The following is a 57,671-nucleotide window of genomic DNA, read 5'->3' on the forward strand; positions in this document are numbered from 1 at the left end:
CTTCGTCGCCGACTGCACTGGTTGGACGCCGCGCGGGTTTGCGCGCGTTGAAATCAGCGCGATCAGTACCGCCCTTCGGCTTTTCCCCGAAATGCGGTTTATCGGCAAAACGAGGTTTGCTCCCCAAAGGCTTGCCTTCGGACCTTGCATCGCGCTCCGCTCGCGGACCACGCGCTGGGCGACGCGCATCGCCGGCGGGGCGTTCACGACGCCATTCACTGGATGCTCCGTCACGGGGCGCGGTTGACCTGCCAAAGGGCCGATCTTCGCTGGAGTTCTCTCCGAAACGGGATTTGGCTCCGAATGGCTTGCCGCCTACCGGCTTTTTACCGGAACGCGGCTTCTCACCAACACGCTTGGCGCCAATGGCTCGACCTTCAGGCCGCCCCTCGCCTGCGTCCTTGTCCTTGAAGCGGCCCGTGCGCGGCCGCTCGCCACGCGTCTGCCCTTCGCGTTCATCCCGGGGGGACGAAGCGCGCGGCGGCCGCTTGAAATTGCTGTTGTCGCGGGGACCGGCGCCGCGCGGCGCGTCCCGGCGGCCACGCCCCTTTGGGCGTTCGTCTTCCGGCTTGTCGTTCATGGCGCCGTGATAGCAGAGTGTTCTGCCGGAAGCGAGAGTCCCATGCTGCGGCGCAATGCGGTCTCGCAGAATTATTTCAGCGCGGCCCTCGAACCATGTATAGGCACGGGAAGACCGGCTCCGCCAGGGACCACGACAGTACCTCGCGGCCTCCGAAGACGACTCCAGGAAAGACAGATCTCGGATGAAGACCGCCTGTTGATGACGACAGCTCCGGATAAAGAGATGCCTCCATCAAAGCCCGATCCTCTCTCGCTTGCCTTTGACGCGGCCCGCGCCGCCGAGGAACGCGGTGAGGTCCCGATCGGTGCTGTCGTCACCAGAGATAGCGAGGTGCTGGCGATTGCCGGCAACCGCACGCGGGAACTGAACGACCCGACAGCCCATGCCGAGATCCTCGCCATCCGCGCGGCTTGCGCGAAGTTGCGCGACGAACGGCTCACCGGCTGCGACCTTTATGTGACGCTGGAGCCCTGTCCCATGTGCGCGGCGGCGATTTCTTTCGCGCGAATTCGACGGCTCTATTTCGCCGCAAGCGATCCCAAGGGCGGCGGCATCGAGAGCGGCCCGCGGCTTTATCACCAGCCGACGTGCCACCACGCGCCGGACGTCTACGGCGGCCTTCGCGCCGGCGAGGCAAGCGAGATGCTGAGCCGCTTCTTCAAACAGAAACGTTAAGACCATGCGGTATTTGATGGACGCGCCGGTCCCCTCCTCAGGGGGGAAATCAACGCGTCGCGACTGACTCATATTACGTGTGGGACAGATATCCCCCCGGCCGCGCGCAGCGCCCGGGGGGAACACCTTGGATGCAATCCCGTCCGGCCGACCTCAAGCGATCAGCTTGTAGGCAGGCAACGTCAGGAATTCCTCGAATTCCTTAGCGAGCGACATGTCTGCGAAAAGCTTGATGGCCTCTGGGAATCGTCCCTTGTCGTAAACCTCCGGGCCGAGCACCTTGCGCAGTTCGGCCATCTCGTCGTCGAGCGTGGCCTTGAACAGCTCCGGCGTCACGGCGCGGCCGTCGTCGAGTTTGGCGCCGTGGAACAGCCACTGCCAGATCTGCGCGCGGCTGATCTCCGCTGTCGCCGCATCTTCCATGAGGTTGTAGAGCGGCACGGCGCCACGGCCACGCAGCCACGCCTCTATATATTGCACACCGACCCGTATGTTCTCGCGCAGGCCAGCCTCGGTGCGCACACCATCATGCACCTCGAGCAGGTTCTCGCGTGTGATGGTGACGTCCTCCCGCAGCTTCTCGAGCTGATTTGGCGTCGGCATCAGGCGGTCGAACACCTCCATGGCGACAGGCACGAGATCAGGATGAGCCACCCAGGTGCCATCGTGTCCGTTGCCCGCCTCGCGCTCCTTGTCGGCGCGCACCTTGGCGAAGGCAGCCTCGTTGGCAGCGGGGTTATTCTTCACCGGGATCTGCGCCGCCATGCCCCCCATGGCGAAGGCGCCGCGACGGTGGCAGGTCTTGATCAGGAGCAGTGAGTAGGCGTTGAGGAACGCCTTGCCCATCACCATCGCCCCGCGGTCTGGTGTGAGGAAATTGGGATTCTTCCCCAAACGTTTGATGAACGAAAAGATGTAGTCCCAGCGGCCACAGTTGAGGCCGGCCATGTGGTCGCGCAACTCGTAGATGATCTCATCCATCTCGAAGGCGGCCGGCAGTGTTTCGATCAGCACGGTCGCCTTGAAGGTGCCCTTGGCAACTCCGAGCACCTCTTCCGCATGGGTGAAGACGTCGTTCCACAGCCGCGCCTCGATATGGCTTTCCATCTTCGGCAGATAGAACGCCGGCGTCGCGCCCTGGGCGATGATGTCTTTGGCATTGTGGAAAACGTAGAGGCCGAAGTCGAACAGCGAGCCCGACATAGGTGCGCCATCGACCGTGACATGCTCCTCCAGGAGGTGCCAGCCGCGCGGGCGCACCAGCAGGGTCGCCGGTTTGTCCGCGAGCTTGTAGTGTTTGCCGGAATTTGGATCGGTGAAGTCGATACGGCCCTGCCAACGGTCGCGCAGATTAGCCTGGCCCTCGACCATGTTCTCCCAGGTCGGCGAGGAGGCGTCTTCGAAATCCGCCATGAACATCCTGGCCCCGCAATTCAGGGCGTTGATGATCATCTTGCGATCGACCGGCCCCGTGATCTCGACGCGGCGGTCCAGAAGGTCCCGGGGGATGGGCGCGACCTTCCAGTCGCCGTCGCGGATATGCTTGGTCTCGGCCAGGAAATCGGGCGTGTGGCCTGCGTCGAGAGACTTCTGCCGCTCTGCGCGCAACGCGAGCAAGCGGCGGCGTGTGGCGTCGAAGCGGCGGTGCAGATCCGCCAGAAAGCCTAAGGCGGCCGGAGTGAGTATCTCATCGCGGCCCGTGACCGCAGCGCCGGTGACGACGACACCGGCTGGCGCTTCATGATTGGACATGCGCTTTCTCCCTGAACTGGGGATGAGTGTCCGCCAAACCGCTTATGATGAAAAGGTACGGAACGAACCATCATTTATGCAAATTTGGAAACAATGTCGCGCTGCCGCGCCATCAAGCCGCCTCCGCCGGTTCTCATCTCCCGTAGACATTCATAAGGTTTGACCCGCCCGAATGAGCGCAACGATACCTGAGGTCGCAAGAAGAATGCCGGCAGAAACGATATGCCGCTCAAGAAGCGGCCCGCGCTTTCTGCGAGGACGAACGGGCCTGCGCCCTCAAATGATCCCGCCAATGGAGCCGGACCCTAGCGTACCCCCCCTTTAACCGTTTACTAGTCATGCATAAGTGAAAGTAAAGTGGCGGGCCTTCATCGGAAGGAACGCTGTTTTTCCTAGTGGGGACGCGTGTCGATCGTCAGCCTGTTTCGACATCGCCGCCAAGATGCGGAGATGGAAGCTCCTGTGCCCGCAGCGCAGGTGGCGGAGGAAACGCCTGCGCCGCTCGCGGGCATCGATGCGATGCTGCGGCAGCTGGAAGACGACACCCTGCTCACCATGCGCATCATCGGCTATTCGGCCGAGCAGGTTCAGTCCAAGGTCGATGAAAGTGTAACGCTGGTCGACCATATTCGTGATGCGAGCTCGGAACTCTCGTCCCTTTCCGCGACGGCTCACGACCTCACGATGGGCCTGGTGCGGACAACCGAAAAGCTCGACCAGGCGAGTCAATCCATCGAGCGTGATATCTCCGGCACCGATGACTTCATCCGGGAGGCCCACGCCCTTGCGAGCGACGTGACGAGCCGGATGGAGCGGCTTGGCTCGGCGGTCGAACGTATCGCCAGTGTCGTCGCTGTGATTGGTACGGTCGCGCGGCAAACGAACCTTCTCGCGCTGAACGCGAGCATCGAGGCTGCCCGCGCCGGCCCGGCTGGCCGCGGATTTGCCGTCGTTGCCACCGAGGTCAAGCTGCTCGCCAATGAGGTGCAGGACGCAACCGGCGACATCTCATCGCAGATCGAGATGTTGCAGACGTTCGCCAGCGAGAGCCACGAGGCCGTCGATCGCATCGCGACCCTCATCCGGCGTATCGATCCGGTGCTCGGTTCGGTGCGGGACGCCGTTTCCGCGCAGATCGCCGGCACGCGTGACGTCGCCGACCGCGCAACCCAGAGCCTGTCCTTCGTAGGCTCGGTGTCCAGCAGCGCCAAGACCATGCAGGAAATGACGGAACTGGCGCGCGCCGCAAGCCGCTCAGCAGGCAGCGCTACCGGCAACATGGAGCGCTCGCTGCACTGGCTTACCCAGCGCTCCATGGCCGCCCTGCGTGACACGGTCGTCGGCAACCGCCGCCGTTTCGAGCGCGTTCCGATTCTGCTTGAGGCTGTACTGTCCCTCGACGAAATCTCCTTGCCCGTGCAGGTCATCGACCTGTCCAAAGGCGGGTGTCTGGTGGCTGCCGACGTCACGTTATTTGCCGTTGGCATGACGGGGCGGCTCGAGGCGGAAAAGATCGGAGCGATCAATTTCACCATCGTCGCGCTCAGCGACGATGGTGTGCACGTGCGGTTTGAGAACGTCCGCCCCGAGACGACGAAACGGATCGAAGCAGCTATCGAGGAGGTCCATCACGCCAATCAGCCGATCATCACGATCATTCAAGGCGTGGCAAAGGAGATCAGCGAAACCTTCGAGGATGGGGTCAATTCTGGTGAAGTCCAGCTGACGGATCTCATCACCTTCGATTATCAGCGTATTCCGGGCACTGATCCCATCCAGTACGAGACACGGGCCACGCCCTTCTACGAAGAGGTCCTGCCGCCAATCTACGAACGCTGGAAGGATAGATGCCCATCCAGCCTGTTCATGCTGGCCTGCGATCGAAATTCCTATATCCCCATCCATCACCCACAGTATTCGCTGCCGCAGAGGCCCGGCGAACATCAGTGGAATGATCTCAACTCGCGGAACAAGCGCATCATGGAACGATCCAAGATGCTTGTTGCCGTTCGTAATCGCAATCCCTATGCGGCGACGCTGTTCCAGCGCCATATGAGCGACGGACGCATCGTGCCCACAACTCTGATGGCCGCGCCAATTTTCGTGCGTGGGCAACTGTGGGGAAACGTGTATCTCGCGAAAGAGCTTTAAGTCGCTTGCAAAGACACCGGGCCGTTGCTGGATCCGTCTGACGCATCCATCAAGGATGGGTGATCACGCGCGGCGATGTCGGCAACCGGACCAGTCAGCTGAAAGCCGACCGCAGCGGCGTGCTCTCTGTGAGTCCGAGCATCAGCTTATCGGAGCACCAATCATCCAGCACAGCCTTCCTAGCCCTGTGATCCGAAAAGGACGCCGGCAGGTTAATATTTGAGACTACTTGGAGCGCAATCTGCTTAGAAGAGTGGATTAGCTGTCGAAAATACAATGTTCAGGGCTCTATTGAGTGATCAGCCGACAAGTATTCGAGCACGCCGATACGCTTGAGTATCATTCGACGCGATCTTCAGGGCCTGGTGCAATGCCTAGTCCCAAATAAAATGACGCGAACGGAAGCATTATAGCCTGCTCCGTCCGCGTCACAACAGTCAACAAAGTCATTTATTGGCGCCTGCACGCAGGCACATCACTTGAACCACGTCGCCACACGGCGCACATCTACCCCCCGGTCGATGGCGCGGGGCGAACTGTGATCAGTGCTCAGCCGGAGCCGCGCACATGACCAGGCTGACCGTCTTGTAGCCAGCGCGCGTCTCGATACGACCCCAGGTGTCGATGCCTTCAGCGCCGAAGATGCCGTCATCTTCCGGCGGGATGAAGTTGTTCTGCGCGTCGGCGATGTGGATGTGGAAACCTTCCGGCACCTCGAACCCGTTGATGGCGCGCGCCGTTGCCTCGGGATCCTGCGCGAAGGCCTCGAGCAAGGACGGATCGTCATAAACCGCCTTCGCGACACCGCGCATCTTCGCATAGTCGACGTTGGCGAGTTGTCCGGCATTGGCAGCGACAAACTCTCTCAAGGTGTTCGTGGTGGTGGTCATGGCCCGCCTCATTGGGAATATGGTTAATAAAATATTAACGCTTTATTTTTCCCGAAATGACAAGAGCTTCTGTGATAGTTTTCCATGCAACTAACATTGGCAAGGGCAAAAATGCCCTTCGCGAGCGCAGCAAATGGGTGCGTTCACGTGATTGTGATTGCGGTCAAGCTTGCAGAAGGATGGAGGCATTTTCCCGCGCAGCCGCGCGTCACCGGCCGAGCGATTCGGCAGGTAATTCAGTAATATCGATGTGCTTTTCCTGCTTCGAAGCGAAGCGATAAGCCGAGCTAACGCGTCCCCAGCGCGGCAGGTATTGGGCCACCATCAGCCCAGTCCAGAAGCTCAACTGTATGCAATAAAATCATATCAGAATTGCGCTCAGCGAAGCCCTTTCGGAGCTGTTCCAAGCACCCGATGTTCCCAGTCGCGACGATTGTCGCGCCCGTGCGAGCGATATTGGCCGTCTTGCGGCTGCGGAGCTGTTCAGAAAGCTCAGGCTGCAGGAGGTTGTAGGTTCCAGCAGATCCACAGCAAATGTGCCCTTCCGGCACATCCTTCACAGTAAAGCCGGCGCGCTTGAGCAGTGTTTTGGGCGCTTCCTTGATCTGCTGGCCATGCTGCATCGAACAGGCCGAGTGATAGGCCACGACATAGCCCTCGCCCGCGGTGGCGCGGGCTAGATCGAGAGTCGTGAGGTACTCCGTTATGTCCTTGGCGAGCGCTGCCACGCGTGCAGCCTTGTCCTTGTAGGCGGCATCCTCACGAAACATGAAGCCGTAGTCCTTGATCGTCGTACCGCAGCCAGAGGCTGTGATGACGATGGCATCGAGTCCCTGCCCGTCGATTTCGCGAGTCCATGCGTCGATGTTGCGTTTGGCGAAGGCGTGGCTTGCCTCATCGCGCCCCATATGGTGCACCAGCGCACCGCAGCATCCCTCACCCGCGGCAAGGACCACTTCAATTCCATTGCGCGTGAGGAGCCGAACGGTTGCCGCATTGATGTCCGGGTTGAGCACGGGCTGCGCGCAGCCGCTCAGCAGCGCGACACGCCCCCGCCGCGGCCCTATCGCCGGAATAACGCGCGGGCCGGCCTCCGCGGCGCGGGGGGGCAGACGGCTGGGTGCCAGCGCAAGCATCGCGGAGAGGCGCGTTCCCACCTTCGGCAGCTTACCCAGGATACCCGCGAAAGGCTTGCCCAGCCGGGCGGCCGCCAGCGCCAATCGGAAACGACCGGGGTAAGGCAGCACCTGCGCCAGAACGCTACGCAGCAGGCGGTCGTGCCAGGGGCGTTGATAGGTGTCCTCGATATGCGCCCGGGCGTGGTCGACGAGATGCATGTAGTTGACGCCAGACGGGCAGGTCGTCATGCATGAAAGACAGGACAGGCAGCGGTCGATATGCTTGACCACCTCCGGCGTCGCCGGTTTGCCAGATTCAAGCATGTCCTTCACTAGATAGATGCGTCCGCGCGGGCTATCGAGCTCGTCACCAAGCAGGAGATAAGTTGGGCAGGTCGCCGTGCAGAATCCGCAATGGACACAGGTCCGCAAAATCGATTCAGACTCCCGCATCTGAGGGTCGATCAACTGCTCGGGCCTGAAATTCGTCTGCATGGCAGTCTCTGCTCTACTTGGATATAGGCTGGAACGCCCGTTAGACGCCGTCGTACATACGGCCGGGCTCAAACACGCCATCGGGATCGAAGGCGTGCTTGATGTCCTTGCTCAAGCGCATCAAGGGCGCCGCGATCGGATGGAACACGGCCACACTGGCGCGGATTGCCGCCGGGGCGCGAATCAACGTCGCATGGTCGCCCGTCCTCGTCACGATCGAGCGAATGACCGACGCGCACGCGTCGCCGTCCGCCGACACGCTGAGCCAGATGAGCCCGCCGCCCCAATCATAGATGAAGCGGCAATCGAGCGCTGCGGACAGCGCCGCCGTGACGTCTGGGCCGCGCGAAGGCGCGGTCGAAATGCGCCACACGGCATCGCCATCCCGCATGAAATGGGCGACATCCCGCACATTCCGCCAGAGCGCGGCGCCCTCGGCATCGTCCAGGATCTCTCCATCGCCGAAATGCGAAAGCAGTGCCTGCAACGATTTCAGCCGATAGTCCACGGAGAAGGCAAAGCCTTCGGTACGCAACAGCGTGCGCGCGCCCCTGCCATCCATGGCAGGCACATGTGCAGCGCCACTCACCTCGAACGGCGAGCCCAGCGCGGCTGACAGGGCAGCGATAGCGCGCCTGTCGTCAAGGCCATGCAGCACCAGGGTCGCGCGACGTTCGGGCCGCGGCAAAACCTTGAAGGTGACCTCCGTGAGAAAGGCCAGCGTGCCCCAGCTGCCCGCGAGCAGCTTGACCAGGTCGAGGCCCGTCACGTTCTTCATGACGCGACCGCCGGATTTGACGGTCTCGCCACGCCCATTGACGGCGCGTATCCCGATCAGGCTGTCGCGGCAGGCACCTGCCATGATGCGCCGGGGGCCGGAGAGATTGGTGGCTGCTAGTCCTCCGATCGTCGGCTCACCATCGATACAGAGCAACGCCCGAAGGTCCGGCGGTTCGAAGGACAATTCCTGCCCGTTACTGGCCAGCGTCCGTTCCACTTCGGCAAGAGGCGTGCCGGCGCGCGCGGCGATCACCAGTTCTGCCGGCTCGCAAAGCGTGATCCCGGAGAGGCCTTGCGATGACAGGCTCCCGCGATGGCCGACAGCGCGGCCGATGCTTGCCTTTGTGCCAGCACCTAGCACGCTGAGCGTCGCGCGTTGTCCCGCTGCCGCGGCGATGACGGCGGCAGCTTCCTGCTCACTTGCGGGGACATGTGTCGTCATCACGCAGCGACCGCCTTCCCGTCCACGCCTTCCCGGCCTTGCGTCAGATCGCGCCCCTCGAGCGGGAAGACTTTGGCGGGGTTCAGAAGCCAGGCCGGATCAAACACCGCGCGGACCCGCATCTGTTGCGCGAGGTCGACGGGATCGTATTGTTCGGTCATCAAGTCGCGCTTCTCGATGCCAACCCCATGCTCTCCGGTGAGACACCCGCCGACTTCCACGCAGAGCTTGAGGATCTCGGCTCCCGCTTGCTCCGCCTTCTCCAGCTCGCCGGGCTTGTTGATGTCATAGAGAACGAGCGGATGCAGATTGCCGTCGCCCGCATGAAAGATATTCGCCACCCTGAGACCATGGCTTTCGCAGATCTCGGTGATGCGACGTAAGACGAGCGGCAGCTGTCCCGTCGGGATAGTGCCATCCATGCAGAGATAATCGGCGATCCGCCCCATGGCGCCGAAAGCGGACTTGCGCCCCTTCCAGATCGCCGCGCTTTCGGCCTCCGATTGCGAAACCTTGACGGTCATCGGCGAGAAGCGGTCAGCAATCGCGCAGATGCGAGCCAGCGCCTCGTCGATCTCCTCGTCCGAGCCCTCCACCTCGACGATCAGCATCGCCTCGACATCGAGAGGGTAGCCCGCGTGGGCGAAGGCTTCGCAGATGGTAATGGCGGGCTTGTCCATGAATTCGAGCGCCACGGGAATGATGCCGGCGCCGATCAACGCCGCCACGCATTCACCGGCGAGCTCGTTGGACGCGAAGCCGAACAAGACGGGCCGCGCCCCCTCCGCCTGGCGCAGAATGCGCACCGTTGCCTCGGTGAAGACCCCGAGCTGGCCTTCGGATCCCGTGATCAGGCCGAGCAGGTCATAGCCCGGGCTGTCCAGCGCATCGCCGCCGATCTCCACCACGGTGCCATCGAGCAGAACCATGGTGACGCCGATGAGGTTGTTGGTGGTGACACCGTATTTCAGGCAATGGGCGCCGCCGGAATTCATCGCGATGTTGCCCGCGATGGTGCAGGCGAGCTGACTCGAAGGGTCTGGCGCGTAGAAGAAACCTTCCGGCGAAACCGCCTGGCTGATGGCGAGATTGGTGATGCCCGCCTGCACGCGCGCCGTGCGGTCCGCATAGTCGATGGCGAGCACCTGGTTCAGCTTCGACGTGCCCAGCACGATCGCGTCTTCCTGTGGGATAGCGCCGCCAGCAAGGGAGGTGCCGGCGCCGCGTGGCACCACCTTCACGCCCTCGCGGTGACAGAAGGCGAGCACGGCCGCTACCTCTGCTGTCGAGGTCGGCAGCACGACCGCAAGCGGCATGCGCCGATAGGCGGTGAGCGCGTCCGTCTCGAACGCGCGCCGCTCGTCTTCGCTGGTGATCAGGCTCTGGGCGGGCACCAGAGCCGCAAGCCCTGCGATAATGGCATCGCGACGGCTCAGAATTGCTGAATCGGGAATGGGAAATGCTATCGATGTCATGAAAACCCTCCCGATACACGTTTTCCCGCCATTCTGACCTCTGGCCGGCTGCAATCCCCTGACTATTGAACGACTCTAGCCTATTCGAAAGGCTTTGACAGGGCACATAATCAAGACGACATTATTTCTTTTTTGGAAATAATGTCGCAGGCCATGGATCAGCTAGGAGACCTTGATATCTTCGCCCGCGTTGTCGCCGCCAAAGGTATGTCCGCGGCGGGACGAGAGCTCGGTTTTTCCGCTGCGGTCGTTTCGAAGCGCATCCGCAGGCTCGAGGAGCGGCTGGGCGTCAGGCTTCTGCAGCGCACAACCCGGCAAATCAGCCTGACCGAGGCCGGCCAAGGCTTCTACGAGCGTGTGGTCTCCATTCTCGCCAGCATCGAGGAAGCGGAAGCCTGGGTGGCGCGGGGCAGCAGCGTAGCGCGCGGCGTGCTCAGGGTGTCGGCTCCGACCTCCTTCGGCCGACTGCATATCGCTCCCCATCTCAAGGCCTTCCTCGACCGCTACACCGCCGTGACGGTCGACCTCGACCTCTCGGACAGCTTCGTCGACGTCGTCGGCGAAGGCTTCGACGTCGCCATCCGCATTGCCGATCTCGCCGATTCAAGCCTGGTCGCGAAGCGGCTCGCGCCCAACAATCGCGTGCTCTGCGCGACACCTGCCTATCTCGCCCGCCACGGCGAACCGCAAAGCCCCGCAGACCTCGCCCGTCACACCTTGCTCGTGCACAACGCCGACCACTGGCGGCTGTCCGGGCCGGATGGACCTGTGACGGTCCCGATATCCGCGCCACTGCGCACCAATTCGAGCGAGGTCGTTCGAGAAGCCGTGCTCGCGGGCATCGGCATCGCGCTGCGCTCGACATGGGATATCGGCCCGGAACTACAGGCGGGCCAGCTCAAGGCCGTGCTGCCCGACTATGGCGGATCGCATCGCGTCGCAGTCTATGCCGTCTATCCAAGCCGCAGGCATCTTGAGCAAAAGGTGCGCGCCTTCATCGACTATCTCGGCGACCTCTATGCCCCGACACCCTATTGGGACCAAGGGCTCTCACGCTGAGGCCCATCCATGACGTTTGACACGAGCGCAGCGCGGAAAAAGCAGGCATCGACTGCCTATGGAAACAGCAAGGCAGTAGCTGGGCCCAGGCGCCCGTGAGATAATATTCGGATCGCCGCGCGTTTCCGGATTGGCACGGTGATTGCGTGCGGATCTGCGAGATCTGAGGGGAAGCGGCCAACGCTTCAGAAAAAGAGGGCGGTCATTCCCACCGGGGATGGCCGCCTTCATCATCTCTGCCCTTGTCCCCTCCCCCAAACAAAAAAAAGCCGGGCCTCGCGGCCGCGGCTCAAGTCGTTTTCGTAGTGCCAAAGCAAGGGGCTCGATGGCATGGCCGCTGGAAGGCGGCCATGCCGGAAGTCTCGACTTAGAACTCCATGGCCACACCGACGCGGCCGACATGCTCCTTGCCACCGCCATTGGCGTAACCGGCGTGGATCATGACAGGCATTGCGGTGTCGAGGCGATGGGCGACACTGACGCCGAAGCCGAACTCGCTGCGGTAGAAGCCCGTGGAGGCGGAGACCGTCGTCTTTCCAGGTGCCGAGGGGGTCAGCGCCGGAGCGAGGGCGGCAGTCGCGGCGATACCACGCCGGGCTTCCTTCTGGATCGTGCGCGTCTCGCTGTACAACTGGCCGACGTTGACCGCATCGGTGGCGAGCACGCCAGGCGCCACATTGGTGATACGGCGTTCCGCGCCCGGTGCACCAACAGACACGGTATTCGGGGCATCCGCCACTGAGCCAGCACCGAGGGCGACCGAGTTCGGAGCGTTGGCCGTAACCCGGGAATTCGCGCCGAGCGCCACCGAATTGTCGGCTTCCACCCGGGCATTCCGGCCGAAGGCCGAGTCATTCGGGCCAGCCGCATAGGCACTGTGGCCGACCGCGGTGCCACCCTCTCCCATCGCCTGGGCATTGTAACCCACTGCAACCGAGTAGTTGCCGGCTGCCGTGGAACGTGCACCCACCGCCGTCGCCTGCACCCCAGTGGCGCTGCCCGTTCCGTCGCCACCACTCATCAGACTGCGCACTTGGCCGACTGTGGCTGCATCGGTATCGGCGATGCCTTCTGCCACATTGGTGATCCGCCGCAAGTTATCCGCCGAGCCGACTGAGACAGTATTCTCCTCGTCTGCGACCGAATTGGCACCGAGCGCCACGCTGTTCTTGGCCGTTGCGGTGGCATGCGAACCAACGGCAGTCGCCTTGTCAGCCGTTGCCTCTGCACCGTGGCCAAGCGCTGTCGTATAGTCGCCAATGGCCTTGGTCGCTATGCCGTTGGCCCAGGCGTCCACGCCCTTGACTTCACCGGCGACGGACTGGCCAGTCGAGAGCGCGGCAATGGTGTTGTTCAAGACTGTGTATTGTTTGAAGTTGACAGCATCTGTCTCCTGTGTGGCATCCGCGACGCCGGTGATGCGCGTCGCCGTCGTGCCGTTGCGATAAGCTGAGTAAGCCTCGCCACCCTTGGCATTCGTGTCGAAGCGAAGAGTATTTGCCAATTCAGCGGTTGTCGTGGTGATCTGCTGCTGCACTTGATACAACTGGCTGCCGACTATCACTTCGTTACTTGTGGCAGAGACCTCACCTTCGGCAACGCCGATGATCTTAGTGGGCACGGCATTGCCGGATCCGCTGGGGGCGCGGGCGGCATTGAACGCCATGATATTGGTTCCGTGGGCGTCCTTGGTCAGGCCGTAAATCAACGCATTATCAAGCTTGCTTTGAACGTCCGTGTTGATGGTACCAACCGCCGTGTCGACATATCGCTTGTTCGACGCATCATAATCGTCTGTCGGATCCGCGACCCCGGAGATGCGCGTGTTGGCACCATTGCGCACTGCCGAATAAGAGCCGCCGATAAATTTCAAGGCATTACCGTCGAGCGTATTAAAATTGGTCGTCAATGTGCCGAGATCGGTTTCGAGCGTACCGATACGCGTCTGCTCGACTTTCAACTGCTTGAAGTTGACAGCATCGAAATCATTCGAGCCTTCGGCCACATTAACGATCTTGCGCTGCTGCGCGGACGTGCCGACGGACACGGTGTTATTCTCGCCCGCAACAGACCCGGCACCGATGGCGACGGAATTGATGCCAGAGACGCTGGCACCCGCGCCGATGGCAATGCCCTTCGTGGCCGCGCCGTCGACATTGGCGCCATCGCCGATGCCGACGCCGGAGACGGCGTTCACGGTCGATGCAAGACCGATCGCCACCGCATTAGCCTTGCCCGATGTGTTCGAGCCAATCAGGACCGCGTTGGCCTCAGCTGAGGTGGTGCCCGCATTCGCGCCGATGACCACGCTGTTTACACCGCCGCCTGCCGTGCCTCCGGCGTTCATGCCGATGCCGACAGCCCCCTCGGATGCGGCATGCACCCCGGCGCCGAGCGCTATTGCGCCTTTGCCGGCCGATTTGCTGTCCCGACCAATGGCTACGCCGTCTTCAACGGAAGCATCGGCACCCTTACCAAACGCGAGGGACGTGACTCCGGCGGCGGTCGCACCATATCCTAATGCAACTGCTTGGCCGGCGCTTGCTACACTGCCGGCACCTATCGCTATCGCCTCCGGACCACTCGCCGTCGAGACGGAGCCTATAGCGACACTGGCCTGGCCAGATGCAACCGCCTGGGTACCAAAAGCTGACGCTGAGGCTTGCGATGCGCTCGCCCCCGCGCCAACCGCCGTGCCATTCGTTCCGGTTGCTTGCGCGTTCGGGCCGAGCGCCGTGGCATCCCCGCCCACAGCGCTGGCCTGAAAGCCCAAAGCGACGGCGCGCTGGCCGGTCGCGCTGGCCTGGTTGCCGAAGGCGCTCGAGTTGAGCTGCGATGCCGACGCATTGCCGACAGCGGTTGCGCCTTCCGCATCCGCCTTCGCCGAATGGCCGATAGCGACGGTATTCGTGCCGGTCGCTGTTGCGGACTGGCCGATTGCCACGCTCGCCGAACCACTCGCATTGGTGTCGATGCCGACCGCCACCGCGCCCGCGCCCGCCGTGCTCGATCCTGTGTTCGGTGACACGACCAGGCCGTTGCCGGTCGTCGTCTTGACCTTCACATTGTCAATGTCGGATGTGGTGAGGATGTTCTCACCAGTGACGTTGATCTTCGCCGTCGGACTTGCCCCAAGAACCTGAACGGAAGTGACGGTTGAATCAGTAATCGTTGAGTTCGTCGCAGTGACATTGGTAATCGCTGCGTCCTTCAGATTCGCGTTATTCAGGACGTTCCTGTTACCGACGAGTTGAACGCCCACGGCCTGCGTGACCGTGCCGTCAGTCACCTCGGCGTTCGTTACCTTGGAGCTGGAGATCGTCGATTGGGTGATACTCGAGGTATCAACCGTCGCGTTCTTCAAGCTGGACGAACCCTCCAAAGCAAGCGTTGAGCCCGCCTGACCTGTGATTGCCGCGTTCTTCAGGCTTGCACTCTCAACGATCGCAGACTTCAGCGATGATGTCCCATCGAGATTAAGGGTGGCGCTGCCCGTGCCAATGATGGTCGCATCCTGGACAGTTGAGTTGTTAACAGTCGCCGTCTTCAGGGACGATTCCCCGTCGAGGTTCAACTTTCCACCGTTCGTGCCGACAATCTCCGAGTTTTGAATTTTAGACGTGTCAATTGTCGATCCCTTAAGGGTCGATGTTCCATCAACACTCAGATTGGCAGAATTGCTGTTCGTCAGCGTGAGCTGGCCTGTATAATTGACGGCCGCTCCATCACCACTAATATTGGCGTTGTTAAGTTTCGAACCACTCGTTTCATCGGTGACTTTGTAGTCTCCACCAGCAATGGAACCGCTTTCCGAGACAACCTGCGCCTTTGCCGCAGTCGCGCTCAATGCGCAGGCGAGAGAAACGGCGCTTACGCTGCCAAGTACAGCTGCCGCGTAGCGCAGAGACGTGGAACGCTTCTTCTTTTCACCAGTGTCGGCTTGGGCTGGCTTTGTCTTGCCAGACCGCGCCGTTTTCGTCTTTGCAATGGCTGCCACTGAAAATCTCCTATTATTCTCGAAAATTCGCGCAATTCATCACTGCGACGCCGCCGGCATCGCATCGCTTTCAGTCATTCCTTTGGGAACACAACGCGCCAACGTTACATCACCACGCGGCGGCAACGTCGCAGCACTTCGGGGGCATGATTCCGCATAGGTGAACCGCGGTCACACTCCGTCGTCGTTGATTCGCGCAACGTCTCAACGCGATGAGGCCTTGCGCTTGACAAGCAAATATCTATCGAGGATGGCCGCAATTCCGAAGCGGACTTGTATTTACTTGTCCTGGAATTGCTCACATACGCGCGTCGGACGAAAAGCTGTCAACGCCACGACTGGAATAGGCCCACCTTGGTTTATGCCCACAACGCCAGCGTGGCATTTTGCGCCTGAGAAAGAGCATGTCGCGCAATATGCGGCCGGACAGGCGGCCCGATGTAAAGTTGCCACAGAGTTAATAGAGCCGGGATGACGGACAGTTAACGAGTTGTTCACCTTTGAGGCACCCGGCAGGAACAATGGGCGCCGCCTATTCGGCAAGCACCCGCGTGCGCGGCAGCACGATCTCGACGAGGGTTCCCTCGCGTTTGGCGCTGGTGATCGACAGCGCGCCGCGGTTGGCCTCCACCAGCGCCTTGGTCAGCGGCAGGCCAAGCCCGGTGCCGCCGTGGCGACGAGAAGTGGCGAGCTGGCGAAACGGCTCCAACGCCTGCTCTATCTCGGCCGGCGACATGCCTATGCCGGTATCACGCACCCTGAGCGCGATCTCACCCCGGTCCGTCAGGGCTGAAGAGACGATCACCTGCCCACCGGCATCGGTGAATTTCACCGCATTCGAGAGAATGTTCAGAACAACCTGGCGCATCGCGCGCTCATCCGCCACGACGGGCGGCAGTTTCGGCGCAAGCGAGGTGCGTAGCACAATGCGCGAGCGGCTCGCCTGAGGCTGCATCAGAGCCACGCAGCCTGCGACGACCTCGTTGAGATTGACGCTCGCGAAATTGAGGTCGAGCCGCCCTGCCTCGATCTTCGCGAGATCGAGGAGATCGTTGACAAGGCTGATGACATGCCCGCCGGAGACATGGATATCGTTCAGATATTCCTTGTAGCGCTCGTTCCCGATGGGACCGAAGCGCTCCTCCTGCATCACCTCGGCAAAACCGATAATGGCGTTCAGCGGGGTACGGATCTCGTGGCTGATCTTGGCGAGGAAGTCAGATTTCTGGGCGCTCGCCTCCTCGGCCGCCCTCTTCGCCTTCATCAGGTCGGCCTCGGCCTTCTTGAAGGCCGTCATGTCGCGGGCGACGACACAGAACTTGCGGTTCGGCGGCTCGCTTACGCGGCCCATCGTAATGGTGAGCGGGCTATGCCCCCCCTGCCGGACCCGGCCGACGACTTCGCGGCCGTCGTTCATGACACTGGCGACACCGCCGGCCTTCAGGCCTTCGAGATAGTCCACGGCAATGACGTGACTTTCCGGGGCGAGCAGCAGAGTGAAGAACTCGCCGGCGACATCGCCCTCATCATAGCCGAACAGCGCTTCCGCGGAACGATTGAGAGACAAGATCCTGCCAGCATCGTCAAGGATGATGACACCGTCAGTGGCGGTGTCGAGGATTTGACTCAGTTCCTGCGCCTGCCCCTCGTGCAGGACAAGTTCGCCTTCAAGGGCGCGGATACGTTCGGCGATTTCCGGCTCCACCGACCGGCGGAAGGACAGAAGCGTCGCCGGGGCGCCGTTCCATTCCAGCGTCGTCAGTCGGGCATCGACCGCGAGATCGTCACCATTGGCCGCCCGCAGCGCGACGGGCGCGGCGCCATCACCAACCTGTGCTCGGCTGGCGAAGAGGTTCCACAAGCCTACAGCCGCGAGGCCCGTGATGTCGGCATAGCCCAGAAAATCGAGCAAGGTGCGATTGGCATAGAGAATGTCATCGCCGCGACTGACCAGAATGCCGATCGGTAGCTTGTCAGTGAGCGGCGCGAAGGAAGGGCGTTCGCCGACGTAGTTGATCGCGCGCGCGCTCTTGCCATCCTGCGCGCGGGCTGTCTCCACGCCGGACTGCGGTGCCTTGCCATCAACCGCTTCCGAAGCTCCATGGTGCGGCGCTTCCCGAGAAGCCTGTTGCACGGAGCCCGCCTGTTCCTCACCGCCTCGCGCAGGCTTGGGCGGGGGGCTGGGCGGAGGCCCTGCCTCTGGCACACCGCCCGGTTCTTCCTCACCGAGATAACGCGCGCCAAGCGCACGTGCGATTTCGCGAAAGGCATTGCGCTCGTTCGTCGAAAGCGATGGCCGCTGCGGCGCGCGCGCCTCCGCCTCGCCCCCGTTGCCGCGAGCGGGATCCACCACGCGCAAGGGAACCACCTTTGGTGCCCCGAGCGTGGCGCGGACTTGCCCGCGCACCGCCGAGAATTGCCCCGGGGGCTCGACTTCACTGGGCGGCGACGCTGCTTGGCCGCTGTCCGCCGCGGTCTGGTCATTAGCGGGCGGATCGGTCGGCCGTACCGGCTCGACACGGGCCTCCGGCGCCGTTTGCTCGTTGGCATCCGGTGGCGGGACAGCTTCGTCGTCAGACGCATCGGCATCAGCTTTGCTGCTGAATGCGTCCTCCGACGAGGACCCATTCTCAACGACCGCCTCCCCGGCAGACGCCGCGATAACGACGGGTGCTTCCGGGACCACGTCCTCAGCGGCAGGCTCTTCCCCCGCCAACCTTTGGTCAGATGCTGGCTCGGGAGACGCTTGCCCGGGCAGATCGGTCTGGACCACGTCCTCGGCCGCAACGCCCTCGATGGTGTCGGCCTCGGCGGCTGCCACCTCGACCGTGACGACCTCCAGCTGGTCGACGTCGGGCGCGACGCAGACCCCCTCGTCATCCAGCGCGTTCGTTTGCGCCAAAACCTGTACCGTGTCGGGCGGCGGCGCCTCCCCAGCCGGTTCCCAAGGCAGCGCGCTCGCAACCTCCGCCGTTTCAGCGCGCGCCTCGTCAGGCTCTTCGGTCGGCATGCCACCGGGCTCCTGCACGGGGGCGAGGGGCTCATCGGCCGCGGTGTCCTCGGCGACCATCGTCAAAGGTTCACTCTGGATGCGCGTTGACGCCGCATCCCGTCCCTCTTCCCCATCGCTCCCGGCGCCGAGGTCGCTCTCGTCCTCGAAGCCGGTGTCCCGGAGTTCGGTTTCTCGAGGCTTGAGGTCCGGAACTTCGGAAGAGTGGAGCGCAGAGGCTCGGAGTTCAGAAGACTGGCCCTCGGAGAACTGGCTCTCGGAGGCCTTCAACCCGTGCAGACGGCACAACCCGTAGCCCTGGAAGATCGGCTCGCCATCGGCAGTCACGACGAGCGCCCCCAGCTCCACCGGAAGCAGTGCCTCGCCGGTTCCGACCTGCCACAGAACCGAAGAACGCGACCAGGTCTGGCGACGCGCAAGGGCTGCCGCGATATTCCCTTCCGGATCATGGACGACAGAGCCGATCAGATCGTCCCAACGCCGCCCGACGATATCAGCCGCCACGGGCCCGACCACCGTCGCGAGTTCCGGCGAAACCTTGAGGAGGCGGCCTGCGATATCGGACGCCCAAACGAAACGCAGGCTTCGGCGCGTCTTCGCAAGCGCGCGGATATAGGCTGGCAGGTCACGGGGCTGTTTGGAAATCTCCGCCGCCGAGAGCTCTCCCCCGGCAAGGCGGCCGGGCTCATCGGCCTCCGGCTCGGGGACCATGGAAGCCAGGCTGGCCGCCATTGCGCGCGGCAGCGCACCGACGACAACCGTGACAAGCAAGGTTTCGCCGGCGCCCGCGGCAACGGGACGGCAGGCCAGCGTCACGATGTCGCTTTGGCGGCCACTATTGATGCGCCACCGCTCGAGGCGGACGCCATGTGCCGGCATATGGAGGGCAAGCCGCGCAAGCCGGCTTGCCGTTTCAGGGGTCAAGGCCCCAGTCTGATCGTCAGAGAGAGCGGCAATAAGCGGCCTGGCCTCGGCCGAGGCCCAGATCACACGGGGCTCTGCCACTGACCATACGATCACTGCCGTCCTGGACTTCAGGAACGGCGCCAGCGATGTGTCTCGCCGTAGATCGGCTATCACCGCGCTGAACTCCTTCAACTCAGCCTTGATCCGCTTTGATACCGATCGTGCCAAACGCTCGATAGCTAACGAAGCCTTAATAACAGGCCCCGCACCAGGCCGTCACGGCACGCAACCGACCTATCCGCACTAACCTGATGTTAGTGTTAATGCGGCGGCTGGCAAGATGGCATAGTATGGACGACAGTTTCCTTAAGAAGGCTGATCAGCACAGCAGAAACCAGCTCCAGCTGCCCTGGCGCACCTTGCGCTTGTGCACTGCAACATGTATATTGCATCGCACAAACCGATATAAATCCCAAGGAGCATACCATGAGCCAGTCCAATTTCCCGCATTATGAGATCCCCGCCGAGTTTCGCCAGTTTGCCGAGCAGGGCGTGGAGCAAGCCCGCAAGGCTTTCACCGGCTTCCTCGATGCGGCGAACAAAGCGGTTGATACCTTCGCCGCGCCGAATTCATTCAATGCCGGGGCGGGTGATGTGACGCGCCGGACGCTCGCCTACGCCGAGCATAATGTGACGGCAGCCCTGGATCTCGCGCAGAAGCTCGTGAAGTCGAAGGATGTCAGCGAGGCCATGAAGCACCAGGCCGACTACCTGCAGTCCCAGGTTGCCTCCTTGCAGAACCAGCTGAAGGACTTCACGGCCGCGGTCCAGAAGGCCGGTGAGGACGTAACGCAAACAGCGACCAAGCCCGCCGGGAAGAATGGAACATCCAAGGCTGGCTGATCTTAGGCATAGGATTATTCCCGCTCTATCGGGATGGATGCGTTTTCCGAACGGGAGATCGGCCAAACACAAGTCTCCTCACCGGGTGACTGAGGCCGAACTTCCGGTTCGATACCCGGTAAGCTGCACAGGAAGATGCAAGCCCGCGCAGACGGGTTGGCCCAGATCCCTCTCGAAGGTCGACCTGTCAGAAGTCACGAGATGCAAATGGCCGTCCTGGCTGTACTCCGTGGGAGGCCAGGGCCGGCTTACCTGGTTGTCGGTATGGCGGATGCGGGAACTCACGGCCCGGCATGACTGGGATCCTATTCCATTCGCCCATGAGGAGTTGTACCCATGGACAAACGCAAGTCACCTGACACATCTTCATCCGCTAAGACCGCTCCATCCGGCAGGGCCGCGGCCGATGGCGCGGCCACAGCCAAGCCACAGGTCGGCACGCCCAAGACCACAGCCAGGCAGGGGCAGCCTGAGCAAAAAAAGGTGAGCTCGACCGAAGCAGCCACCTCAAACTCCCAAAGCAGTGCAAGCCAGAAGGCGTCCGCGGGCTCCAAACCAGGCGCGCCCCAGAGCGGTGCCAATGCCACCGCGAAGCCTCAGGCAGGCCAACCCGCTCCCGTTTCAGGGAAAGAGGCCGAGGCCAAACCGTCAACAGCGTCAGGCCCAAAGGCAGCCTCGAATGGCCCGACGGCCGATCAGACGAAGCCCGCGTCCGGGTCCAAGGCCGCTGTCGAGACGAAGCCTGCCGCGGCGTCCAAGCCCGTCTTGGCCAAACCTGAAAAAATCGCGTCGCCATCCTCCGCGCCTACCGCTTCGAAGAAGCCCGTGACTTCTCCCGAGCCCGTGGCGAAGGCCGACGCCGCCGCGCTGGCGGCACAGGCCGAGGCGACGCTTCGCCAGACCGAGGAGCTTGCGAAACTTGCAGAAGAGGCCGTGGCGGCCTCGCTCAAGGTATCGCGGGCATCTGTCACTCAAGCTCAATCCGGTGGCCGCCAGGAGAACTCCTCTTTTGCCGCGATCGCCGAGAGCGGCTTGCAGCAGGCGCGAAAGGCTTACGCGACGGCGCAGGAGCAGCGGGACACGTGGAACCGCAGCGTGATCGCTAACGCGAACGTGGCCAGCCGGGCTGCGAACGAGATCAACGGCAAAATCCTGGACCTTTTGCGCAGCCAGACGGATGCGACGTTCGGCCTATGGCGCTCGCTGATGAACGTGAGCTCGATGGCGGAAGCCGTTGAACTGCAGACGCGGGAATTGCGGCGGCAGTACGAGGATGCGACGGCGCGCGTTCGGGATATCGCCGAGACCGCGACACGCTACACCAATGACGTGGTGGCGACTGCCAAAGAGGCGAACCGACATCGGTAAGGCCGAGGGGAAGCGGCGGCTTTGCGCACCACAGTTGTGGATTGTCGTGAGATTTAGCAGTGGGTGGAGGAGCCTGCGGGACGCGCCTCCGCCGCGGCCCTGCGCCACGAGCGCGGGGCTTATTCGCGTAATACACGGGAAAACATTGTTTTTTCCGTGCCATCGATGGATTGGGAAGCGGGGACATCCCACCATTTAATTCGATGCAACGTGGATCTTGCATTCGCGCGTGGTTGCGCATAGTTTCCCGCTCGCTGATGGATATGCACGCCCTCGCCGGGCGCTTATCATGGATCTGCGCAGCTGTAGCTCAGTTGGTTAGAGCGCCTGATTGTGGATCAGGAGGTCCCCCGTTCAAGCCGGGGCAGCTGTACCATCCTCCGGCCGATCGAAATCCGCATAGTCTCGACGGCAAAAATACCGGCTTCCTCTCGGGATGAAGCCGGCGCTGTAAGATTCGTGCGAAGCTCCTCCCGACGAGATGCGGAAGGAGTGCATCCGAGCTACATCTGCCGCCAGCCGCTGCAGATCGCCCAGTGCTTGACTGATTACCCAGACCGAAAGAAGGCCCAGGCGCGATGCGCCTGAGGCTTTCCTTGCTGCTCTGGCAGGTTATTGAGCGCTCGGTGCTGCCTGCGGATTGTTTGTGGCAGGCTTATCCGCCGTTACGCGTGACTGCACCCGGTCAAACAGCACCAATGCTGCGTCCACGCAGGAGCGCATCGTCTCCCGGTCACCGCAACGCACGGCAAGACGTGTATCGCCGCTTCGGATCAGAAAGCCGCTGCCGCCTCCATGGTCTTCGTCATCATGGTCATGATCGTGCATCTCATGCATGGAACTGCGCCAATCCCGCTGCTCGTCACGGTCCTCACGATCAGCTCGGTCTCTGCGGTCGTCCCGGTCTGAGTGCCAGTCCCGACTGTAGCCGCGGCGGTCATCCCAATCACGCTTTCCAGTCATGTCCTGGGCAACAGCGGGAATTGTCGTAAGGGCGAGAACAGCTCCAATGATCAATGGCAACCGCATGACCAAACCTCCCACATTTTCATGCTCTAGCCACCCGCAGTCGGGCAGCGCGACGAAGGACGCTTTCGCGAGGGATCGTCCCCCTAGAACGCCGGAGCCAATCTCACAGTTCCGCGTCGTCCGAAGACTGAATGAGGAGGACGTGCCCCGCAGGTCCTCTTGCGCGGTGACATGAACCGTTGCTAGAGAGGGGCATTCGACTGGACCCGGTGAAAATCCGGGTGGCTCTTTCGGCCGCCGATCCGCCGGACCACGCAAAAGACAATCAGGCTGCGCAGCACGGCTTCCTCGCCGATGCATGCCTTTCATTGTGCGCCTCCTTTGCGGAACACCTTGCCCATGCTTTCCACTTCTTCGATCCGCCGCGAATGGTTCGGCAATATCCGCGCCGATGTGCTCTCAGGCATTGTCGTTGCCCTGGCGCTTATCCCTGAAGCGATCGGCTTTTCCGTCATCGCCGGCGTCGACCCGAAGGTCGGCCTCTATGCGTCCGTCGTTATCGCATGCGTGATCGCCTTCACCGGAGGCAGACCCGCCATGATCTCGGCCGCGACCGCCGCAACGGCCGTGCTCATGGCAGATCTCGTGAAGGAGCACGGTGTTCAATATCTCTTCGCCGCCACCATCCTGATGGGTGTTCTGCAAATTCTGGCAGGGCTCCTCAAACTCGGCCGGCTCATGCGCTTCGTGTCCCAATCAGTGATGACGGGATTTGTGAATGCGCTGGCGATCCTCATTTTCATGGCGCAGCTGCCGGAACTCATCAATGTGCCGCCGGCGACTTACGCGCTCATCGCCCTGGGGCTTGCCATCATTTATCTCCTGCCAAGGATCACGCGCGCTATCCCCTCCCCGCTGGTGGCCATCCTCGTGCTGACGGTGATCACGGCGGTATTTGGCCTGGAAGTTCGAACGGTTGCACATCTTGGAGAGCTGCCTTCGACACTGCCGGTTTTCGGCCTGCCGGATGTGCCTTGGACCTTCGAAACGCTTGCCATATTGCTGCCGGTGGCCGCTCCGCTCGCGGCTGTCGGCCTTCTCGAGTCGCTGCTGACGGCGCAGATCGTCGACGACATGACCGATACGCCCAGCAACAAGAATCGTGAGTGCGTCGGCCAAGGCACCGCCAATATCGCATCCGCCTTCTTTGGCGGAATGAGCGGCTGCGCGATGATCGGCCAGTCGGTGATCAACGTCTCATCCGGCGCCCGCGGGCGGCTTTCCGCACTCACCGCGGGGATATTCCTGCTCGTACTGCTCATCGCACTGCAGGATCTACTCGCCGTCGTTCCCGTGGCGGCGCTCACGGCCGTGATGATCATGGTCTCGATCAACACATTCTCCTGGCGCTCCCTTGCTCGCCTCAGGGCGAACCCGCTGCCTTCGTCCGCGGTCATGCTCGCGACCGTCGCAACGGTCGTGGCAACACACGACCTCGCCAAAGGCGTCCTTGTTGGCGTCCTTCTGTCCGGCGTGTTCTTCGCCGGGAAAGTGGCGCGCCTCAGCCGCGTCACGTCAGTCCTGTCACCCGATGAACGGACACGGACCTATTATGTGGAAGGACAGATCTTCTTCGCCACGGCGAACGCCTTCTTCGACGCGATCGACCTTCTGGAGCCTGTCAAGGCGATCATCATCGATGTCAGCAAGGCGCACTTCTGGGATATCTCCGCGGTGGGGGCGCTCGACCGGATCGTCCTGAAAGCGCGGCGCCATGGTCTTGAGGTGGATGTCATTGGCCTCAATGAAGCGAGCGCTACGATGGTAGAGCGCTTCGGCACCCATGATAAGGAACCCACGATCAGACCGGCCGCTCCGCATTGAAGATCCGAACTGCTCAGAAGAAAGGCGGATCTCGCCTATCTCGTAAGCATCGCATAAAATAGCATCTTTTTTTGGCGCATCCCTGCGCAATGCTTGTGCTGCTCCTGCTGTCTGATTATGCAGACGCGTGCCCTCACTCATACAGCAGGAGCAATCATGTCCGAAGGCAGCCTTCTCGATTACGCACTCGTTCGTCTGGACGAAGCCGCCGCCCATCTCGCCATTGATGCGGACGTGATCGAGAAGCTCAAATTTGCACGCGAGACGACGAAAGTCCGCCTGATGATCCGTATGGATGATGGATCGCGAAAATCGTTCCTGGCCTGGCGCTGTCGCTACGATGATACGCGCGGCCCGACAAAGGGCGGGATCCGTTTCCATCCCGATGCGACGGCTGACGAGGTGGAAACGCTCGCCTTCTGGATGACCTTCAAATGCGCCGTCATGAACCTGCCCTATGGTGGCGGCAAGGGCGCCGTTCAGGTTGACCCGCGTAAACTGTCCAAGGCCGAGCTGGAGCGTCTCTCCCGCGCCTATATCCAGGCCTTCTCACGCATCATCGGCCCGGACCGCGACATTCCCGCGCCTGATGTCTACACCAATGCCATGATCATGGGGTGGATGGCCGATGAATACGCCCAGATCGTCGGAGAGGCGGCACCCGCAGTCATCACTGGAAAGCCGCTTGCCCTTGGCGGGTCGCTCGGGCGGGGGGATGCGACGGCGCGCGGCGGCTATTATCTGACGCGACACCTCGCAGCGGATCTCGGGCTTGGCCAGACGTTGAAGGTCGCCGTCCAGGGCTTCGGCAACGCAGGCCAGCATATTGCACGCCTTCTCGCTGCCGATGGCCACAAGATCGTCGCGGTCTCGGACTCCGAGGGAGCCGTCTACGCGTCCGGCGGGCTTGACATTCATTCCTTGCTGGTCGCGAAGGAACGGGGGCAATCGGTGGTGTCAACCGTCGGCTCCCATGGCCATCAGGCTCTTGCCGCTGAGCAACTCGTCGGCGTGGACTGCGACGTGCTGGTGCCGTCAGCCCTCGAAAACATGATCCACGAGGGAAATGCGGAGACCATCAAGGCGAAGCTCATTCTAGAGCTCGCCAACGGCCCGGTCACTCCGACCGCGGACGCGATCCTGGCACGCAAGAACGTCATCGTCCTGCCGGACATCCTCGCCAATGCCGGCGGCGTCACCGTTTCTTATTTCGAATGGGTGCAGAACCGTCAGGGCTATTACTGGACACTCGAGGAAATTCACGAGCGCCTGCGCGTGATCATGGAGCGCGAAGGCCGGGCGATCTGGAACACCGCCCGCGAAAAGGGCGTATCGGTGCGGACTGCCGCCTATGTCCACGCGTTGAATCGCCTCGCCGAGGCCATCGAAGCGCACGGCACGCAAAATTTCTTCGCAAGCTGAGACGATATAAATTCGGGGGGAGCGACATCACCGGCGATCTCATTGGGATCGCCGGTGATGACATTTCGAGTAACTTTTGAAAATCTCGCAAGAATTTGAAACCAAAGGCAGTTTCCACAGGCGTTCCGCCCTTGCGTTAACCTGGCAGCTCGCGTAATCCGCGCCGTTGCAATGGTGGGGGAAGCATCAATGGCCACAGAGATTCATTTGCTCTATCAGGAGCTGCTGTTTCGCTCGCCGAACATAGCAGAAGAAGGGTATTGGAATAGCCTGCTGGGGAGCGGCCGTTCAATCGAAGCCATCCGCCAGGATTTCATCACCTCATCTGAATATACCCTTATTCACAACGAGATCTTGCCGACGCTCGCGCTGTACCAGGGGGCCTTTGGACGTGCGCCCGATGCAGCTGGTTTCACGTTCTGGTCTGACGTCTATACCGGCGGCCTTCTCTCATTCAGCGCAATCATGGACGAGTTTGCGGGTTCGGCGGAATTCAAGGCCTTGCACCCGGAAATCGGCGGAGAGGTCTCTGCCGGAGAACTTGTCACGCTGTTCTACCAGAACCTGCTCGGGCGTGGGCCTGACCAAGCCGGTCTCGCCTATTGGACGCAGGCCTTCGAAAACGGGCAGCTCAACGGCCCAGAACTCGCCAACGCCTTCTTTGCCTCGGCAGAATTTCGGGCAGCTCATGGCGGGAACCTCGGTGCATTCATCGCTGACGCGCTAGATGGGACGCTGACCCAGCCCCACGGCTCGATAACAGACATACCGATTGCAAGGTTCGATGACGGCGTTCTCCATCTAACCTTGCCAGGCGAATATACTTTTGGCGCGGGTAACGGCGCCTACCATCTTTATCATGGTGACAAGACGCTAAGCTGGAGCTTCGACGATCTCAGATACCTGAAGGGGTTCGACGTACCACCCGAGACTGCGGTCGAAATCGGCTCACTCATGTTACTATTCCCCCTCACCCTTACGGGAGGTGGGAGCGTTCACCTTGGCGCAGGCGTTAGGGAAGCTGCCCTCTATCGTGGTCCCTACCTCGAAGGAGTCAGTGGCGTATTCGTGGAAGAGGGAATGCACTTCACCCTTCCCGGCGCCACCGTCAATGGCCTCGCCTCCTCCTCTGAGGGGAATGGCTTTGTGGCACGCTGGATTTCTCTCAACAATGAATATGATTACCTCTCGAGGTTGCATGGTGGCACGCTTGCTCTGACAAACGATGGCCCACTGGGATATGACGATCCGACCGCGCTGGATCACGAGGTCCTCGGGACCGTTACACTCGGCGCAGCTGCTGAGGCCGTCAACGTCGCATTTGTCCGCCTCGCTGCAGAGTATGCTCGCTATTTGGAGAACGGCGGCGCTCCGGTGGACGATTTCACAGGCAGGTTTGCGCCCGGTCTCGACCAGTCCGTCCACGACATCCTCCTTGGAAAGGGTTCCGTCGCGGACATGGCAAGCCGCAATTTCGATGCGGACCTCCTAGCCGATCTGCAACAATTGATGCCCGATTGGGTTGAGGCCCGCCCAGTCTATTCGGGGCTTGAGAGCGATAGAGCAACTTATGAAGCGACACTCTCCTATGATTGGGAGCAGGGCATCGCTCGCGCCGGTCAGCGCAACCACGAAACAGACGCTACCATCGACAGTGCAGGATATGATCCCGCCACTGGTGATCTATACCTTGGCCCCGGCCACACTCCGAACGATTTCAGCCTCGTCAGGAACGACTATGCGGGTATCGAGCTTGCGCTAAAGGCGTCCTACAACGGGAGCGACGAGACAGTTGTACGAAGCCTTGACGCGACTGGGCGTGTACAGTTCACCGTCGACTCGGGAAGCCAAGTCGCCGGCGTGCACGGCGCGACCGAAACGCGCAGTGAGCTGGCGGCCTGGTCTATCGATTTTTCTGTACTGACCGGCTTGGACGGTCAGGGCGGACGACTTGAAGATTATCGCTTCACGCTTCAGATCGACGTTGATCTGAGCTTCAGCCGCAGCTACATCGATCTAAGCCTCAGCGCATCGAATGGCGCGACCGATTGGCTGGATCAAGCTGATATTGTCCGCTTTACTGATGCTGACGGCGATAACGCTCATCTGGCCCAGGGAACCATCAATATTGGCTCCGATTTTATCTTAAGTGAAATTAACAAAATCGCTCAAGGCTATTATGGCGCGCCTCCATATAATTTCACACCCTATACAGACTTCGATTTTGTTCTCTCCGCTTATACTCCGGATGACGTTCTCGTAGGAACCAACCACATTACCGTTCATGTGGTGGCGCCCGCCATCTGACAATCCAGGCTGACGGCGTGGGCGTCTTTTAGTTTCGCAGGCGGGATCTTACCCCCTCATGGCAAAGGTTCAGTGTGTCATGGTCACCCAGCACTCGCATCTCGCCCGTGACGAAGCCATCGCGCTTCTGGAGCATTACTTTCGCTGCGTCGATGGGAAGGACATTGATGGCTTGATGGCGATCCTCACTGAGGACTGTCGGTTTCGCATCGAGACCGACCAGCTCGACCACACCGGCCGGGACGCCGGCGTGCGGGCGATGTTCGAGCGGCTTTTCGGCCGCTATGCGAAGATCTGGCACGGAAACTTTTCGTGGGTGTTCGACGCGGAGGTCCAGCGCATCGCCTGCCAGCTCGACGTCATCAATACCGAGCCCTCCGGCCGCGAGCACCACAAGCACAACGCCTCATTCTACCATATCAGGGATGGCAAGATCGCCTTCGCAGGGATATACATGAGCGGCGTCAACGCATTGGTATAACTGCCGCGGCCGCACCCCGGCCGCGCTCCTGAGGGTACACTGCGAGCCTCGTGCGGAAGGCGGGCGACTTTGCGACCCGCTTTCGGCGCATCGCCTCCTGCCGCGTCACGTCACCCACTCCGACGTCAGCGGGCGAAATCGGTGAGGCAATATTCCAGACGATAAAGGCCCCGCACCGGCTCCTCGATCGCGCCGTGCGCGACGAGCCCACCATGCAGCAAGTGGTCCGTGGCGGCGTCCACCGCTGCCGTCTCGGATCCCTCGATCATGACGATCCAGTTCGGCACGCCGACCTCGCGTCCTTTCTTCTCCGCGGTCTCGATGCCGCTCGCCGCCGCATCGGCGATGCACAGATGCACGCCCGAGATCGCGTAATGGCCGGAGACTTCGCCAAGGCGCTTTCCCAGGTAATCCGAGAGAGATTCGCGTTTCTCCGCTTCGGCATCGAAGCGCAAGGTCATCATCACGCCTCCGTCACCAATGCCTTTCGAAAAGACGGTCTCGCAGACCCCACGCGTGGTGTTGCGGAAGGCAGATGTCGCCTCCTTCGTCCAACGCGTTGGATTGTTCAGGCGCTCGAGATAGTCCTTGCCGACGAGAACGCCCGCATCCTCCGCCTCGTACAACGTGTAGTAGGCCGGGTCGCCGTAGTAAGCGTCGTAGCGTCGCCCGCGCAGGAAACCCGGGATCCCTACGCGCTCGGGAATATGCTCGCGGTTGTGCCACTCGATGAAGTTGGCTTTCCCCTCCGGCAGGATATCATTCCAAATCGCGACAACGGCGCGTCCCAGCAATGCCATGACATGTACCTCAGTAAGTCGCCCGGCCGCCCGACAGGTCGAAGACGGCGCCAGTGCTGAAACTGCATTCGTCGGAGGCGAGCCAGGCGATCATCGCCGCCACCTCGTCCGGTTGGAGAAAACGACGCATCGGAATGCGCGCCAGGATATCCGCCAGCCGCTCCGGCGGCGCATCGATGCTCATCGCGGTGAGCGAAGCGGCCGGCGTGATGGCGTTGACGAGAATCCCCTCCTCCGCCAGTTCCTTGCCGAGGCTCTTCGTCAGCGCCACGAGGCCGGCCTTTGCGGCGCTATAGGCGGCGGCATTGTGCATGCCTTCCTTCGCTTGAATGGAGGCGACATTGATGATCCGCCCCCGCCGCTCGGCCATGTCCCTCGCGAGCATCAACGGCACGACCGCGCGACAGACATGGAAGGCACCCACGAGATTGACGTCGACGATACGGCGGAATTCGTCGACCGGGATCTCCCACGTGCGACGCACCTCGCCAACGATGCCGGCATTGTTGACAAGGATGTCGGGCACACCGAAACGCTCGGCAAAATCAGCGGCGGCTGCCTCGACACTCACCGCGTCCGTCACGTCCACTGGCTGCGCGGCATGGGAGAGCTCCCCGGCCCGCGAGAGCGAGGCCGGCAAATCCCACAGCACCGGGATCGCCCCACATCCGGCAAGACGCGCGGCGATCGCCTGGCCGAAACCACCCGTCCCGCCGGTGATGATGGCGACCCGCCCTGTCAGATCATACTGTGCGACCATCGCGTAACCGTCATTCATTTCGGTTCAAGATGATCCGCCGCATGCGTGATGCGGCGGATCGCGCTGCTACTTCTTGACGAATTCGTTGGTGTAGAAGCTCTCGGGTGTCATGGTCGTGGAAACGTCCTGATAGGACTTCATCAGGTCGAGCGTGCGCGTCCAATCGGCCGGTGCCATTTCGCCGATCGGCAGATTTGGCGCCTCCGGCGAGGGGATCAGATTGATCGAGGCCAGAAGCTGAGCTTTCAAGAGGCCCTTGTCGGCCTCGGGGCGTGCCTTCATGGCCGCCGCCACGGCCGCGTCGGGATCGGCCTTGGCGGCTTCCATCGCCTTCACCGTGGCGCGAACGAAGCGCTGCACGAGGTCCTTCTTGTTCTCGATGGTGTTGTTGCTGGCGACGATCGTCAGCCCCTGCGTGTTCACACCGAGCTCGGCGAAGGAGAACACCTTCTGGTCGAGCCCACGCTGCTCCAGGATTATGACCTGGCCTTCGAGGCCCGCCAGAATGCCGTCAGCCCGCTTCTCGAGGATCGCCACGAGCTTGCCCGGGCCATCGACGTTGAGGATGCGAACCTTGCTGGGATCAATGCCGTTGTTCTTCCAGATGGCCGGCAGGAGCGCCATGGAGGCTTCACCGGCGGTGGCGCCGATCGTCTTGCCTTCCACGTCCTTGATGGTCTTGACGCCGGAGTCCGCCCGGAAAGACATGCCGTAAGGCGAGGTGTTCATGATGCCGAGCACGGACTTGACCGGCGCGCCGCGTGTCGCGGCGGCGATCACGCTGCCGCCATCGGCCACGCCGAACGTATCGCCGCCAGTCGCCGTCACCTGCACCGCGCGCGCCGAGCCCTGTCCCTCGCCGATGGTGAGGTTGATCTTCTCGTCGCTGTAAAAGCCTTTGTCGACGCCGTAATAGAAAATCGAATGAACGCCGCTGAGCAACCAGTTCAGGCGCAGGCTCACGGCATCCTGTGCGGCGGCCGGCGAGATCGCTGCCGCACCCATGCCCATACTTATGGCTAGCGCGATGATCCCGCGCCGTGTGTGCTTCATCATCCCCATAACGTATCTCCCTGAATTTATATCTGTGACTCTGAACATAGACCGTCACCGGTCTGAAATTCTGGGTACATCGCGGCCGTCGAGTTGCTCGCCTCGCCCAGTGCTTCGCTACACCTGCCCCTTATGCCTGAGCCTTCTCACGGACGACGACATACATCGCCGGCTCACTTCAAAGGCTGCGGCACGGATCGCTGGCGCTCACACCCCGCTCTTTCCGACCGTAAAATCATCACGACGCTGCGACACATGCCATGGAATGGCCCACCGCTCGATGAGCTCCACAACACCATAGAGAATAAGCCCAAGGAGGCTCAGCACCAGAATGACGGCAAAGGTCATGCTGGTGTTGAGGTTCCCGTTGTAGTTCAGCAGCAGGTAGCCGAGGCCATTGTCCGAGGCCACGAACTCGGCAACGACCGCCGCAGTCGCGGAGAGCGCGGCAGCCACCTTGAAACCCGCGAACAGCGAAGGCAGTGCGCTCGGCAGCTCCACCCGCCAGAAGATCTTGAGCCTGCTAGCTCGATAAGACTTTGCGAGGTCATAAACGTCGCTCTCGATGGATTTGAAGGCAACGATCGAATTCACGACGATCGGGAAGAACGACAGCAGGAAGACGAGCAGTACTTTCGATGGCAGCCCGAAACCGACCCAAATGATGAAGAGCGGCGCGATCGCGATTTTCGGGATGATCTGCAGCACAACGAGCAAAGGATAGAAAATCCGTTCGAAAAGATGCGAATAGACCACGAGCAGTGCAAGCAGCACACCCAGCACGACCGCGACAAGGAAGCCGAGCACCATTGGCTGCATGGTATAGTAGGAGGCCGGCAGCACGGCCGCATAGTTCCGGAACAGGTCGTACAGCACCTTGCTTGGCGCGGGCAGGATATACTCCGGTGTCTTGAAGACGCGCACCGCCAGTTCCCATGCCAGAACGGCACCGACGAGGCTCGCCGCCGTCTGCAGCTGGCGCATCCAACCACCCATCGCTTTCAAATTTTTCCTCCCGAGCGCGCCGTTTCGTCATCGAAGGGCTTGACCTATTGCTGGAACATAGTTCTGTTTGGAACAACGTTCCGTCAAGTTAATTTTCGCGCCGCAGGTCGCGGCCAAGGGAGGATAGTGGATGAGCGATGCCAGCACGCGTGATGCCACGACGAGCGCGGGTGCAGTTCCTGCGGGCACGCCCTATCGTCCTGGCGTTACGCTCGAGGGGGTTACGAAAACCTTCGGCACGGCAGGCGCCCCCGTTGTTGCGCTCGAACGCGTCGACCTCACTATCGGCGACGGTGAGTTCGTCGCCGTCGTCGGGCCTTCGGGCTGTGGCAAATCGACCATGCTGCGGCTGATTTCCCGTCTGTCCCTGCCCACCACCGGCAAGATCACCGTTTTCGACGATACCTCGACCAAACCGCCCTCCGGCATGAGCATCGTGTTCCAGAATCACGTCCTGCTCGCCTGGCGCACGATCCTGGAGAACGTTCTTTTTCCCGCCGACATGGTGGGCCAGAGCAAGGCACCGCTGCGCGCCAAGGCCTTGGAGCTCCTGAAAAGCGTGGGGCTCGCCGATTTCGTCGAGCGCTATCCTCACGAACTGTCGGGCGGCATGAAGCAGCGCGCGTCGATCGCGCGCGCCCTGCTTCTACAGCCGCGTCTTCTCCTGATGGATGAGCCCTTCGGCGCGCTCGACGCGCTAACACGCGAACAGATGCGCGTCGATCTGGAAGCGCTCTGGCTGAAGCACCGCATGACCATCCTGTTCATCACCCATTCCATTGACGAGGCGGTGCTGCTCGCCGATCGGGTGATCGTGATGACGCCGCGCCCCGGCCGCATTGAGCGCATCATGGAGATCAACATGGCGCGCCCGCGCGGCCTGGCAGCCCGCCGCGATCCGGAGTTCCTTGAGAAAACCGAGGAAATCACCGAAATCTTCCTGTCGCGCGGCGTGTTGCACGGCGAGGCCCATTAGCCATGACGGCGCTGTCTGGAAAAACAAGCCTCTGGAAATCCGGCTCGATCCAGGACATCGGTCGCGAGCCACCCAGCGGACCGGTCGACCGCGTGCTGGCGATGCTGGAGCTTCTGGCGCTTGCGGAAGAGCCCATCCGGCTGTCGGATATCGCCCATCGACTGAATATCCCCAAAAGTGCTGCGCACCGGATCCTAACGTCTCTCGTGGACAATGGCTGGGCCGATCAAAGCCAGGAAAGCGAGTGCTATAGCCTGACGCTGCACATGGCGCTGATCGGCCAGCGTCTTCTGACCCATCTCGATCCGGCGAACCTGCGGCAGCCGATCCTCGACGACGTGGCGCAACGCACCAAGGAACTGGTGCGCCTGACCACCGTGCAGAACGAAACGCTGGTCTGGACGGCGTCTGCACGCGGGCGCCGGGCCGGGCTCGTCTACGAGCCGGACATGGGCGAGCGCATCGTTCCCTTCGCGACGGCGAACGGAAAGGTCTGGCTCGCGACGCTGTCGCCGGAGGACGCCGCGCGAATCGCCATCGCGTCAGGCCTCGGCAAATGGGCGGATGCGCCGCCCAACACCATTCGCAACCTCGCCGACCTCACGCGCGAGCTCGACGAAACGCGACAGCGCGGCTATGGCCTCGCCCGCGAGGAGGCCGAAGTCGGCGTGGGCGCCGTCGCCGTTCCGATCTTTCGCGAGGATGTCTTCGTCGGTTCCATGAGCGTAGCGGCGCCGATATCACGGCTTCCGCCCGAACGCATCATCTCGCTCGTGGGGCTCCTGCGCAAAGCGGCAGCGGACATGGCACTGGCCTGGCCGTAATCCGGGCAGCCGCATGAGCCTGCCCGAATCATGGGCCTGGGCAATGCATCAATCCATGTGGAACAGGAACCGGAAAACCATGACGAAGGCGGCAACCACCAGGGGAAGGCCGAGAAAGAGTTCCCACTTCATAACGTAAGCATCCCAGAGCGCACACACTCACGCTCGAACGCCAGCGGATTGCGTTTCGCGTGCGGCCTGTTCATACGCCCGCCCGGGCGATTTGGCAGTGGCGCGTTGCGTCGCAGCCGGCGGACGCCCGGCTTTTCCGATCGTCCACTCGCGGATAAGCCTGCACCCTGCCCCTCGCGCGCGGCCCAGGCGCGGCCGTGAGCGGGGACCCGAGCGCAGCGATGTGCGCGCATTGCGATTTCGCCCGCGACATACCAGATTGAGAGCAACCCGACGCCGACCCCGAATTTTCGTTTTCCGGGAACGGCGTCTGATGCCTGATCCAGGAGGTCATTCATGGCGAGCACCCACTTCCCAGTCACGCGGACGGAGGCCGAATGGCGGGCGCTGCTCACGCCCGAGCAGTATTACATCATGCGCGACCACGGCACCGAGCGCCCCGGCAGTTGCGCCCTGCTCCACGAAAAACGCGCCGGCACGTTTTCCTGCGTGGGTTGTGACCAACCCCTGTTCGAATCAAGCCTGAAGTTCGAAAGCGGCACGGGCTGGCCAAGCTTCAACGATCCCGTCCCCGGCAGTGTGGAGACGTCGGTCGATCACAGCCATGGGATGACTCGAACGGAAGTGCACTGCGCGCGCTGTGGCAGCCATCTCGGCCATGTGTTCGAAGACGGCCCGCCCCCAACCTACTTGCGCTACTGCATCAACGGCGTGGCGCTCAAGTTCATGCCCGCTCACGCGAGTGTCTGAAAAAAGCCCGGCGGATCGAGATTCGCCGGGCTTTTCCAAGATGGGCCACGAAATGGCCAAGAACGGCCGGAAGCTCAGACTGAGAAACCGAGGCCGTCGGCAAGTGTGTCGACGTTCTCCGCAGTCAACCAGCGGGTGACACCAACGATGTTCTTGAAGTACCAGGTCTCGGCGTCGAACTGCCGGATTTCGACGCCGTTGGGGTAGTACTGACCGTTGCTGTCGTATGACTCGCTGCCCGTGGAATCGATCACGAAATTGCCGCCGCCGCCGGCGAGCTGCGCGTAGTCGCCCATCCAGGTGATCGCATGACTCGCCTGGCCAGGCGTCGCATGGCTCGGATCACCATTCACAGGGGTCGGCGAGATATAGAGGATGTCGCCTGGCTGCAGCGTGGCCTCTAGATAGGCCTGGATCTCGGCATCGGTGGCCTGTCCGTCCGCACCATAGATATCCGTGGCCACTGCCACGCGTTCGGCGGTCAGCGTCTTGCCGAGCCAGCCCACATCGACGGTGAGTTGGTTGGCCTGGATCTGGGTATCCGAGTTGATCCAGAAACCGAACGCAAAGTTGTAGTACCAGCTCGTGAAGTCGGTGCAGTCCATGCCCTGGGTGTGGAAGCCGGATACACTTGCGCCCCAGGCCACCTGCGGCAGCATCCCCTCATCCGATCCCGGCTCATACGCATACCAGGTGGGAGCGTGGTGATGCTCATAGGCGATGCCGTAGTTCATCAATGCAGACGCCATCACGCGGGCCTGGAACAGTTCCTGGACCGATTCCGTCGCCCCTTCCGGCAAGGTGAAGCTCGGCGTGAACAGATCCGAAGGCATGGCGTCCGGGTTCGATGCGCCCGGAGGCAGCGGTCCCCAGGAGTTGACGTCAGCAGTGGGGCTCGTGATGAATTTCTCGTTCCAGGCCTCGGTTGCCGTGATGGCACCCTGGAAGTGAGACTGGAAATCGGACGTCAGCGAAGCGAGTTCGTCGGCCGATACTGACCCGAAACTCACCACATAGGGGGAATGGTAAGAGACCTGGTCAACCTGGACGAGGCCGTATTTGGTACGCGTCGAGGATGACTGTTCGACAGCGCCTGGTCCCCATGGATTCGTCCAGGCCGTTTCCCCATCGACCACGTTGCTCGAATTATCGACGGTGACCCAGGCGCCACTCGTGTTGTCGTAGCGCATGAGTGAAACCTCGGTCCCGCCGAAACCGCCGGTGATGAGGATGGGTGACGCCGACCCGCCGGGAAGGATCGGGTTGGCGCCGGAGCCGGCAGGAGGCTGCGGGAACAACACGCCGCCCCCAGCGAAGACCGGAAGGCTCGTCCCATCCCACGGAATGGCGCGGGTGCTGCCGTCTGCCAGGATCTCGAGTGGATTGGCATTGAGATCATTGGCGTGGACGATGAGCGCGCCCGGTACACCGGCTCCGCGGAGAAGGGCGTCCGTCGGCCCAATGTTCGGCAGAGCCCACTCTTCGAGCGTGGAAGAGCTAAGCCCGTCCGGATACTGGATGATCGTCTGCTGCGCACTGATCGCGGTCGCAACGACGCCGCCTGTGAATTCGCTGCCGTAAGGCTGGAGCAGGCGTGTGCCCACGACGGAGAGATCCTCGGGATTGACGGTGACGACCGCGAGATCGGCGCCGGAAAGATCCCCCAGAATGATCTCGCCGAATCCGTTACCATCGGTGTCACCCATGGCGGCGGACAATCCATGACCGGCCACGTACCAATCGCCGAGGAGACCGCTCGGTGTCACGTCGGTCGGGCCGCCGTTGCGGCCCGCGTCGAGCTGGAGGAGTTGAACCGGCGACGTCTCGCCCGAAGTCGGATCTGTCTGTGTGAGGAGGATCTCGGCGCGACCATCGCCATTGAGATCGCGCACGGCGACCATCATGCCACCGCCATATGTGCCCGAGAACGCGGCAAAAGATGTGAAAGTCAGGTTGGGCGCGCCATATGCCGATCCCGTGTAGGCATAATCGGCCCCACCGAACAGCACTTGAACCTGGCCGCCGCCGTTCGCGCTGGGTGAAACAGCAACAATATCATCGAAGCCGTCACCATCAACATCGCCGCTGGCCACTTCCACACCATCGACGTTATCGGCGCCGAACGGCAGCCACGTCTGGAGCACGGCGCCGTTGTTGCCGTCAAAGACCGTGACGTAGGAGAGAGGACCGGCTGCCGAACCGACAACAAGATCGGGAATGCGATCGGCATTGATGTCGCTCAGCGTCATCGTGCCAAGGGCGGCCGACACGCTCGCAGCTTCCGAGGAAGAGGCGAAGGCGACGCCCACCTGCGACGCAGGCATGCCTGACTGCATCGCGCTGAGCCAGAAGTCGAGGCCGGCCTGATCGGGGGCGCGGCCGAATGTATTCTGGTAGAGCGCTGTCAAAAAAACTGTGTTGTCGGTATCGACGCCCGGATGCTGCTGCTGAAATTCGGGGCTTTCGAAAAACGCGTTGGAAATGTCGTTGATCGACACTCCGTCGTTATACAGATCCATCCAGAATGAAAGCCCGGCCGCATCCGGATCGCGCCCGACATACACATTGTAGAGTCGAGCCACCTGTTCGACCGCGAGAATACCCGCGGGCGTTGTCAAATCTATCACGCCACCATCTGAAGTCGCCATATGCCCACCCCTGCCCGCATTGTCCCATGGGGACCAATGCGACAGTAGTGGCAGAACATGACAGTCCGTCCAGCAGAAAAACTGTACTTGATGTAATATTATGCGCGGAAGCGACCCGAACGTCACAATGGTTAATAGAAGTTGGGCGCCGTGGCCGTCGCTTTTAAAGAGATAGACTTGACCTGCGCCATTGCAGAGCGTCGCTCGCAAGCGGAATAGCGGGGCGGAAGCCCCGCCGTCTCACCCTCAGGCGAACAATGGCCCCACGTCCGGCGTATAGCGGCTGAGCTTCTCGCGATCGATGGTGACCCCGAGGCCGGGTAGATCCGGGATCGTCAACCAGCCCTCCGCATCGAGGACGAAAGGTTCCGCGAGGATGCCATCCACATAGGGGCTGCCACCGATGAATTCGACGAGATCGGCGCTGGGGAACGCCGATGCCATCTGCAGGTCCGCGGCAAGGCCAAGCGCGGTGTTCCAGCCATGGCCGATGTATTTGACGCCGAAATCGTCCGCCATCCAGGCGATACGGCGCTGCTCGGAAATGCCGCCGACCTTGGTGACATCAGGCTGCACGATGTCGACGGCGCCGCGCGTGAGCCAGGGTATGAAGGCTTGGCGCCGCGTGATGACCTCGCAACCGGCGATTGGCACCGGGGAGCACCGGCGCAGCTCCCAATAGTCATCGATCGCATCCGGCCGCACGGGCTCCTCAAACCAGCCCACGTCAAACTGCGCCAACATCTCTGCCGTCCGCTTCGCCCATTTGAAGCCGTGCGGCCATTGCGCATCGCTGGCGCCAGCGTCTACGAAAAGCTTGGCCTTGTCGCCCGCTGCCTCGCGCGCAGCCCGCACGATCGCTTCGTCCAGACGTGTATCGAGGGCGCGACCGAAGGGTCCCCAGCCGATCTTGAAGGCCGTGAAGCCCTTCTCGCGGTAGGTGGCGATGACATCGCGCATCGCCCCAGGCTCTTCCATCAGCAGCGAGCAATAGGGCTGCACGCGCCGCCGGTAGCTGCCGCCGAGAAGGCGGCCAACGCTGAGGCCTGTCGCCTGGCCAAGGATGTCCCACAGCGCGATGTCGATGCCGCTAATGGTGTGGGTCAGCGTGCCGCCGCGGCCCATCCAGAATGTATTCTGATGCAGCTTCTCGCTGACGAATTCTGGGGAGAGCGCATCCTCGCCAAGGAACAGCGGTTCCAGCACCTTGAGGCCCGCCTGCACAAGCCGGCCATCCGTGAACGAACTGCCATAGCCCGTCACGCCCTGGTCGGTATGGACCGCAATGATCGCGTGGATCGAGTCGTCCGGCCGGATCTCGGCCGACCAGCCGCCCTTCGGGCTTTCGCCGAACAATGGAGCGGCTTCTATGCGGGTGATCCGGAAAGGCGGCAGGGCCGCGGGGCGTGCTACGGATGTGGAAGGCACGGGCATGGAACGAGACGTCTCCCTGTTGGTCACTGTTCTTCCCTCTCGGCACGCCGGCGAGCGATGATCGCCTCATAATCCATGGCGTGGTTCATCACGGTGATATGGTCGTCCAGTGTCGCGCTGATCGCCGCGATATCCCCGGCTTCGAAGATCGCGAGCAGCTCCTGATGTTCCTCGACGACCCCGAACATAGGCTTGCCGAAAGTGGCGAGGCCGAAGATGATCGTGAACTGGCGGGCCAGCGTTTCCCAAAGGTCGAGCGTCACGCTGTTGCCGCCCAGCAGACAGAGCGCTCGATGAAACCTGGTGTCGGCAACCGCGACGCCATAGGCGTCGCCGCGCGCGGCCATCAACTCCATCTCGCCGACCGCGCTGCGCAGCAAATCAAGATGAGCCCCGCGATTGCGCCCGCCCGACACCGCGCGGGCGGTTGCGCTGGCCTCCAGCGCGATGCGTGCCTCGATGAGATCCGACACGCGTTCGTTGGTCACGGGACGCAGGCGAATGCCCTTGTATGGCTCGTTGACGACAACGCCCTGGCTTTCGAGGAGCCGCAGCGCTTCCCGCACGGGCACCCGGCTGACCCCGAGCTTGCGCGCGAGTTCGGCCTCCACGATGCGATCGCCCGGCAGGATGAGGCCGGCGGACGCTCCAGCAATGATCGCCTCGATAGCGAGATCGACAAGGGTTTGCGGCTGAAGCCGCTGCCAATCCGCATTGGCCGTGTCGGCCGGCCGCATGGGCTCCGTAACCGCGCTCGTCCTCGTATGTTGCATCGTACCCCGGTAACTGCTCGATCGCTCACTTGACTTATCGTAGAATCGTATACGATGATACGATTATAAGAGCAAGGAGGGCAATGTGGGGACGTCCACTGAAAGCCGCATTCGATGTGACATTGATCTCGACGCAACGGGCAGACAAGCGGGTTACCTGAGGGCGCCGCTTTCGCGGAACACCTCCGGATGGGGCACTGTCGAAATTCCGATCGTATCCGTCAAGAATGGCTCTGGACCGACCGTGCTGTTCACGGGCGGCGTGCACGGGGATGAATACGAAGGCCAGATTGCCGTATCCCGACTGGCGCGCTCACTCGATCCCAGCACTATTCAGGGGCGCGTCATCATGATTCCGGCCCTCAATATGCCGGCCGTAATGAATGATACGCGCTTATCACCTGTGGATAACCGTGACATGAACCGGTGCTTCCCCGGTAATCCGCGTGGAACATTCTCAGAGATGCTGGCGCATTTCGTGGATGCGATCATCCTACCACATGTCGATATTTCCGTTGACTTGCATACCGCTGGTCATTCGGGCGATTCCGCCTTGTCCACCAACATGCACTACGTTAAAGATGGAGCGCTCCGCGACCGCACCATGGCGGCGGCATCGGCTTTTGGCGCTCCTTACAACGTCGTGTTCTGGGGTGTCGACGAAGGCGCGACCCTCACCTCATCAGTGGAGCGGCGCGGCATCCTATCCCTCGGCACGGAGCTCGGTGGCTGGGGACGCGTGAATGTCGAGGGCGTCCGCATCGCCGATCGCGCACTCACCAATATCCTCAAACATTTCGAACTTATGGATGGTCAACCGGATACCCGCCAGCGCGATGGCTCGCCGCGCACCCGCCACATGATGGTTCGTGACGCGGCCGGCTACAGCTTTGCCCCGGCAAACGGGCTGTTCGAGCCGCGGCATGTCGTGGGCGATGTCTGCAAGGCGGGCGAGCTCGCCGGCCTCCTACACTTCGTAGAAGATGTCGATCGGGCGCCCATCGAGGTCCGTTATAAACTCGATGGGGTCTTGTGGATGTCGGCGGGGCCGGGCCGCGTACAGCGGGGTGATGCGGTGGCGGTCCTTATGGAGGATTACGACGAAGCCCGCGCAGCAGCTTGATGTCATCGGCGCAAGAGTACGACCAGAAGGGGAACATAAACATGAGAAGGCGAAGCATTCTCGGGGCAGCCGCAGTCGCGGCCGTGCTCATGTCTTTCCAAACCATGGCGGTCGCACAGACGAAGGGAGGCGATATCGTCATTGGCATCAGCCAGGCACCGCCATCGCTTGACGCGCAGATTACATCGGCGCAGGCGGCGCGTAACGTAACCTTGCACATCTTCGAGACGCTCTATGCGCGGGACGAGAACGCCAAGCCGGTCCCGGAGCTGGCGGAAGGGGTGACCATTTCGCCCGACGGCAAGACTTATGTCTTCCCCATCCGCAAGGGCGTGAAGTTCCACAACGGCAAGGAGCTCGACGCCAACGACGTCGTGGCCTCCATCGAGCGGTACCGCAAGATCGGCGCGTCACCGGCGCTCGTCTCAGCCATCGAAAGCATCAAGGCGACGGGGCCGCACGAGGTCACCATCACGCTGAAGAATGTTCAGGCCACGTTCCTGGACAATCTCTCGTCACCCCGCGCGCCGATCGCCATTTATCCAGCAAGTGAAGCGGCCAAGGAAGCCGGCAAGATCGAGATCATCGGCACGGGTCCGTACAAGTTCGTTGAATACAAGCCCGACAGCCATGTGAAGATAGCGCGCTATGACGGCTATAGCCCGAATCCGAAGGGAACAGGGCGCGATGGCTTCGCGGGCAAGAAGGAAGCCTTTCTCGATACTGTCACGTTCCGCTTCATGCCTGAAGCCGGCGCGCGGACGGCGGCGCTGGAGTCGGGTGAGATCCAGTTCAACGAGACCGTCGATGGCCCGACGGCGAAACGCCTTGCGGAGGACAAGCGCTTCACGGTCGAGAAGGTGGTGCCGTTCGGTCTCCAGGTGATCAAGTTCAATCAGGGTGCCGCGCCCGGGAACGACAAGAACTTCCGGCTGGCCGTCCAGGCGGCGCTCAACATGGAAGATATCATGAGTATTGCCTACTCGGATATCTACCAGATGGATCCGAGCTGGCTTTATCCGGGCTCGGCCTTCTATACGACAGCCGGCAGCGACAAGTATAACAAGGGCGATCTCGAAGCAGCCAAGGCCTTACTCGCCAAATCCGGCTATAAGGGCGAAAAGCTGACCTTCATCGTCGACAATTTGCGCGCGAATATCGACACCGCGACCGTGTTACAGGAGCGGTTGAAAGATATCGGCGTCAATGTCGACATCTCGGTCGCGGATTGGCCGACGGTGTCGAAGATGGGCTTCACGCCGCAAGGCTGGACCTTCTGGACCCACGGCTTTGGCATCGAGCCCTACGAGGGACCCGGTTCGGTGATGGCGCCGTGGGTCAACGGTCTGTCACAACAGGCCAAAGATCCCGTCATCGATGAACTTGCCATCGCCTTCAACGCCGAAATGGACGAAGGCAAGCGCAAGGCCATCTTCGACAAGTTCCAGGCCCATATGTACGACAACGCGGTCGCCATGAAGGCCGGCAACTACGGTGTGTTCCAGGCGAGCACGTCGAAGCTCAAGAACTTCAAGCCTTACCGCATCCCGCGGATGTGGGGTGTCTGGCTCGAACCGTAGCCACCTCGATATTCGGGAACAATCCCTCGGTCATCCCGGGCTCGTCGCAAAACGATGAACCCGGGGCATCGCTTAGCGATGACGCACCGACCATGAGCATGCCATGACAGCTTTTCTCATCCGGCGGCTTGCGGGGGCATTCGTCGTCCTTGCGCTCGTCTCGCTGATGTCGTTCGCCCTGATTTGGCTCGTGCCGGGCGACACGGCGGCCGCCTTCCTCGACGCCTCGGCGACACCGGAGCAGATCGCCAAGCTGCGCACGGCGCTTGGGCTCGATAAGCCACTGCCGCTGCAAATGATGGAGTGGTACGGGCGCGTGCTGAGTGGCGACCTGGGGCAATCCATCCTCCTCAACAGGTCGGTCACCGGCGCGCTCATGGAGCGCCTCCCCGTCACCCTCGCCCTTGCGGGCTTTGCTCTGGTGATCGCGATAGTCGCCGGCATCGCAGCAGGCGTCGTTGCCGCTGTCTATCACAATCGCTGGCCGGATCAGGCGCTGATGACGACGGCGCTGCTCGGGCTCTCCATTCCAGACTTCTGGCTCGGCCTCGTCATGGTGCTCGTCTTCGCAGTCTCGCTCGGCTGGCTGCCGAGCGGCGGCTTCACGCCCTTCACCACCGATCCGCTGGGCTGGCTCAGGACGGTTATCCTGCCGGCGTTGACGCTGGGGCTCGTCCAGGTCGGGTTCATCGCACGCATGGCGCGGGCGTCGATGCTGGAAACGCTGAACCAGGACTTCATCCGCACCGCCGATGCCAAGGGTCTGTCGCGTCTCGCCATCGTGCTGCGCCACGGCCTGCCAAATGCCATGATCCCTATTCTTACCGTGATCGGCATTGTCGCCGGCGCATTGCTTGGAGGCACAGTCATCATTGAACAGGTCTTTTCCATACCAGGTATCGGCCGCCTGATCGTCGGCGCCATAGCTTCCCGTGACTTTCCCGTCTTGCAGGGGGGCCTTCTTTTCCTTGCCGTCGTCTATCTCTCCATCAACCTTATCGTCGATATTCTTTATGCGGTGGTTGACCCACGCGTGAGGCTGTCCTGATGGCTGAGGTCGCCATTCCCATCGAGCGGCCAAGCGTCAGTCCGGGGCAAGCGAGCCTCCGCCGCCTCCTGCGCAGCCGCTCGTTCATGGTTGGCGCGGCGCTCGTCATCCTTATGGCGCTCGTTGCCATCTTCGCCGACGTCCTTGCGCCCTTCGACCCCCTGCGCAGCAACGCCCGCATGCGGCTTACCGCGCCCAACAGCGTGTATTGGTTCGGCACCGATCACTTCGGTCGCGATATCCTCTCTCGCGTCATGGTTGGTGCCCGGATCTCACTCGCCATCGGCGCGATGACTGTCGTTCTCACCGGCATCATCGGCACCGTCATCGGCGCGATCTCGGGCTTCTTTCCCCGTCTGGACAATCCGATCATGCGTCTCATGGATGCGCTGATGGCTTTCCCATCAATCGTGCTCGCCATGGTGGTCAGTGCTATTCTCGGCGCATCGCTGACAAATGTCGTCATTGCGTTGTCGATCGCGACCATGCCGCACACGGCGCGCATCGTCCGCGCCTCCGTGCTCGTCGGCCGGGAGCTTGACTATGTGGATGCCGCCCGCTCGCTGGGGGTCGCCGAACTCACCATTCTGTTCCGCCATGTGCTGGTGAATGCCACCGGGCCGCTGATTGTGCGCCTGACCTATGTCTTCGCCATTGCGATCCTCGCGGAAGCCGCGCTCTCCTTCGTTGGTGCTGGCCCGCCGCCGCCCTCGCCGTCCTTCGGCGCGATCATTGCGCAGGGGCGGGATTTCATGCGCGAGGCCCCATGGATCACCGTCTTCCCTGGGCTCGCCATCATCCTTTGCGTGCTCGGCCTCAACCTTCTCGGCGACGGCCTACGCGATGCCTTCGATCCTCGCTCGAAACTCTGACACGCCCGGCGCGACGACGCCGGCGATTCCTGCCGCCTATTTCGGAGACCGGTCATGAAACGCATTCTTGTGGCTGATTGCAAACAGGAGATCTCCTCCTTCAATCCCCTGCCGTCGGGCTATGAAAACTTCCATATCCGGCGGGGTGACGCACTCTACGAACAGCGCGGGACCAACCAGGAGCTTGGAGGGGCCTTCGCGGTCTTCGAGCGACGTGCAGATATCGAGGTCGTGCCCTCCATCGGCGCACGCTCCGGGAGCGCCGGCATCCTCTCGGCCGCAGGCTGGAAGCGCCTGTCGGATGAGATTCTGGACGCGATCTTCGCCAAACTCGACGGGATAGACGGGATCTATTTTTCGCTGCACGGCGCCATGGCGGCTGAAGGAGAGCTTGACCCCGAAGGCTATCTCCTGAAGAAGCTCCGCGAGCGTGTCGGCCCCGACATGCCCATCGTCATCTCGCTAGACCTGCATGGCATCCTCACCGACCGCATGTTGCGCCAGGTCAACGGTTTCACGATCTACTGGACCTACCCGCATGTCGACTTCGCCGATACGGGCCGGCGCGCTGCGGAACTTCTTCTGAAGATCATGGACAATGACCTCAAACCTGTGGCAGCGCGAGTCGTCATGCCCGCGCTCGTGCGAGGCGACGAGCTGATCACCAAGACCGGCTGCTACGGAGACCTCCTGCGCGACTGTCGCCGGCTGGAAGAGGAGGGCAAGGCGCTTGCCGCCGGCATCATGATCGGCAATCCATTCACCGACGTGCCGGAACTCTGCTCGCAGGTGCTGGTCCTGACCGACGGGGATGCCGCTACCGCCGAGCGCGAGGCCGTGCGCCTCTCGGAAGAATTCTGGCCGCAGCGCTTCCGCATGCAAGGCAAGCTCATCAGTCTCGAGCGGGCGATCGCCCAAGCCAAGGCGATGCCGGGGCCGCTCATATTCACGGACGCTGCCGACGCGACGTCCTCGGGCGCATCGGGAGACAGCAACGCCATCATCGCGGCGCTGAGCGCAGCCGGCTATGACAAGAAGGTGCTGGCGCCGATTGTTGATGAGAAAGCGGCAGCCGCCGCCCATGCCGCCGGCGTTGGTGCGACGATCGAGGTCACGCTCGGCGGCACCGTCGATCCCAAGCGCTTCACGCCCATGCCGGTGAAGGCCCGAGTGAAGCTGCTGTCCGATGGCGAGGCACAGCTCGAGACCATGAAGGCGCCGCTCTCGGCCGGCCCGACGGCGGTACTCACCTTCGATAATTTCACGGTGGTGGTCATGAGCCGCTCGGTCAGCCTGTTCGACAGGGCGATGTACTACGCCAACGGCCTCGACCCGCTTGACTTCGACCTGATCGTCGTGAAGTCACCTCACACCGAATATCACATGTTCGAGGAATGGTGCGAGCACAACTTCAACATCGATGCGCCTGGCGCAACCTCAGCGAACCTCAAGAGTCTTGGGCATACTATCTGTGCTCGGCCGATGTACCCGATGGAGCCGGATGTGACGTTTTCCCCCCACCCTGTCATCTATAATCTCAAAGGACAAAACACGTGACGACGATCGACGCCGTCGACTTCTTCTATCTTTCCATGCCCGAGGTCACCGACGAGGCGGACGGCAGCCAGGACGCGCTCATCGTCCGAGTCGTCGCGGGTGGCCATATTGGCTGGGGGGAATGCGAGGCGGCTCCCCTGCCCTCCATCGCCGCCTTCATCTGCCCGATGTCCCACGGCGTTTGCCGGCCTGTGGCCGACTCTGTCCTGGGCAAGCGGCTCGAGGATCCTGCTGACATCGCGCGCATCTCCGCCGATGTCGCCTACAACTCGATGGACCTGCTGCAGGCTCCCCATACGCTGTCGGGCGTCGAGATGGCCTTGTGGGACGCGCTTGGCAAGATGCGCGGCCAGCCGGTCTGGCGGATGCTTGGCTACGACGCCGGCTACGCCAAGACGCCCTACGCGTCCGTGCTCTTCGGCGACACCCCGCAGGAGACGCTGGAGCGCGCGCGAGACGCCCGGGCGCGCAACTTCCGTGCGGCCAAGTTCGGCTGGGGGCCGATCGGCCGCGGCAGCGTCGCGGTGGACGCGGAGCATTTCGTCGCGGCGCGCGAAGGCCTTGGAGCGGATGGCCTCCTCCTCGTCGACACCGGCCAGATCTTTCTCGAGGACGTTGAGAGAGCGGCCGCCCGCCTTCCCGCGATGGAAAAGGCTGGTGTGCTATGGTTCGAGGAGCCGTTCCAGGCGAGCGCCATTGACGCCTATGCTGCGCTGGCGCGAAAAGGCTCCAAGGTTCGTCTCGCCGGCGGCGAAGGCGCTCACAACGTGCATATGGCCAAGCAGCTGATCGACCATGGCGGTGTCGGCTATGTGCAGATCGATTGCGGACGCATCGGCGGCATCGGTCCGTCGAAGGAGATCGCCGACCACGCAGTCGCCAAGGGCGTGACCTTCGTCAACCACACCTTTACGTCACATCTCGCCTTGTCAGCCTCGATCCAGGCCTACGCCGGGCTGAAAGACCACGTGATCGCGGAATATCCGGCCATGCCGAAGCCGCTAGCGCTCGCTTTTACGGCCAACCATATCGAGCGCGATGCCAACGGTGAAATCCGCGCGCCGGATGCCCCTGGCCTCGGCATCGATATCTCGCCCGAGGGCGCGCGGCCCTATCTCCAAGATGTCGAGATCAAAGTGAACGGCAGGGTGCTCTACACGACACCGACCTTTTGAGGATGTGACCCACCAGGTGCGCCGCCGGGAATGCAGCGGGAGAACCGCCGCCGATCCCTTCCCCTTCAGGGGAGGGAGCGGCGCGGTGCCCACGGGGACCAGCATGACGGCCAAAACTTGCCCCTGACAGCGTTATGTGCAATTGTCATTATATAGTGACAGGAGCATATCTTGCCTGCATCTTTTATTACAGGCCCGCAGCTTCGGGCCGCGCGTGCGTTGCTGAACTGGACTGTTCGTGATCTCGCCGACCGCTCGCATGTCCACCGCAATACGATCTCCGCCTTCGAAAGCGAAAAGACCTTTCCGAACGCATCGACCTTGGCCGCCCTTATTCGGCCGCTGGAACAGGGGGGCGTCGTGTTCATGGATGAGAACGCGTCGAGCCCAAGCGGTGGTCCGGGGGTACGGCTCAGGCCGCAGCCGGCGGGCTGGCTCCGACCCGACGAATTATCCGCCGAGAATGACGGGTGATGATCGGGCAGCGCATGCCTTGACGGCATACGGTGGCGCCGTGCTATGAAGGGCTTGCGTCTTCGGGGGCGCATCCCGGTCCACGGACAGAGTTGAACTCACCCCGTCGCAACGATGCCATCCGGCTTTTTCCGAACCCTCACAGTGGACCATGGGGTTGTCACGGAGAAAGCATGATGTCGACTGACCGCTCTCCCTCACCCATCGAAGCGCCCGGAGAAGGCGATACGGCCCGCCGCAGCCGGCCGACCGGCGACCGTTTCAATATCGATTATCTCAAGAAGACGGCAAAAGACCTGAAACGCGCGGCGCGCGGGGGCGATGCCGTAGCCACGGCACGGCTAGCCACTGTTTGTGGAGAGGGCGCCGAGCCCAAATTGTCCAATTGCCTCCATGTCATAGCTGTTGAGGCCGGTTTTGCGAGCTGGCCGCGGCTGCTTCAGGAGGTGGAGATACGGCAGGCAAGCCTCCAGCAGTTGCGGAGCACGCTTGGATCCGCGCTTTATCACGGCCGGCTACGGCAGGCCGCGCGCATCCTTGAGGAGGCACCCGGCCTCGCCGAGACATCGCTCGCCCTGCAGCTTGCGCTCTATGACGAGCCGCGCATCAGTGCGCGCCTCGACGCAGATCCTGCGGCGCTGCTGGCTCCCCAGAAGGAGATACGCGGCGGCGATCCGGTGTTCGACTGCCTGCCCCGCCTCGTGACCTCCCAGTATTTCCGCCTGCGCCCGGATCTGCTCTACGCGCAGATTCGGCTCGTGAAGCGCTTCATCGCACTCGGCGCTGACCCCAACGCACGCTACCACGAGCCCGATGAGAACACGCCGCTGCCGTTGCTCTATGGCGCGATGCGTATCGCCGGCAATCTCGCCGTCGCCGAAACTCTGCTGGAGGCGGGCGCGGACCCGAACGACAATGAATCCGCCTATCACGCGTGCGAGATGGAAACGCTGGACGGACTCAGGCTGCTGATCCGTTATGGCGTGCGCTTTCCCGGCACCAACGCGCTCTTCCGCATGCTCGATTTCGATAATCTGGAAGGCGCCGGACTCATCCTCGCCCACGGCGGCGATCCCAATGAGGGCATGCCGCAATTCGGCAATGCTCTCCACCATGCCATCCGGCGAGGACGGGACGCGCGCTTTCTCGACCTGCTGCTACGCCACGGCGTTGACGCGACGGCCCGCGTCAACGGCCGTTCAGCCTACGCGCTGGCGGCGGTCCATGGCAACCGCTCCATGATGGAGGGGCTTGCCGCCCGCGGGCTCGCTGGCGACCTGAACATGGCGGAGCGCTTTCTTCTCGCTGTCCTGTCGGGCGATCGTCGGGAAGCGCTCGCGCGTTGGGCGGAAGCGCCGGATATCGTGTCACGTCTATCTCGGTCCGAACAATGCATGCATGTCGAGCTGGCGCGGCAGCGGGGCCGTCTCGATGTGCTCCGCCTGATGGACGACGTCGGCTTCGATCCGCAAGCTGTGGACCGGGAAGGCCTCACACCGCTGCAATCCGCCGCCTGGTACGGCTTCAGCGACTATGTCGCCTTTTATCTCGAACGACCGCACGATCTCACGCATCGCAATGCTCACGGTGGCACGGCTCTGGACACGACGCTGCATGGCGCCAAGAACTGCCCCCAGCGACCACGCGGGGACTATGCCGAGACGGTACGCCTGCTCGTCGCGGCAGGTGCCAGGCTCGACCCGAAACAACCCTTCTCCGCCATGGATGACGACATTATTGAAGCCTTCGAGGACCAGATGGAGGCGTGAGGCTCTCAGCTTGCCTGAAACGGGCAGAGCCTCCGTCCCACAGGCAAGGACAGACCGACTTCCCTAGGCTCCTTGTCAGCACACAGGGTATGACGGGAACCGCCACGATGCTACCTCTCCCAATGGAGAGGCCGGGGTGAGGGAGAAACAATCCCCTGCAAGCGTCCCCTCACCTGCGCCTTTGGCGCGACCTCTCCTCGTCGGGGAGAGGTAGGCGCGTCGAGCGTTCCGTAGCGTTCCTCTCCGCAGAGCGCGCCTGCACGGGACGGCTATCCATCGCCGATCGGCGGCGCTCCTTCGACCTTCGCCATGATTGCAAAGCTACTTAGGCACACCGTTGATGACGAACAATGCCTTGATGAACTGGTCCGGTGGAAAGCTACCGAAGCTCCGCGCGTAGATTTTCTTGACGCGGTCGGTACGGTAGAGCTCAGCCAGGGTAGCATCGGCAAGCAACCGCAACTTGTCATCCCCGCGCGGGAGGGCAAGAGCGTAGGTTTCAAAGGTGAAATACTGGTCGGAAAGCTTCAGCCCGGCAGGGTTTCTGCTATTCAGCAGGTGATAGTTGAGGATGCCTCGGTCGGCGAAATAGGCGTCGATCTTGCCATCCGTCAGCTGACGAACGCCGGTGGGATGATCCGGCATCGGGACGATCTCGGCCTCGATTCCGAGCTGCGCCAGCGTCGCGCGCAAGGTTTCCTCGGTCGTCGTGCCCTGCAGCGCGCCGATCTTCTTACCCCGCAGATCCTCCAGGCGATGCACGTCATTGACCCGGTGGAGAACCCCGGCACCATCGATGAAGGTTGGCAGCGAGAAATCAACGAGAGCTCGGCGCGACATGGTCATCGATGTGGGATCGCAGAGAATATCGATCTTGCCGTCGCGAAGCGCCTCGAAACGCGTCTTGGATGTCACCTCGACGTAGTCGATCTTGAGGGACGGGATATTTTGCGCATTCTTTACCCCGCTCGCGACTTCGCGGCAGAGATCAACGATATAACCTGAGGGATCTCCGTTCGCAGCACGATAGGAATAGGGCGGCGCGTCCACGCGGAAACCCAGCCGCAGCGCGCCAGTCTCGCGTGCTCTCTCCAAGGTATCCGCCGCTAGCGCCGCGGAAGAGATCGCCATGGACAATACGGCGATAAAAAAGGTCCGCATGGTCTCACCCCCTCTTTCGTCACGGGGGTGCACGATAAGCCAGTTTTATGTTGAGTGTAACTCAGAGAAGTTCCATCAGCGCATGGCTCGAATAATCAAGATACGGCTGCGACGCGGTCGTCCCGGAAGAACGCATAACTCCATTTTCCGGGACGGCAGGTGCTCACGCTGCGAACAGCGTCAGATCCTGAGCCTTGACGTTGAGGTCAACGGACTTCCCGACTTCGAGGCCGGCCAGCTCTCGCCCATGGCGCTCGACGAGCATGGTGCGGTCCCCGTCGCGCAGCTTCACGAAGATATGCGCGGAAGATCCCTGATAGGATATCGTCTCGATCGTCCCGAGGCCCGCTTCCGCGGCAGCGGGATGGATGGCAACGCATTCCGGGCGTACCATCAGGGTCACAGGCTTGCCCTTATCAAAGCCCTGTCCTTCAGCGGGCAGCACCGTGACGCCGAGCCCATGGCGGAGCGTGACGACACTACCGTCGCGCGCTTCGACGGTCGCGGGCAGGAAATTGGCGCTGCCGATGAAGTCGGCAACGAAACGCGTCTTCGGCCGCTCATAGATGTCGACCGCCGCGCCGATCTGCTCCACCGCGCCGCCGTTCATGACGGCAATGCGATCCGCGATGGCCATCGCCTCGTTCTGGTCGTGAGTCACGAAGATCGAGGTCAGCCCGAGCTCGCGCTGGATGCGGCGCAGTTCCAATCCCGTCGATTCACGCAGCTTGGCGTCCAAATTCGAAAACGGCTCGTCAAGCAGCAGGATCGACGGGTTGATGACCAGCGCCCTGGCCACCGCCACGCGCTGCTGTTGTCCGCCGGAGAGCTGGCGCGGCAGGCGGTCGGCAAGCCCGGTGAGCTGCATTGTCGCGATCATCTGAGCCACACGCTTCTCACGTTCGGCTGCCGGCACGCCGCGCCGGCGCAGGCCGAAGGCGATGTTTTCCGCAACCGAGAGATGCGGAAAGAGGGCATAGTTCTGGAAGACGAGACCCGTGTCGCGCTTGTGAGGCGGCAGGCCCGTGAGGTCCCGGCCGCGCACGACTATGCGCCCGGCCGACGGCTTGATGAAACCTGCGACCATCCGCAATGTCGTCGTCTTGCCGCAGCCGGAAGGCCCGAGAAGCGCAACCATCTCGCCCTTGTCTATCGTGACGCTGAAGTCGCGCACCGCATGGGAATTGCCGTAGACCTTGGCGAGGTTCTCGATAACGATTTCCATGATCAATCCCTCACGGCGCCGAAGATGTGATAGATGACCATCAGCGCCATGGTCAGCAGAACAAGCAGTCCCGACACCGCCGCCACCGACGGGTCGAAGCCAAGCTGCACGGCCGAATAGATCGTGACCGGCAATGTCGGCGCGGATGGCTCGGCCAGGAACAGCGCTAGCACGACTTCATCGAAAGATGTGATGAAGGCCATGACGGCGCCGGCGATGATAGCCGGACGCACGACCGGCAGGAGCACCATCAGGAAGCTCTGCAGAGGTGTTGCACCCAGGTTCTGGGCCGCCTCCTCCAATGTCCGGTCGAACCGCTGGAAGACCGGCAGGCTGACGCGGATGACATAGGGCGTGCAGACGATGACATGGGAGGCGGCAAGCCGCGCCGTGCCGGTCAGCAACCCCGTTCGGGAAAAGAAGATCGACAATCCCACCGCCAGCACCAGGGTGGGCAGGATCAGCGGCGACAGGAAAAGGGCCTCGATGAACTTGCGCCCGCGAAAGTCGTAGCGCGTAAGACCATGCGCCGCGAGAATCCCGATGACCGTCGAGACGATGGCCGTGATCGTCGCGACTTTGAGGCTGGTGAGGAAGCTGCCGACATAACGCATGTCGCCGACAGCCGCCTGGTACCACTTGAGCGTTAATCCCTGCGGCGGGAATGAGAGATAGCCGGTGTTGCCGAGCGGCGCGACGACGATGACGAGGATCGGCAGCAGGAGATAACAAAATGCGATGATCGTCAGCGCCAGGAGAAGCGCCCCGAAGGGCGATTTCAGGTCGATGGTCATGATCGCGCCTCCATCTGCTCATGTCCTTCCAGAACCTGGGCGTAGACACGCGCCAGCACCAGATCGACGGTCATGAGCGCGCCTCCGTCTGTCCGCGCCCTTCCAGGACCCGGCCGTAGACGAGCGCCAGGACCAGCACGAAAACGAGCAGGATGGACGACAGCGCCGCGGCGAAGGGCCAGTTCAAAAGCTCGATGGTCTGCTCATAGATCGCCGTCGACATCACATGCGCCCGCGCGCCGCCGACCAGGCTCGGCGTGGCGAAAGTGCTGATGGCCAGCGAGAAGACGAGAAGAGATCCCGCCAGAATGCCGCCTCGCGCAAGGCGGAGTGTCACAAGCCAAAGTGCTAGCGAGGGCTTGGCGCCGAGACTCATGGCCGCGAGTTCGAGGTCGCGATCAATGGAGCGGAACACGCCGTAGAGCGTCAGCACCATCAGCGGCAGAAGAACCTGCGCCAGCGCGATGACCACGCCGCTCATGCTGTACATGAGCTGGAACGGCGGCGAGGCAAGCCCCAGCGCCACGACCAGCTTGCTGATGAGGCCATCCCTGAAGAACAGCACCATCCAGCCGAAGGAACGCACGACAGCGCTGACGAGCAGCGGAAAGGTGGTGATGACCAGCAGAAAGCCCGCCCAGCGGGATTGCATCCGCGCCAGAAGATAAGCGACCGGCAGCCCGAGAACGAGTGTAATGACAGTCGTTATCACGCCAAGGAACAGCGTCCGCCCCAGCAACTCCCAGTAATAGCTGTCACCGAGAAAACGTTGATAATGCGCGATCGACCATTGATTGCCATCGACGAAGCTCGTTGCCAGCAGCGAGAGCTGCGGCCAAATGAACAGGATGGCGTAAATGATGAAGCACGGCGCGAATAGAAGAACGGGCACGTAAGGAATGAGGCGCGGCGACGAGGCCGCCGCGCCATGCGTGCCCGGCGCGTCGAGGACCGGGCGGACCGCGGTCACCGCGCGATCTCGCGGTTCCAACGCTCCGTCCAGGCAGCGCGGTTGGCGTTGATCTTCGCGCGGTCGAGCTGCGCGAGTTGCTTGACGTCCGGAACGTCCTTCGCGAGCTCCGGTGGCAGCTTCGTGTTCACGTTGGACGCGGTCCAGCGCATGCCCTCGGCAATCGCGATCTGCGCTTCCGGCTTCAGGAGATAGTCGATGGCACCGTTGGCGACGTCGGCATTCTTGGCGCCTTTGGCGATGCAGGACGTGATCGGCACGGCGGGGCTACCCTCCTGCGGGGCTGCGAAGGCCACTGGCAGACCGCTCTGCGCCGTCTTGAAGGCATTGCCGGTGTCATAGGGCATGATCCAGATATCGCCCTGGCCGAAGAGGCCCGGCAGATCGGATGCAGCCTTGAAGATCGTCTCGTTCTTCAGCTTCGCCATGGCCTCGAAGCCGGGATCGATATTGTCCTCACCACCGCCGAAGGTCCGCGCCAGCATCACGAGAAAGTCCATGCCGAAGCCATTGGTAATGGCGGGAAACGCGATGTGCCCCTTGTACTCCGGCTTGAAGAAGTCCTTGTAGCTGGTCGGCGGCGTCGAGATCTTGTCCTTGTTATAGACGATGCCCTCGGCGATCACGGCCCAGGTCACCCAGTGGCCATCGGGATCCTTGAGGCCATCCGGCACATTGGCGAGGTTCGGGACCGACTTCAGAGGCTCGGTCAGTCCCTCGCTCTTGGCCTGGGCCTCCTGCCCGCCCGAGAACTGATACATGTCGATCTGCGGGTTGCCGGCTTCCGCCTTCATGCGCGCCAGCGCCGCGGCGGACTGCATCGGGACCTGCGTGCTCTTGGCGCCCGTGGCGGCATCGAAGGGATCGAACGCCGCCTTCTGGATGATGTCCATCGTCGAGCCGCCAAAGCCCGACGACAGGAGCTGGCGTCCCTTGAAGCTGGCGTCCTGCGCCTGTGCAAAAGACGGCAGCAGCGAGCCGGCGCCGACGGCGGCAAGCGCCGCCATGAATGCGCGGCGGTCCAATTGATCCAGACTCATGGCAAACCCCTGTGTTTTTCTATGTTGAGTATTTCAAATGATATCGAGGCCTCAGGCCTCCCGCGTCCCGACGAGCTCGAAGACCTGGTCACCGTTGTAGATCGGCATGTGAGGGCGGCGGATGGAGCCGACCCAGGCACGCTCGATCGGGCAATGCACCGCCTGAACCACGTCACCATAAAGGTCCACGATATCGGCGATATGCTGGCCGCGCACGACATCGTCACCGGGGGCCACGAACGGCAGGAACAGGCCGCCGCGGGTTGCTTTCATGTGGATGGCGTCAGCGCCGAGACGATAGCGATCGAGCTTCGGCGGCTGTCCGGGAAGCATCTTCATTTCCTTGAGGACACCGAAGATCGCCTGGGTCAGGCGAGCGATGTCCTCCTCCGTCACGCGGGCGCCTCCACCGCTCTCGACGATGAGCGCCGGCTTGCCACGCTTCGTATAGGCCGCGAAATGCGCGCCGGCCAGCGAGGGCTCGAGCGAGTTCCAGACGTTCGGGGTACCCGTCGCATAGGCCAGGCGCTCTGAGGCGGCGCCCTGCGGAGAGCCGTCATTGTGGAACAGCGTGTAATGGCAGGTGATGGTGAGATCGCCGCCGGAGTGCAGATCAAGCATCGCGTCGCCCGTGGCGAGCGAAACCTCGAGCAGCTTATGCGCGAGCTGGTAGCTGTAATGCCCCTCCGGATCGCCGGGGAACACGCGGTTGAGGTTATAACCGTCCTGGGGCGTGAGGCGGTTGTAGCCGCGGAAGCCGAGCGGATTGGCCAGCATCAGGCATGCGACCGTGCCCTTGAGCTGGTTGAGATCGACAGTTTTCAGAAAGCGCTGGATAGCGAGCGGACCAACAACCTCCGGACCGTGGATGCAGGCCTGGAGCCACAAGACAGGTCCCGGTTCAGCGCCCGATGCGATGACAACAGGCGAACGGATCGCGCCATCGGGATACTCACCAAGGTCCAGGTGCCCACGCGTGATCTTGCCACGCTCACCAATTGCTGTACCGACCGCCGTGCTCATGCTGACCTGCTCACCTGGAAAGAGGAAATCACCTGATCATGCCGTTATTTCACGAGGATCAGTGCAGACGGTCACGAGGCTGTTGGGATATGCATCCCCCCTGGAACCGCCGACTCTCCTCGATTGACGATCTATCAAATCGCGATGTGTCACATGTGTCAACATCGTTCGTCCAAATGGAACGATCCGCAATGAGCTCCCTCGAGAACGGTCTTAAAATCTTGTCCCTGATCGCCGAGGACCGCACCGTGCTGCGCGTCAGCGAAGTCTGTCGCGAGCTCGACATTCCGAAGGCATCGGTATCCCGCCTCCTGCGCACGCTGGCGGATTTTCACCTGCTGGAGCGTGATGACCGCGACAGCAGCTATGTGGCCGGTGGGCTGACGCTCGATCTCGCACGCGCGTATCTGGCGCGGCACGGCCTGATGGATCTTGTCGAGGAGGCCGTCATCGCGCTTGTCGAGGAGTTCGGCTTCACCGGCCACGCCGGTATCGTCGTCGGCGACGAGCGCGTCCTGCTGGTCGCGCGACAGGGATCATTCCCGCTGCAACACATCGCGCCGGTGTCGGAGCGTCGACCAGCTTTCCAGTCCATCATCGGCCGTGCGATCCTGGCGCGCTCGCCCGACGCCGGCATCCTGGCACAACTGCGGTATCGAGCGCCTGACGAAATGCGCCATGGCTTCAGCGGACACCAGATACTCTCGGAAGTGCGCGAGATCCGGCGCACACGCATATCGCATTCACTGAGCCTCATGACACCCGGCATCGGCTCGGTAGGGGCGGCTGTCGCCGATCCCGGCCGTGGGGAGATCATGGGCTTTTGTCTATCCTACCCATCAGCCGCGACCGATGAAGCACTTCGCCAGCGCATGGCCGAGGCCGTCTTCCGCCATGCCAGCGCCATCGGGACAAAGCTGCGCGATCCGCACTGGACGAGTGATCCGCCGCCATGAAACTGGCCAACTTCGAGACGTTCGTTCTCCTCTCGCGGCTACGCCACTTCGGCCGTACCGCCGACCAGCTCCACACGACCCAGCCTGCCATCTCCTCGCGCATTGCAGCGCTCGAGCAAGAGCTTGGCGTCCGCCTCATCGAACGGGAAGGACGCAAGTTCCATCTCACGCCCGCCGGACATGCGGCGTTGCCGGTCATTGAGAAGCTACTCGCCGACTACGAGCGTCTCAAAGCCGGCTTCGCCGACCCCGATCAATTCGCTGTGACACTGCGCATTGGCGCGATCGATGCGATCGTGCAAACCTGGCTGCCAAGCTTCTATCAAAAACTGCGTGACGCCTTCCCCCGCGCCCAGATCGACATCATCGTCGATACAACGACCAATCTGCTCTCTGGCATGCGCGACGGCGAGATCGACCTGAATTTCTGCCTCGATCCCGTCCTGGAGGAGGGCTATCGCAGCTTTGTCGTTTGCACCTATTCCATGTCCTGGGTTGCCAGTCCGAAGCTCGCCCAGCCGGGCCGCGTCTATTCGGTGGCCGAGCTCGGCGCCATGCCGCTCATCACCTTTCAGCGGCACACACCGCCCTATCGGACGATTGCCCCTTATTTTCAGGACGAGAGCGTGCTCGCCTCACAATTGTCCTTCTCGAACTCGCTTCCGGCCATGATCCGGCTCGCGATCGATGGGTTCGGAGTCGCCGCCGTTCCCACGCTCTGTGTGGCCCGCGACATCGAGGCCGGCCTGCTTGTCGACATGGATGTCGTCAAGCCCCTTCCACCGATGCAGTTTATCGCGAACTATCATCCCGCCCCCGGCAGCGTGTTGATCGAGCGCGTGGTTTCCCTTGCGAAGGAAACGGTTTCAGAATTCTGCTCATCGATCGATCCAACGAAAGCCTGGGCATAATTTCTGGAATTTTCATTAATAAATTTTATCGATGGAATAGAGAACAACGATTGGACAGGCCGCTCGGCCCGGCGCAATTTTAGTATCCAGTTAACGATTGCGGCCGTCGCGGATGATACGGTCGTGGCACTGGGAGCCCTTTCATGGCATCGAAGCGTTTCTACCTGACCT

General features: G+C 62.1%; 45 protein-coding genes, 1 tRNA gene and 1 other annotated feature (2 of these 47 only partly in view). Of the genes, 24 read left to right on the forward strand and 22 right to left on the reverse strand.

The genetic code is table 11. The features are described 5' to 3' along the window. Positions 1 to 580, reverse strand: the 5' end (the start) of a protein-coding gene (locus KIO76_RS01035) for a pseudouridine synthase (RefSeq protein WP_213321069.1). The gene continues 1,520 nt to the left of window position 1, outside the view; only the first 580 of its 2,100 coding nucleotides appear in the window; its start codon is at positions 578 to 580; the stop codon falls past the left edge of the window. Between the two features lie 225 nt (positions 581 to 805). On the opposite strand from KIO76_RS01035, the gene KIO76_RS01040 reads away from it, so the two are divergent. Further along, positions 806 to 1,258, forward strand: coding sequence for a nucleoside deaminase (locus tag KIO76_RS01040; RefSeq protein WP_213321070.1), 453 nt, complete (start codon positions 806 to 808; stop codon positions 1,256 to 1,258). Positions 1,259 to 1,411: 153 nt separating this feature from the next. Here KIO76_RS01040 and aceB read toward each other — a convergent pair whose 3' ends face one another. Then, complete coding sequence (gene aceB / locus KIO76_RS01045) at positions 1,412 to 3,010, reverse strand: malate synthase A (RefSeq protein ID WP_213321071.1); 1,599 nt, start codon at positions 3,008 to 3,010, stop codon at positions 1,412 to 1,414. A gap of 450 nt (positions 3,011 to 3,460) precedes the next feature. Between aceB and KIO76_RS31285 the strand changes: the two genes are divergently transcribed. After that, positions 3,461 to 5,161, forward strand: a complete 1,701-nt coding sequence (locus tag KIO76_RS31285; protein ID WP_213321072.1) for a methyl-accepting chemotaxis protein — start codon at positions 3,461 to 3,463, stop codon at positions 5,159 to 5,161. 542 nt (positions 5,162 to 5,703) lie between these two features. Here the strand turns inward: KIO76_RS31285 and KIO76_RS01055 are convergent. From KIO76_RS01055 to KIO76_RS01070, 4 genes are all read right to left on the reverse strand, one after another. After that, the gene (locus tag KIO76_RS01055; RefSeq protein WP_213321073.1) at positions 5,704 to 6,051 is read right to left on the reverse strand and encodes a hypothetical protein; all 348 of its coding nucleotides are present in this window, start codon (positions 6,049 to 6,051) and stop codon (positions 5,704 to 5,706) included. Positions 6,052 to 6,338: 287 nt separating this feature from the next. After that, a complete protein-coding gene (gene glcF / locus KIO76_RS01060; RefSeq protein ID WP_213321074.1) occupies positions 6,339 to 7,664 on the reverse strand; it encodes a glycolate oxidase subunit GlcF in 1,326 nt (441 codons plus the stop codon). 40 nt (positions 7,665 to 7,704) lie between these two features. After that, complete coding sequence (glcE, locus tag KIO76_RS01065; RefSeq protein ID WP_213321075.1) at positions 7,705 to 8,886, reverse strand: glycolate oxidase subunit GlcE; 1,182 nt, start codon at positions 8,884 to 8,886, stop codon at positions 7,705 to 7,707. After that, on the reverse strand, positions 8,886 to 10,361 hold the full coding sequence (locus KIO76_RS01070) for an FAD-linked oxidase C-terminal domain-containing protein (protein WP_213321076.1): 1,476 nt from the start codon (positions 10,359 to 10,361) through the stop codon (positions 8,886 to 8,888). The genes glcE and KIO76_RS01070 overlap by 1 nt, the downstream gene beginning before the upstream one ends. 153 nt (positions 10,362 to 10,514) lie before the next feature. Here KIO76_RS01070 and KIO76_RS01075 point away from each other — a divergent pair, with 153 nt between their 5' ends. Beyond that, on the forward strand, positions 10,515 to 11,420 hold the full coding sequence (locus tag KIO76_RS01075; RefSeq protein WP_213321077.1) for a LysR family transcriptional regulator: 906 nt from the start codon (positions 10,515 to 10,517) through the stop codon (positions 11,418 to 11,420). A 367-nt stretch (positions 11,421 to 11,787) separates the two neighbouring features. Here KIO76_RS01075 and KIO76_RS01080 read toward each other — a convergent pair whose 3' ends face one another. Together KIO76_RS01080 and KIO76_RS01085 are read right to left on the reverse strand one after the other, a co-directional pair. Continuing rightward, positions 11,788 to 15,417, reverse strand: coding sequence for a YadA family autotransporter adhesin (locus tag KIO76_RS01080; protein ID WP_213321078.1), 3,630 nt, complete (start codon positions 15,415 to 15,417; stop codon positions 11,788 to 11,790). A gap of 532 nt (positions 15,418 to 15,949) precedes the next feature. Further along, on the reverse strand, positions 15,950 to 19,507 hold the full coding sequence (locus tag KIO76_RS01085; protein ID WP_213321079.1) for an ATP-binding protein: 3,558 nt from the start codon (positions 19,505 to 19,507) through the stop codon (positions 15,950 to 15,952). A gap of 312 nt (positions 19,508 to 19,819) precedes the next feature. On the opposite strand from KIO76_RS01085, the gene KIO76_RS01090 reads away from it, so the two are divergent. From KIO76_RS01090 to KIO76_RS01100, 3 genes are all read left to right on the forward strand, one after another. Beyond that, positions 19,820 to 20,236, forward strand: a complete 417-nt coding sequence (locus KIO76_RS01090) for a phasin family protein (RefSeq protein WP_213321080.1) — start codon at positions 19,820 to 19,822, stop codon at positions 20,234 to 20,236. Between the two features lie 825 nt (positions 20,237 to 21,061). Further along, entirely contained in the window at positions 21,062 to 21,604 is a 543-nt protein-coding gene (locus tag KIO76_RS31515; RefSeq protein ID WP_213321081.1) for a phasin family protein, read from the forward strand. Positions 21,605 to 21,903: 299 nt separating this feature from the next. Next, positions 21,904 to 21,980: transfer RNA gene (locus tag KIO76_RS01100), tRNA-His, on the forward strand. 236 nt (positions 21,981 to 22,216) lie between these two features. Here KIO76_RS01100 and KIO76_RS01105 read toward each other — a convergent pair. After that, entirely contained in the window at positions 22,217 to 22,633 is a 417-nt protein-coding gene (locus KIO76_RS01105; protein WP_213321082.1) for a hypothetical protein, read from the reverse strand. A 199-nt stretch (positions 22,634 to 22,832) separates the two neighbouring features. Beyond that, positions 22,833 to 22,888 (forward strand) — a sequence feature (sul1 is cis-regulatory element that is thought to sense ions involved in sulfur or methionine metabolism; They are found in Alphaproteobacteria). Positions 22,889 to 22,972: 84 nt separating this feature from the next. Here KIO76_RS01105 and KIO76_RS01110 point away from each other — a divergent pair. The 4 genes from KIO76_RS01110 (at position 22,973) to KIO76_RS01125 (ending at position 28,667) form a co-directional block, all read left to right on the forward strand. Then, positions 22,973 to 24,457, forward strand: a complete 1,485-nt coding sequence (locus tag KIO76_RS01110; RefSeq protein ID WP_213321083.1) for a SulP family inorganic anion transporter — start codon at positions 22,973 to 22,975, stop codon at positions 24,455 to 24,457. A 156-nt stretch (positions 24,458 to 24,613) separates the two neighbouring features. Further along, the gene (locus tag KIO76_RS01115) at positions 24,614 to 25,879 is read left to right on the forward strand and encodes a Glu/Leu/Phe/Val family dehydrogenase (protein ID WP_213321084.1); all 1,266 of its coding nucleotides are present in this window, start codon (positions 24,614 to 24,616) and stop codon (positions 25,877 to 25,879) included. A 189-nt stretch (positions 25,880 to 26,068) separates the two neighbouring features. After that, a complete protein-coding gene (locus tag KIO76_RS01120) occupies positions 26,069 to 28,186 on the forward strand; it encodes a DUF4214 domain-containing protein (RefSeq protein WP_213321085.1) in 2,118 nt (705 codons plus the stop codon). A 58-nt stretch (positions 28,187 to 28,244) separates the two neighbouring features. After that, positions 28,245 to 28,667 (forward strand): nuclear transport factor 2 family protein, encoded by a 423-nt coding sequence (locus tag KIO76_RS01125; RefSeq protein ID WP_213321086.1) that lies wholly within the window; start codon positions 28,245 to 28,247, stop codon positions 28,665 to 28,667. Positions 28,668 to 28,792: 125 nt separating this feature from the next. Here the strand turns inward: KIO76_RS01125 and KIO76_RS01130 are convergent, their stop codons facing one another. The 4 genes from KIO76_RS01130 to KIO76_RS01145 all read right to left on the reverse strand — a co-directional run bounded on the left by KIO76_RS01130 (position 28,793) and on the right by KIO76_RS01145 (position 32,264). After that, entirely contained in the window at positions 28,793 to 29,467 is a 675-nt protein-coding gene (locus tag KIO76_RS01130) for a DUF4286 family protein (protein ID WP_213321087.1), read from the reverse strand. A 10-nt stretch (positions 29,468 to 29,477) separates the two neighbouring features. Continuing rightward, the gene (locus KIO76_RS01135; protein WP_213324926.1) at positions 29,478 to 30,227 is read right to left on the reverse strand and encodes an SDR family NAD(P)-dependent oxidoreductase; all 750 of its coding nucleotides are present in this window, start codon (positions 30,225 to 30,227) and stop codon (positions 29,478 to 29,480) included. Between the two features lie 66 nt (positions 30,228 to 30,293). Next, a complete protein-coding gene (locus KIO76_RS01140; RefSeq protein WP_213321088.1) occupies positions 30,294 to 31,283 on the reverse strand; it encodes an ABC transporter substrate-binding protein in 990 nt (329 codons plus the stop codon). A 204-nt stretch (positions 31,284 to 31,487) separates the two neighbouring features. Further along, positions 31,488 to 32,264, reverse strand: coding sequence for an ABC transporter permease (locus KIO76_RS01145; protein ID WP_249729430.1), 777 nt, complete (start codon positions 32,262 to 32,264; stop codon positions 31,488 to 31,490). 151 nt (positions 32,265 to 32,415) lie between these two features. Between KIO76_RS01145 and KIO76_RS01150 the strand changes: the two genes are divergently transcribed. The 3 genes from KIO76_RS01150 (at position 32,416) to msrB (ending at position 34,967) form a co-directional block, all read left to right on the forward strand. Continuing rightward, positions 32,416 to 33,261, forward strand: coding sequence for an ABC transporter ATP-binding protein (locus tag KIO76_RS01150; protein WP_213321089.1), 846 nt, complete (start codon positions 32,416 to 32,418; stop codon positions 33,259 to 33,261). A 2-nt stretch (positions 33,262 to 33,263) separates the two neighbouring features. Continuing rightward, positions 33,264 to 34,085: an IclR family transcriptional regulator gene (locus KIO76_RS01155; RefSeq protein WP_213321090.1), complete on the forward strand. Its 822-nt coding sequence runs from the start codon at positions 33,264 to 33,266 to the stop codon at positions 34,083 to 34,085. Between the two features lie 468 nt (positions 34,086 to 34,553). After that, a complete protein-coding gene (msrB, locus tag KIO76_RS01160) occupies positions 34,554 to 34,967 on the forward strand; it encodes a peptide-methionine (R)-S-oxide reductase MsrB (RefSeq protein ID WP_213321091.1) in 414 nt (137 codons plus the stop codon). Between the two features lie 74 nt (positions 34,968 to 35,041). Here the strand turns inward: msrB and KIO76_RS01165 are convergent, their stop codons facing one another. The 3 genes from KIO76_RS01165 to KIO76_RS01175 form a co-directional block, all read right to left on the reverse strand. After that, positions 35,042 to 37,615 carry a DUF4214 domain-containing protein gene (locus KIO76_RS01165; protein ID WP_213321092.1) on the reverse strand — a complete coding sequence of 858 codons (2,574 nt, stop codon included), beginning with the start codon at positions 37,613 to 37,615 and terminating at the stop codon, positions 35,042 to 35,044. A gap of 246 nt (positions 37,616 to 37,861) precedes the next feature. Further along, a complete protein-coding gene (locus tag KIO76_RS01170) occupies positions 37,862 to 39,049 on the reverse strand; it encodes a mandelate racemase/muconate lactonizing enzyme family protein (RefSeq protein ID WP_213321093.1) in 1,188 nt (395 codons plus the stop codon). A 23-nt stretch (positions 39,050 to 39,072) separates the two neighbouring features. After that, the gene (locus KIO76_RS01175; RefSeq protein ID WP_213321094.1) at positions 39,073 to 39,786 is read right to left on the reverse strand and encodes a GntR family transcriptional regulator; all 714 of its coding nucleotides are present in this window, start codon (positions 39,784 to 39,786) and stop codon (positions 39,073 to 39,075) included. A gap of 121 nt (positions 39,787 to 39,907) precedes the next feature. Here KIO76_RS01175 and KIO76_RS01180 point away from each other — a divergent pair, with 121 nt between their 5' ends. The 8 genes from KIO76_RS01180 to KIO76_RS01215 all read left to right on the forward strand — a co-directional run bounded on the left by KIO76_RS01180 (position 39,908) and on the right by KIO76_RS01215 (position 49,420). Continuing rightward, entirely contained in the window at positions 39,908 to 40,945 is a 1,038-nt protein-coding gene (locus KIO76_RS01180) for a succinylglutamate desuccinylase/aspartoacylase family protein (protein WP_213321095.1), read from the forward strand. Positions 40,946 to 40,986: 41 nt separating this feature from the next. Further along, positions 40,987 to 42,525 carry an ABC transporter substrate-binding protein gene (locus KIO76_RS01185; protein WP_213321096.1) on the forward strand — a complete coding sequence of 513 codons (1,539 nt, stop codon included), beginning with the start codon at positions 40,987 to 40,989 and terminating at the stop codon, positions 42,523 to 42,525. Between the two features lie 103 nt (positions 42,526 to 42,628). Beyond that, complete coding sequence (locus KIO76_RS01190; RefSeq protein WP_213321097.1) at positions 42,629 to 43,573, forward strand: ABC transporter permease; 945 nt, start codon at positions 42,629 to 42,631, stop codon at positions 43,571 to 43,573. Further along, a complete protein-coding gene (locus KIO76_RS01195; protein WP_213321098.1) occupies positions 43,573 to 44,445 on the forward strand; it encodes an ABC transporter permease in 873 nt (290 codons plus the stop codon). Before KIO76_RS01190 ends, KIO76_RS01195 begins: the two co-directional genes overlap by 1 nt. Positions 44,446 to 44,499: 54 nt before the next feature. Beyond that, a complete protein-coding gene (locus KIO76_RS01200; RefSeq protein WP_213321099.1) occupies positions 44,500 to 46,002 on the forward strand; it encodes a M81 family metallopeptidase in 1,503 nt (500 codons plus the stop codon). Then, positions 45,999 to 47,177 (forward strand): mandelate racemase/muconate lactonizing enzyme family protein, encoded by a 1,179-nt coding sequence (locus KIO76_RS01205; protein WP_291976079.1) that lies wholly within the window; start codon positions 45,999 to 46,001, stop codon positions 47,175 to 47,177. The genes KIO76_RS01200 and KIO76_RS01205 overlap by 4 nt, the downstream gene beginning before the upstream one ends. A gap of 171 nt (positions 47,178 to 47,348) precedes the next feature. Next, the gene (locus KIO76_RS01210) at positions 47,349 to 47,651 is read left to right on the forward strand and encodes a helix-turn-helix domain-containing protein (protein WP_249729431.1); all 303 of its coding nucleotides are present in this window, start codon (positions 47,349 to 47,351) and stop codon (positions 47,649 to 47,651) included. Between the two features lie 173 nt (positions 47,652 to 47,824). After that, positions 47,825 to 49,420: an ankyrin repeat domain-containing protein gene (locus KIO76_RS01215; protein WP_213321100.1), complete on the forward strand. Its 1,596-nt coding sequence runs from the start codon at positions 47,825 to 47,827 to the stop codon at positions 49,418 to 49,420. 321 nt (positions 49,421 to 49,741) lie between these two features. On the opposite strand, the gene KIO76_RS01220 is transcribed toward KIO76_RS01215, so the two are convergent. The 6 genes from KIO76_RS01220 to KIO76_RS01245 form a co-directional block, all read right to left on the reverse strand. Continuing rightward, on the reverse strand, positions 49,742 to 50,581 hold the full coding sequence (locus KIO76_RS01220; protein WP_213321101.1) for an amino acid ABC transporter substrate-binding protein: 840 nt from the start codon (positions 50,579 to 50,581) through the stop codon (positions 49,742 to 49,744). Between the two features lie 163 nt (positions 50,582 to 50,744). Further along, complete coding sequence (locus tag KIO76_RS01225; RefSeq protein WP_213321102.1) at positions 50,745 to 51,806, reverse strand: ABC transporter ATP-binding protein; 1,062 nt, start codon at positions 51,804 to 51,806, stop codon at positions 50,745 to 50,747. A 2-nt stretch (positions 51,807 to 51,808) separates the two neighbouring features. Further along, positions 51,809 to 52,600, reverse strand: a complete 792-nt coding sequence (locus KIO76_RS01230) for an ABC transporter permease (protein WP_213321103.1) — start codon at positions 52,598 to 52,600, stop codon at positions 51,809 to 51,811. A 70-nt stretch (positions 52,601 to 52,670) separates the two neighbouring features. Beyond that, the gene (locus KIO76_RS30830; RefSeq protein ID WP_213321104.1) at positions 52,671 to 53,570 is read right to left on the reverse strand and encodes an ABC transporter permease; all 900 of its coding nucleotides are present in this window, start codon (positions 53,568 to 53,570) and stop codon (positions 52,671 to 52,673) included. Further along, positions 53,567 to 54,610 (reverse strand): extracellular solute-binding protein, encoded by a 1,044-nt coding sequence (locus KIO76_RS01240; protein WP_213321105.1) that lies wholly within the window; start codon positions 54,608 to 54,610, stop codon positions 53,567 to 53,569. The genes KIO76_RS30830 and KIO76_RS01240 overlap by 4 nt, the downstream gene beginning before the upstream one ends. A gap of 51 nt (positions 54,611 to 54,661) precedes the next feature. Next, positions 54,662 to 55,633: a succinylglutamate desuccinylase/aspartoacylase family protein gene (locus KIO76_RS01245; protein ID WP_213321106.1), complete on the reverse strand. Its 972-nt coding sequence runs from the start codon at positions 55,631 to 55,633 to the stop codon at positions 54,662 to 54,664. A gap of 191 nt (positions 55,634 to 55,824) precedes the next feature. Here KIO76_RS01245 and KIO76_RS01250 point away from each other — a divergent pair, with 191 nt between their 5' ends. The 3 genes from KIO76_RS01250 to KIO76_RS01260 form a co-directional block, all read left to right on the forward strand. Further along, positions 55,825 to 56,589: an IclR family transcriptional regulator gene (locus KIO76_RS01250; RefSeq protein WP_213321107.1), complete on the forward strand. Its 765-nt coding sequence runs from the start codon at positions 55,825 to 55,827 to the stop codon at positions 56,587 to 56,589. Beyond that, positions 56,586 to 57,500, forward strand: a complete 915-nt coding sequence (locus tag KIO76_RS01255) for a LysR family transcriptional regulator (protein ID WP_213321108.1) — start codon at positions 56,586 to 56,588, stop codon at positions 57,498 to 57,500. Before KIO76_RS01250 ends, KIO76_RS01255 begins: the two co-directional genes overlap by 4 nt. Positions 57,501 to 57,643: 143 nt before the next feature. Then, positions 57,644 to 57,671: the 5' end (the start) of a DUF3830 family protein gene (locus tag KIO76_RS01260; RefSeq protein ID WP_213321109.1), read on the forward strand. It continues 452 nt past the right edge of the window; 28 of the gene's 480 nt are visible here — the first part of the coding sequence; it begins with the start codon at positions 57,644 to 57,646; its stop codon lies beyond the right edge, outside the window.

Origin of the sequence: Chelatococcus sp. YT9 (assembly GCF_018398315.1) — a bacterium.
Taxonomy (GTDB): Bacteria; Pseudomonadota; Alphaproteobacteria; order Rhizobiales; family Beijerinckiaceae; genus Chelatococcus.

What these genes read in the sequence shown, in the direction of transcription:
- KIO76_RS01170 (WP_213321093.1), bottom strand. Translation starts at nt 39,049, where the DNA reads ATGCCCGTGCCTTCCACATCCGTAGCACGCCCCGCGGCCCTGCCGCCT.
- KIO76_RS01225 (WP_213321102.1), bottom strand. Translation starts at nt 51,806, where the DNA reads ATGGAAATCGTTATCGAGAACCTCGCCAAGGTCTACGGCAATTCCCAT.
- KIO76_RS01040 (WP_213321070.1), top strand. Translation starts at nt 806, where the DNA reads ATGCCTCCATCAAAGCCCGATCCTCTCTCGCTTGCCTTTGACGCGGCC.
- KIO76_RS01220 (WP_213321101.1), bottom strand. Translation starts at nt 50,581, where the DNA reads ATGCGGACCTTTTTTATCGCCGTATTGTCCATGGCGATCTCTTCCGCG.
- KIO76_RS01165 (WP_213321092.1), bottom strand. Translation starts at nt 37,615, where the DNA reads ATGGCGACTTCAGATGGTGGCGTGATAGATTTGACAACGCCCGCGGGT.
- KIO76_RS01150 (WP_213321089.1), top strand. Translation starts at nt 32,416, where the DNA reads ATGAGCGATGCCAGCACGCGTGATGCCACGACGAGCGCGGGTGCAGTT.
- KIO76_RS01155 (WP_213321090.1), top strand. Translation starts at nt 33,264, where the DNA reads ATGACGGCGCTGTCTGGAAAAACAAGCCTCTGGAAATCCGGCTCGATC.
- KIO76_RS01110 (WP_213321083.1), top strand. Translation starts at nt 22,973, where the DNA reads ATGCTTTCCACTTCTTCGATCCGCCGCGAATGGTTCGGCAATATCCGC.
- KIO76_RS01130 (WP_213321087.1), bottom strand. Translation starts at nt 29,467, where the DNA reads ATGGCATTGCTGGGACGCGCCGTTGTCGCGATTTGGAATGATATCCTG.
- KIO76_RS01250 (WP_213321107.1), top strand. Translation starts at nt 55,825, where the DNA reads ATGAGCTCCCTCGAGAACGGTCTTAAAATCTTGTCCCTGATCGCCGAG.
- glcF (WP_213321074.1), bottom strand. Translation starts at nt 7,664, where the DNA reads ATGCAGACGAATTTCAGGCCCGAGCAGTTGATCGACCCTCAGATGCGG.
- KIO76_RS01075 (WP_213321077.1), top strand. Translation starts at nt 10,515, where the DNA reads ATGGATCAGCTAGGAGACCTTGATATCTTCGCCCGCGTTGTCGCCGCC.
- KIO76_RS01120 (WP_213321085.1), top strand. Translation starts at nt 26,069, where the DNA reads ATGGCCACAGAGATTCATTTGCTCTATCAGGAGCTGCTGTTTCGCTCG.
- aceB (WP_213321071.1), bottom strand. Translation starts at nt 3,010, where the DNA reads ATGTCCAATCATGAAGCGCCAGCCGGTGTCGTCGTCACCGGCGCTGCG.
- KIO76_RS01185 (WP_213321096.1), top strand. Translation starts at nt 40,987, where the DNA reads ATGAGAAGGCGAAGCATTCTCGGGGCAGCCGCAGTCGCGGCCGTGCTC.
- KIO76_RS31285 (WP_213321072.1), top strand. Translation starts at nt 3,461, where the DNA reads ATGGAAGCTCCTGTGCCCGCAGCGCAGGTGGCGGAGGAAACGCCTGCG.
- KIO76_RS01125 (WP_213321086.1), top strand. Translation starts at nt 28,245, where the DNA reads ATGGCAAAGGTTCAGTGTGTCATGGTCACCCAGCACTCGCATCTCGCC.
- KIO76_RS01055 (WP_213321073.1), bottom strand. Translation starts at nt 6,051, where the DNA reads ATGACCACCACCACGAACACCTTGAGAGAGTTTGTCGCTGCCAATGCC.
- KIO76_RS01175 (WP_213321094.1), bottom strand. Translation starts at nt 39,786, where the DNA reads ATGCGGCCGGCCGACACGGCCAATGCGGATTGGCAGCGGCTTCAGCCG.
- KIO76_RS01215 (WP_213321100.1), top strand. Translation starts at nt 47,825, where the DNA reads ATGATGTCGACTGACCGCTCTCCCTCACCCATCGAAGCGCCCGGAGAA.
- KIO76_RS01230 (WP_213321103.1), bottom strand. Translation starts at nt 52,600, where the DNA reads ATGACCATCGACCTGAAATCGCCCTTCGGGGCGCTTCTCCTGGCGCTG.
- msrB (WP_213321091.1), top strand. Translation starts at nt 34,554, where the DNA reads ATGGCGAGCACCCACTTCCCAGTCACGCGGACGGAGGCCGAATGGCGG.
- KIO76_RS01240 (WP_213321105.1), bottom strand. Translation starts at nt 54,610, where the DNA reads ATGAGTCTGGATCAATTGGACCGCCGCGCATTCATGGCGGCGCTTGCC.
- KIO76_RS01145 (WP_249729430.1), bottom strand. Translation starts at nt 32,264, where the DNA reads ATGCGCCAGCTGCAGACGGCGGCGAGCCTCGTCGGTGCCGTTCTGGCA.
- KIO76_RS01190 (WP_213321097.1), top strand. Translation starts at nt 42,629, where the DNA reads ATGACAGCTTTTCTCATCCGGCGGCTTGCGGGGGCATTCGTCGTCCTT.
- KIO76_RS01135 (WP_213324926.1), bottom strand. Translation starts at nt 30,227, where the DNA reads ATGGTCGCACAGTATGATCTGACAGGGCGGGTCGCCATCATCACCGGC.
- KIO76_RS01255 (WP_213321108.1), top strand. Translation starts at nt 56,586, where the DNA reads ATGAAACTGGCCAACTTCGAGACGTTCGTTCTCCTCTCGCGGCTACGC.
- KIO76_RS01105 (WP_213321082.1), bottom strand. Translation starts at nt 22,633, where the DNA reads ATGCGGTTGCCATTGATCATTGGAGCTGTTCTCGCCCTTACGACAATT.
- KIO76_RS01245 (WP_213321106.1), bottom strand. Translation starts at nt 55,633, where the DNA reads ATGAGCACGGCGGTCGGTACAGCAATTGGTGAGCGTGGCAAGATCACG.
- KIO76_RS01200 (WP_213321099.1), top strand. Translation starts at nt 44,500, where the DNA reads ATGAAACGCATTCTTGTGGCTGATTGCAAACAGGAGATCTCCTCCTTC.
- KIO76_RS01115 (WP_213321084.1), top strand. Translation starts at nt 24,614, where the DNA reads ATGTCCGAAGGCAGCCTTCTCGATTACGCACTCGTTCGTCTGGACGAA.
- KIO76_RS01090 (WP_213321080.1), top strand. Translation starts at nt 19,820, where the DNA reads ATGAGCCAGTCCAATTTCCCGCATTATGAGATCCCCGCCGAGTTTCGC.
- KIO76_RS01140 (WP_213321088.1), bottom strand. Translation starts at nt 31,283, where the DNA reads ATGATGAAGCACACACGGCGCGGGATCATCGCGCTAGCCATAAGTATG.
- KIO76_RS01195 (WP_213321098.1), top strand. Translation starts at nt 43,573, where the DNA reads ATGGCTGAGGTCGCCATTCCCATCGAGCGGCCAAGCGTCAGTCCGGGG.
- KIO76_RS01070 (WP_213321076.1), bottom strand. Translation starts at nt 10,361, where the DNA reads ATGACATCGATAGCATTTCCCATTCCCGATTCAGCAATTCTGAGCCGT.
- glcE (WP_213321075.1), bottom strand. Translation starts at nt 8,886, where the DNA reads ATGACGACACATGTCCCCGCAAGTGAGCAGGAAGCTGCCGCCGTCATC.